Below are 57,671 nucleotides of genomic sequence, written 5' to 3'. Positions count from 1 at the left end.
CGCGGCCGTGCTGGGGGCGTTAACCGTGGGTGCGGTGACCGCCACCACGCCGGGCACCGCTGTTCATGCGGATACCAGCACCGAGACGGTGCCGGCGACCCAAAACGTGCCGATCGACGCGGCCCATTTTCCGGACGCCGGGCTTCGCGCCTTGCTGATCAGCTGCGCCAACGCGGCCGTCGAGATGGACAGCCTGCCCAGCGCCGAAACGGCCAACTGGGACGGCAAGTCGCTGACGCCGACGATGCTGCAGTGGCAGACGCTGCAACACGCGAGTTACGCCTTGGAGGGCAATGTTCACGACCTGACCGGCCTGGAGGTGTTCACCAAGCTGGACACCGTGGACGTCAGCGGGATGCCGCTGGACTCGCTGAAGGGCCTTCAGCCGGCCACCTCGGTGGTCGCCTTGGTCATTAACTACGACCAGGCCCCACTCCTGAGTGCCCTGAAGGACAACGGCCTGACCGCCCTCAAGGTGATTAACCAAACCAACACTCGGACCGACACCCTGGACCTGTCCGCGGTGCCGGATCTTGAGACGCTGTCGCTGTCCGGCGGCACCCAGATCACGGAAGAAGACGGCGGCACCCGGTCGGTCGACAACCAGTGGCTCAAGCAGCTTGTGCTGCCGGCCACCAACAAGCTGCAGGTTCTCGGGCTGACCAACATTTCGCACCTGACCAGCCTCGATTACGCGGCCCTGCACGACCTGACGTCTCTGTACCTCAGCGACGTGACGCTCGGCAACGACGGCAAGCTCGACTTGTCTGCCGCGCCGAACCTTGCGAGCCTGACCTTGATGGAAACCAACACCAGCGACCTCAAGCTGAGCGACAGCGGCAAGCTGACCACGCTGCGGGTCTCCGACGGGCAGCTCAAGGCGCTGGATTTGTCCGGTCAGCAGAACCTGAAGCAGCTGGATCTACGCAAGAACCAGATTAGCAGCCTGGACGTGGCGGACTTGACCAACCTGCAGCTATTGGACGTCGCCGAAAACCAGCTGAGCGAGCTGGCGACCGGCAAGCTGACCAAGCTGATGGAGCTGGATGTGTTCGACAACCAGCTGAGCGAGCTGGAGCTGAACGCGCCGAACCTGGTGATTCTGAACGCCTCCAACAACCAGTTGAGCGGCGACTGGGACCTGTCCAACCGGCCCGAGCTGGCCGAGGTTGACTTGGACGGTAACCAGCTGACCACAATCAACCTGAGCAACGACCCGGAGCTGCAGGTGGCGACGCTCAACGACAACCAGCTGACCAGCGTCGACTTCAGCCACTCACCGAAGCTGATGGTGGTCGCAACCGATAACAACCACCTGACCCACTACGACGTCAACTCGTCCTTGGCGCTGGCCACGGCGATCAAGGGCGGCGCCGGGCCGGAGTTGACCGGTTACGGTCAAACCGTCGACGCCGGCATGTACCAAGTCAACGGCCACTGGTACGTAGATCTGGCCGCCTTGACCGGCAACAGCGACTCGTCATACTACCGCATCAGTGACAACAACTGGGTGCTCGACGATCGCGGCGTGGCGGAGTACCAAGGCAGCGGGGTCCCGACCACGCTGACCTACCAGTACATGGCGCTGCACATGCCGGGGCTGACCCCGAACATCGCGTTTTTCCTGAACCTCGAGACGACCCTCACGCTGACGGAGGCCGAGGCGCATGACCTCGCCTTGAACTTCTACGTGGCGGCGGATGCAGACGGCACGTACCACGGCCAGCTGGCCGGCGCGACCGGCAAGGATCAGCCGGTGAGTCAGACCATCCCGGCCGATGAGCAGCTGACGGCCAGCCTGGTGCCAGGCGTCGTGGCCGACAACGGCTACGTCCTGGATCACTGGGAGGACGGCTACGGCAAGGTCGTGGACATCAACCATTACCTACCGACCACCGACACGGCGCTTTACGCCGTGCTGCGCAAGGCGACCGAGAAGGATTACGTTGAGCAAAGCGGCTACAACGACGGCTTTGCCGATGGCTACAGCGGCGACGGGGCCCGGGCCCTGGCCGCAAAGGCCGATGCCTACATTCGCACCTTCAACACGGGCTTCGATGACGGGAAGGCGGCCTACACCGCCGAGTACGAGGCCGGCCAAAAAGCCGGTGAGGCGCTGGTAGGCGCCGGCGAGCAGCTGCGCAACGTGATTTTTAAGGACGCAACCAAGACCCACGCCTACTGGCTGGGGATGCGCGACGCCTACGTCGCCACCGCCAAGGCCGCCGGCAGCCTGGATCCAAGCAAGGTCAGCCAGGTGCTTCAGGCCGACTTGGCGCTGGGGCTCGGCGATCGCAGCAGCGACGTCGGCGACAAGGCCGCGATCTACACCAGCATGTACGCAAGCGCCGCCAAGGATGCTGAGGCCGCAGCGGCGGCCGGCAAGGCCGACGCCGAGGCCGGGAAGGCGCAGACGCTGCCTGAAAACACTGCCTACGCCTACCTGTACGTTCAAAGCTACGTGGCCGTAGCGGACGCCGCGGCCGGTACCGCAGCCGGCACCGCCGACGCCAAGGCCGGCGCGTATGCGTCCAACCCGGGCACCAAGAGCCTGGCCTACCGCGAGGCTTACGACGCGGCCTACGCCGCCGAGAAGAAGACGGGGAGCTTCGCCGCTGCCCGTCAGGCGCTTGACGACGCCGCGGCCGGCGAAGCCGCCGGTCAGGCGGCCGGGGCAGCCGGTGAAGCGAGTGCGGATGTGACCGCGCAGTCTCAGGCTTACCAGACGGCCTACGCCGCGGCTTACGCCAAGGCTAAGGCGGCCTACGACTCAGACTTTGCGCTGGGCCAGGCCGCCGGGGCGGCGGATTACGCCGCCGGTGAACCGGCCGGCACCGCTGACGGTGAAACCGCGGCTTACGTGGCCGGCTACGAGGCCGGTTACCAGGCAGGGGTTCAGGCCGACGCGGATGCGTTGGCCGACCAAAAGGCGGCCGGGGCCGCCGCCGGCACCAAGGATGGTGCGGCGGCCGCGGATCCGGCCGACAACACCGACCAGTCGCAGGCTTACCGCGACGGCTACGAGGCCGCCTACGCGGAGGCGCTGGCGACCTACCAGGCCGATTTTGCCGCCGGTGAACTCGCCGGCTTCCAGGACGCCGAAAACGGCGCCAAGGCCGACGTGACGGCCCAAAGCGCCGGCTACCAGGCCGGTTACGCCGCCGGCTACGACTTGGTCGACGCGGCGACCACCGCAGATCCGGACGTGACGGCGACCACGGCCGCCGAAGAGGCCACCGCCGGTCAAAAGGCCGGCTTCGCAGACGGCGCCAAGGGCGTGGCCGCGGCCGACGTGACGGCGCAAAGTGCCGCCTACCAGGCCGCCTACACCGGCGCTTACGCGCTGGCCAAAAAGGCCTACGACTTCGGTCAGTACCTGAAGGCCGCCGCGGTGAAGGCCAAGGCCGCAGCCGCTGCTAACGCCGCAACCAAGGCGGCCGACGCCAAGGCCGGCCGCACCGCCGGCTTCGCCGACGCGGCCACCGGCAAGGCGCAAGCCGACCTGAGCGGCCAATCCGCCGCTTACGCCACGGCTTACCAGGCTGCCTACGCCCAGGTCACCAACCTGAAGGCGCTTGGCGCCAAGGTCAGTGACGCGAAGAAGGCGGCCCTGGCCGCGGCCGCCGGCAAGACCGGCGACGGTGACACGACCGCGGCCGGTGACACCACCGACAACGGCGACGCGACCGCAACCGGCGACACCACCGGCAACGGTGATGCGACCGCAACCGGTGACAGCACCGGCAACGGCGACGCGACCGCGACCGGCGACGGTCAGGCCACCGCGACTGACGACACCGCGAAGACCGGCAAGGCGGCTACGACCACCGCAACCGGCGACGATACCGGCAAGGCGGCCGCAACTGCCGCAACCGGCACGTCGACCACCGCCAAGAACGATCAGGCTGCCAAGCAATCGGGCGACCTGCCGCAAACCGGCACGATGATCCAAACCGGCATCGCCGCACTGGGTGCCGCCATGCTCGCACTGATGGGCTTCTTCGGCCTCAAGCGCAAGCAGCGTCGCTGATCCACCTGCTTCACGATTCTCAAGCTTACCCCTAAACTAAAACGGCAGTGACCTGCGCTTTGCGCAGACCACCGCCGTTTTTTTGTTGCCGTGAATTGTGACCGGGCCGAGGCTCTAGTCGCCGCTGCCGTGACTGCGAACCGGTCGGGCTCGGGCCTTGGCTTGCCGTGAATGCGACCGGGCCGAGGCTCTAGTCGCCGCCGCCGTGACGGCGAACCGGTCGGGCTCGGGCCTTGGCTTGCCGTGAATGCGACCGGGCCGAGGCTCTAGTCGCCGCCGCCGTGACGGCCACCCGGTCCGGGCTCAGTCCTCGGCTGGGTAGCGCATCCCCCAGGCCTTCCGGGCGGCGGTCATGATCGCCATCGTGTCGACCGTCCAGGCCAAGGTCGGGTTCTCGCCGGTGGCGACGGCCTGTTGCATGTCTTGGACCTCGTAGGCCATGGCCAGCTTGGCGTCGCCGGCCTGAATCACTTCGGGCTCGCCGGCCAGCGGGTAGTAGGTTGCCGAGTCCGTGCGGTTGGCGTTATCGAACAGGAAGTAGCCGTTCTCGTAGGTCGCAATCGCGCGGTTGGGCAGCCGCGCCAGCAGCGTCGCGTGAAAGCTGGCTTGCTCGCGGTTGGCGTTGTTCAGCAGGAACGACTCGTCCAAGTCGACACCGGTGTCGCTCATCTCCACCTGCGACGCGGTGAGCTGCGGGGTGGCGGTCATCAAGGCGCGAATCAGGCTCAGCGGGTAGACGCCCATGTCCAAAAGCGCCCCGCCGGCCAGCTTGGGGTCGTAGAAGCGGCCGTGCAAGTCGACCGGCACCCGCTCGCCGATCGAGGCCTGGATGGCCTTGAGCCGGCCGACGTGATGGGCCTTGCGAAAGGCGGCCAGCGCCGGGTACAGCGGCAGGTGGTAGGTGGTTTGGGCCTCCATCAAAATCAGGTGGCGGGAGGCGGCTAGGGCGACCAGCTCGCCCAGCTGCGCCGCATTGAGCGTGATCGCTTTTTCCGCCAGCACGTGCTTGCCGGCGGTCAGCGCCGTCTTGATGTTCGGGTAGTGGAAGTTGTGGGTGTTGGCGACGTAGATGGCGTCGATCGCCGGGTCGTCGCACATCGCGGCGAGGCCGGCGTAGGCGTGGGGGATGCCATACTCGGCGGCGAAGGCCCGGGCCCGGGCCGGATCGTGGCCGGTGGCGACGCCCAAGACGTTGGCCTTGGCGGTGGTGACGAACTGCCGCGCGATGCTGCCCAGCCCGATGATGCCCCAATTGAGTTCAGTCATTGAGATTACCTTCTTTGCAAGAATCTGAATTCCATTATACCCGTTTTGATAGCGGTGCCAAGTTGGCGGCGTTCGGCCGCGGTTGCGGCGCGTGAGCCAAGCGATGGCGATTGACAAGCCTTCATTCGCCCCGTAACCTTAGGGCGAATGGAGGGGAGCACATGGAAATCAAAATCGGCCCGGCCGTGCGGCAGATTCGCCAAAAGCGCGGCTACCCGGCCAAGTGGATGTACACCGGTCTGATGTCGCGGTCCAACTACGCGCGGTTTGAGGACGGCGGCATCGACACCGCGTCGACCAACCTGTACGAGTTGACCAAGCGCCTGAACATCTCGCTGCCGGAATGGGCGATGCTTTACAACGGGCTCAACGGCCGCGACGCCGGCAAGCTGACCGCCAAAGTCAACGGCCTGCTCAACGCCGGCTGGGTGGCGCAAGACCCCGCACCGCTGCACCAGGCGGCGGCGCTGTGCCGGGAGCTGTTTGCCAAGTACGGCTACCCCAACGAGCGGCTGAGCGGCCTGGTCGCCGACGCCCTGGCGATTTACCTGGAAAACGGCAAGGACATCGCCCAACCCAACGCGGCCCTGGCCGAGCTTGTCGCCTACCTCGACGCGATGGACACCTGGTTCGCCAACGACGTCGCGCTTTTGCACAACATCCTGCAGATTCTAGACATCAAGACGCTGTTGCGGATGGTGACGCGCTACCTCTACACGGTGCAAAACAACACGTGGCTGGGCCAGGGCAGCACCAGCATCCCCGCCCAGCAGGAGCTGCTGCAGCAAAGCTTCGCGACGGTGATCGCGGCCCAAGACGCCGCGGCCTTCGCGCAGCTGTTGGACCAGTTCAACGCGATGCCGATGTCCGAACGCTACGTCTTTCCGGCCCTGATGCGGCAGGTCTACAATGCCTACGCGGCGTATCACCGCACCGGCGAGGCCGCGGCGCTGGCGCCGGTGGCGGCCGTGCAAACCGTGGTGGCCGCCGCGGCAACGCCGGACAACGCAGACGAGGTCCGGCGGCAGGTGGCGGCGCTTGACGCCTGGTTCGGGCGTCCGTGAGGCGGCCCGTGTAAAACTTGGGCCTCGGCGCCTATTCCAAGACCCTTTTTCAAAAAAGCGGTCGCCGAATGCCGGCCACTGGGCGAACGGCCGTTGACCAACGCCGGCCCGTTGGCGCCGGCGGCAAAAATCGAATTAAATATTTGAATAACCCCCTGATTTTCAAAACCCGCCGCCCGGGCCGGTGCGACCCGGCGTCGCGCAACGGGAATTGGTTGCTCACGTGAACTGCCCGTGATTAAATGGCGATGAAGCCGGGGGACTTTTTGTGGGACATCACACGATGATCTCACCTTTTTGCGTCCCTCAAAACTTGTCAGGAGGAGGCCGTTGGCATGTCTAGGCTAAACACGATTGGAATCAAAACGCTGCGGCTGCTCGGCCTCGCCTTAATTGTGGTGGGAACCCTGATTCCCGTCAGCGGCATCTGGGCGCGACCCGCGGTTGGCGAAACCACCGCCGACCGCCTGACGCTGACCGCCAAAACTGGTGGCGACCGCTTCACCGCGGGGCAGCCCAAGGCGCTGACGTTGACCAACCGGCTCAGCCCCGCGGATGCGGCCCAGGTGACCCTGCCGGCCGGCGTGACGCTGGACTGGGCGGCCACCAAGCGCCTGTGGCCCGGCACCGGCACCGCCGATGCCAAGACCCAGACGATCACGGCAGCCGACCGGCAGCTGGCCGTCACCACCGACGAACGCGACCGCACCGTGGTCACGCTGAGCCGGGTGGCGGCGACGGCCCCGGACAACACGGCCACTGCTGACGCTGCTGACGCTGCTGGCGCTGATGCGGCGACGGCCAGCACCGCCGCAGTGGCCGCGGCCACTGCGCCGGCGGCGGTAAGCGGCGATTTTGCCGTCACCGCGGCGACCCGCCGCGTGACCCTGACGCCGGTGCTTGCCAGCAGCCAGGTGGCCGGCAACGCGCTGATTTTGACCAGCGATGCGGCCGCCGCGGTGACGCCGGCCAGCCAAGCCGCCGTCGCGGCCGTGACCCAACCGGCCCTGCGGCAGGTGCAGGCACCCAACCGGGCCCCGGCACCAGCGCCTGCGCCGACCGCCGCGACCAAGTTCGCCATCGACCAAGGGGGGCAGACCATCTACGGGGACAACGAAACCTCGCTGGCCTTCACCCTGATCAACACCACCGACCCCAGCCAACCGGTCACCCTCAAGCTGGGCAAGTTCAAGCTGGATCTGACGTTTCTGGCCACGCGGTGGCAGGACTACTACGGTGCCGGCAGCGTGAGCCTGTCGGCGGATGGCACGACGCTGACCAACCGCACCGGCGCCAGCGTCAAGCTGACGACGGACCGCAGCGGCCAGCAAATCTTGACCGTCACCGTGAACCAAAGCGGTGATTACCAGGGCTACGTGCCGCTGGCCATCAATTCGGTGGCCAACCCACCGGCCACCTACAGCATTTTGCCGACCCTGGCCGACGGCACGGCGGCGGCTGCCACCGCGACCTGGACCCATGTCGGTGGGGCGGTGGGGACGCTTGAAAGCGACACTTACCTGACCAAGGACCCGGCCAACGAAGACGCCGAGTGGTGGTACGGGGATGCGGTCATGACCGCCCCCGAGGCCTACGCGGTCGGCGGCCGCCTGTACCTGGCGTTTTACTACGCCGGCATCGGCGGTGCCAACGGCGACGTGCATCTGCAGCTGTCGCCAGGGCTGACCCTCGACCTGGCCGCCTTCGCCAACTTAAAAATCAAGGATTACAACAACAACACCTACACCTTCACCGACGCCCAGCTGACCACCACTGGCAGCGTTCAGACGCTGACCGGGAACTTCCAGGTTAGCTACCGCGGCGGGGCGGATGACCCAATTCCGGCGACGCTCACCTACAACAAGGACACCAACCTGCTGAGCATCGCGATGCCGACGCAGGGGGAGCTGCGTTTTTACCTGCCGATCCAGGTCGGCGCCGGTGCCGGCAAGAACGGCTACAAGCTGCACCTGTACGACATCAAGGACGGCGACTACCTGATCAACGACACCTGGACCTTCACGCCGACCGGCGACATCATCGCGCCGACCGAGGCCCTGAAGCTCCAAAAGGTGGCGGCGACCGATGAGACGCTGGGGCTGGCCGGCGCCAAGTTTGCCGTGAGCGACGTCACCGACGCGACCAGCCCCCAGGCGCTGAGCCTGCCGGCGACGGATGCGGCCGGCCTGGCCAACGTGCCGATCACGGCCAGCGGTCTGCGAACCCTGAGCCTGAAGGAAACCACGGCGCCGAGCGGTTACGCGCTCAACCCCAACACCTACGAGGTGCAGTGGTCGGCGGTCCTCGGGGCCGCCGGGGTGCGGCTGGCCGGTGACGCCGACTGGGGCAGTGTCTCCAGCGACGGCGCTTTGAGCATCGCTAACCGGACGCTGGTTTTCCGCGACAGCCAGCCGGGACTGAAGATTCAAAAAGTCGCGGCCGAAGACGACACCAAGCCGCTGGCCGGGGCCACCTTCAGCGTGGCCGACACGACGACGAACGCGACTGCGGCCGTCACCACGCCGGCGACGGATGACGCCGGCCTGACCAGCGTCGCGGCTACCGGCAGCGGCACCCGGACGCTGACCGTCAGCGAGACCAAGGCGCCGGAGGGCTATGCGGCCAATCCGACCAGCTACGAGGTGCAGTGGTCGGCCGCTTCCGGCGCCACCCAGGTTCGCGAGGCCGGCGGCAGCTGGGGCACCACCGTTGCCGACGGCGCGGTGAGCGTCAAAAACCAGGTGCTGGTGGTTCGCGACCGCAAGCTGGCCGTGACGATTCGCAAGGTGGCTGTGACCGACGCCAGCCAAACCCTGGCCGGGGCCACCTTCACCGTCGGCAACACCGATGACACCGCCGCTTCCACGCAGACGGCGGCGACCACCGCAGACGGGGTGACCCGCGTCGCGGTCACCGGCAGCGGCGATCGCATCCTGACGCTGAGCGAGGCGACGGCGCCGACGGGCTACGCGGCCAACGCGACCGCCTACGAGGTGCAATGGTCGCAGGCGACCGGGGTCACCGCGGTTCGCCAGGCCGGCGAAAGCGCCTGGGCCGACACCACGCAAGACGGCGTGGTGAGCGTCGAGTCGCACGTCTTGGTCTTTCGCGACCGCCGGCTGGCGCTGACGATTCACAAAATTGCGGCGGATCCGCAGGTCACCAAGTACCCGATCCTGCACCCGGCCAACCCGTCGCTGCCGATCGGCGATGGCACGACGGGCCAGACCGGGCCGGCGAGAAGCACGGCCGCACTGGCGAGAACCGCGATGCCGGCGACCGTAAAGGGCCCGGCCGTATCCTTGACTGGGGCAACGGGCCCGGTCGCCTCCTTGACCGGCGCAACCGGGCTGGCCGCGACCTTGACGGGCCCGGCGGCGGCGACCGCTGCCGCGAAAGCAACGGCGGCAGCCGGCACGATTGCGACCTCAGCCGCCGCCGGTGACCTTGAGTCCGGGGCCAGCGCCGCGGCGGCGGCATCCCTGGCCGGGGCGACCTTCAGCGTCACCAACACGACGGCCGACACCATGAGCCCGGCCGTGACCACCGCGGCGACCGGGGCCGACGGGTTGACCAGCACCACCGTCACCGGCGACCTCAGCCGCACCATGGTGTTGACCGAAGTCACCGCCCCGAGCGGCTACGCGTTGAACCCGAATAGCTACTTGGTGCAGTGGTCCAGCAGCGCCGGGGCCGTTTTGGTCAGCGGCACCGATGGTCGCTGGGGGACCACCTCAAGCGACGGCGTGGTCAGCGTCAACGCCGATCACACCCTGACCTTCCGCGACAGTCAGTTGACCGTGACGGTCCAAAAAACCGCCGCGGAGGATGCCACTAAGGTTTTGCCCGGTGCCATCTTCACGCTGGGCAACGCGACGGCCGCTCAGGCGGCGGTGACCCTGCCGGCCACCGATGCCGACGGGCTGGCCGGTAGCACGGTCAGCGGCAGCGGTGACCGCATCCTGACGCTTCGCGAGCAGACGGCGCCGCGGGATTACCTGCTCAACGCCGCCGACTACGAGCTGCAGTGGTCGGCCACCCAAGGCGTGACGGCGGTTCGCCTGGCCGGCGACTCGGTCTGGGCCACCGCCTCAAGCGACGGGGTGCTCCAGCTGGGTGCCGATGGCCGCTTGCTTTTCGCCGACCAGGCAGAGCCCAAGACCGGCACCATCACCGTGCAGGACCTGGACCGCGCCACCGGGGCGGTCATGCGAACCCAGACGTTCAGCGGCCCCATCGACGCGCCGCTAAGTTCGGCCGCCACCGGCGCGAACCTGCCCGGGCAACATTCCGGGCTGACGCTGTGGGGGTCGACCATGGATCCGACTTTGGCCACGGCGCTTGACCCATACGACGCCGCCAACCCGCCGGATCCGCGCTTCGCCGCGACCGCCCAGACGTTGACTTATGTCTTTGACCTGCCGTTCTTCGAGCTCAACCCGGATCCGACCATCGAATTTGGGACCTTCGCCCCGGATCAGACGGACGCGAACTACCAGCTGGGGACGCACTCGGCGACCACCGGGCAGCCGCTGCCCTTCGGGATCAGCGTGATCGACCGCACCGGCGTGGCCGGCTGGGCCGTCAGCGTTCAAGAGGACGGCCAGTTTCAAAACGGCGACCACGAGCTGACGGACGCGAAGCTGTGGTTCAAGAACCTGAACGTTCAGGCCGCCGGCAGCGAAGGCGGCGGCAGTAGCGCCTACACCTTCACCACAACCGCCGCGTTCACGCTGACGCCGACCACCGCACCGCAAACCATTGTGCAGGCCCAGCTGACGCCTGAGGCCGCGGCCACCGCGACCACAGCGCCGACCACCCGGGCGTGGCGCCTGAACTTCGGCGACGCGACCAGCGGCGGTCAAAGCGTCGGCCTGCACGTGCCGGCCACCACCGCGCGTCACCTGGGGCATTACCGCACCACGGTGACCTGGACGGCCTCGAGCCTACCATAGAAAGGAAAGGACCGATGGGATTGAAACACAGATTAGCCATCGCGGCGGTTGCGCTGCTTGGCGCCTGGGCCGCCTGGGCCACCGCCAACACCACCAAGGTCAACGCCGCCAGCGGCGCGGGGACCAACGATTACGAGGTGCAGCCGGTGCTGCCGGAGGCCCAGGTCAACATGGCGGAGAACTTTTACGACCTGAAGCTGGCGCCGGGGCAGACCCAGACGCTTCAGTTGCGGATTCAAAACTTCACCAACAAGACGATCAAGGTCAAAAGCGGGTTGGGCAACGCGGTGACCCAAACCGGCGGCGGCATCGTTTTTGCAAGCGAGGCGGCCAAGCCCGACGTCAGCCTGAAGCACCCATTCACGACGCTGGCCAAGCAGCCGCGCGGCCAAGCCACCGTGACGCTGGGTCCCAGGCGAGCCAAGACGCTGTCGGTGACCATCACCATGCCCCAAAAGCCCTACGCCGGCATGATCTACGGCGACTGGCACTTCAGCGAGGCCATCGCCAACAAGGCCAAGTCGCGTAACGCGGTCGGCGCCAAGTACGCTTACTCCGTCGGGGTGTTGCTGCGCGGCACCGACTTTCGCCAGACCTTCCCGAAGCTGCGCTACCAGAACACCGAGCCGTTCTTGGCCAACCGCCACCCGGCGATGGGCATCAACATCCAAAACACCGCCGCCATGGCGATGCGGCAGGTGAGCATCCTCGCCAAGGTCTCCCTGGTCGGCAGCCGCGACATCACGCGCGTCTACAGCAAAACCGGGGTGATGATCGCGCCAAGCTCCACCCTGAAAATTCCGATTTCCTGGAACTACAACACGATGAAGCCCGGCACCTACAAGGTCGCGGTCACCATCAAGGGCCAAAACTACGGCAATCGCTTCCCGATGACATTGAACTTCAACCGGCAGTTTCGCGTCGCGGCCAAAAAGGCGGCGGCAATCAACGCGAAGGCGGCCCAAAAGCCCAAGAACAAGTGGGTGCCGGTCGCCTACGCCACCGGGGCCTTGTGGCTGGTCGCACTCGGCAGCCTGATCTGGATGCTGGCGGTGCGGCCACGCGCATGATGCCGCGCCGCCCGGCCACGGGCACGGGGTGGCGCCGCCTCGCCACGCGTATGGTACCGTGCCGTGCGGTCACGCGCATGTGGCCGTGCCGTGCGGTCACGGATGAGACGCGGTGTCGCATCGCCCTGGGCAGGCGGCCGCGCCGTTCGACCCCAAGCAGGCGGCAATCGCTGGCCGCACGGGTGGCGGTCGGCCTCGCGGCGGTGGCGCTGGCCGTAGTCGGACTTCGCGCCGCGCCGGTCCAAGCCGCCAGCTTCATGGTGCGGCCGGTGATGCCGACGGACAACCGCGTTCCCGCAAGCGCCGGCTACTTCGACCTGCGGCTTCGCACCGCCACCGAGCGGCGGGTGGCGGTCATGCTGGCCAACACCGCCAAAACGCCGCAGGTGATCCACGTGGCGCTGTTGGACGCGGTGACCGGGCCGCAAGGGGTGGTCGCCTACGTGCCGGCCGCAAAGCGCGATGCGCTGTTGACCAAGCCGGGCAGCCGGCTGGTCCGCTACCCGCGAACCGTTCGGCTGGCGGCGCATGAGACCCGCCAGGTGGTGTTCACCGTGCCGGCGCAGCGGACGCTTTTTGCCGGCACCAAGGCGATGGCGATTCAGCTCACCGGTCCGGCGGCTGCCGGCCCCGGCGCGGTGGCCAGCCGCGTTCGCTACCGCATCGGCTGGCTTTTGACCGGGCGACCGCTTGCGGCCGGCCTGCACCTCACCGTGGGGTCGCCGGTCACCCAGACGCCGCGGCACCTGCGGCTGCAGCTGGTTAACTGGCGGCCGCAGTTCATCCGGCGCCTGAGCGTCAAGGCGACGCTGACGGCGGCCAACCGCCTGACCGTGCCGCTGAGCCAAGTGACGCGGGGGATGAAGGTCGCCCCGCAAAGCGCCTTCGCCTACACGCTGGCCCTGGGCGGTCGCAGGCTGCCGCAGGGGGTCTATGCCCTGACCCTGCACCTGAGCGGCTCGGCCGGGCGGCAGCAACAGCGGCGCTACCTGCGGGTGTTGGCCGATGGCCGCGTCTCCTGGACCACCCGCACCGCCTACCTGAAGGCCCAGGCGCTGACCTTGACGCTGGCGCTGGTGGCGGTGGCGCTGATTCTCGGGACGGTCGGGCTGCTGCACTGGTGGCGTCGGCAAGCGCGTTAGGCCGGCTGGCTCAGCACTGAACTGCGGTTCAGCGCCGAGCCGGCCGTGCCTAGCCGAACTTTGCACCCAAAAGGAGGAGTGGCATGAAATTCTTGATCAATCGCTTCGGTTTCAAGCGGGTTTGTTGGACCGTGGTCGGGCTGACGGTCGTGATGACCCTGGCGTTCGGCTTCAGCCTGTACAAAACCGTGAAGACGTATCAGGAATTGAACTCATGGGTGTCTTACACCCTGAATTAGCCTGACCAGTGTTCGTTTTGACCCACCTTGTTTATGCCGCGCAAGCCTCAGCGGGGGATAAAAATTAGCTTTGATTTTGCACATCACGAATATGGAGGAAGATCACTTATGAAACTGACCAAAATTGCGTCGCTCGCCTTGGCGAGTGCAACGGTATTAGGGACCCTTGCGCTGGTTGCCCCGGTTGCGACCAACGCCGCCACCCAGGAAGGCAACGCCACCGCCAACAATGGCATCGCGCTGCCACAAACCGACCAGACCACGGCCGGCATCTCCTTTGGCGAGCCGAACCCGAACGGCAACACCGGCTACCTGCGGCTCCAGAAGGTCCCAGAAATTCTGGACTTTGGTAACCACGAAACCTTCAACACCAGCTACCCGACCTTCACGGCGGATGGCAAAAACAGCTACAACGACACCAACAACCGCTACCCGAACTACAAGTCCGGCGACACCAACATGACCGCCATCCTGAACACTCAGGACCAAAAGCTCCAAGACGTCAACGGCAAGGCCTGGGTCACGGTTGTCGATAAGCAAGACTCCCGCACCGACGCCACCGCGCCAAACACCAACAGCAACGGGACCTGGCAGCTGTCCGTGAAGGCGGATGGCCCACTGCAAAAGGTCAACGAACTCGGCGAGGCCGCCGGTAGCACCACCGACGCGCTGCTGTCTTTTGCCAACACCGCATACGGTCGCACCACCGCCGTCTACGACCTGACCGCCGAGTCCCAAGATGACGGCTACACGCCGGCCGCCGCTACGGAAACCGACGTATCGGCCATCACCAAGGACTTCAACGTCAACGTGAACACCAATTCCACAGCCGTTCAGGTCGCCGCCGCCGCTGACGGCGAAGGGACCGGCGCGAACGTCTTTGGCTGGGACAAGTCCGACATCAAGCTGACGCTGCCAAGCACCTTCACGGCAGAAAACGCGATCTACGAGACGACGTTGACCTGGACCTTGGCAACCGGGATTAACTAATGGCTGACTTTTCCATCGAGTGAAGTGCGTGTGTGAGCGTTCCGGCGTCGCCTGAGGTACGGCGCCTGTTCCACGAAAAACGGCTTGGGGAAGCCGTTTTTTTTGTGTCCAGAGCGCAGCCGAGCGGGGTTAGCCGGACGGGTAGCGGCGGGTTGAGCATTGGGCCCGGGCTTGGCCCAGTGTTCGACCCGAGCTAGCCGCGCCGGCGTAGCTCGGCGTAGCTCGACGAGTCCAAAGCGCAGCCGAGCGGGGTTAGCCGGACGGGTAGCGGCGGGTTGGGCATTGGGCCCGGGCTTGGCCCAGTGTTCGACCCGAGCTACGTCAATTGGCTTGAACATCCTGAGGAAAAAGCGCCTGAGAAGGCGCCGGTTGGCCGCGTTGCTGGCTTCCGGAGGCGAATTCGACGCTGAATTTTGAAAAATGGCGCGAATATGCGCCGTTTGGGCCGAAGCCTCGGCCGGGCCGGTAAGCTGGGTGAAGAAAGACGGAGGAGATGGCGATGGTGGAAGACGACCTGTTCCTGAAGAAAAGCGCCCGAGACAAGCTGGCCCTGCTTGGGGCAATCCAGCGCGACAGCCAGGCGGCGGTGCCAGTCACAGCCCGGCTGCACAACGCGCAACCCGCGGTCGGCGAGGTCAACCTGCGCCGCATCGCGACTTTGATGAACCGCAACTACGGGACCTTGTACTACGTGTTCACCCACCTGAATCAGGACCTCGCGGCGTTGGCCCGAGGTCGCCGGCACCTGTACGACGTCGCCCCCGGGGTGTTGCGGGCTCACTTGGTGCAGTCGAGCGTTCCTTACCGCTTCTTGGTGGCGCTGTTGGACCAGGAACCGGGCGATTTTGACCACTTCTTGGCCGGCGTCGGCGTGTCACGCGCCACCTGCCTGCGCTACCTGCGGCCGCTTCGCGCGTTGGCCGGCGAGCTCGGGGTGCGGGTGGTTTACGAGAAAATGGCCCTGCGCGGCAGCGAGCTGGCCCAGCGCCTGTTTCTCACCTGCGGCCTGTGGTTGGCCACCAAGGGGCGGTGGTGGCCGCTGACCGCCTTGAACCGCGAGGCGGCGCTGGGTCAGGTGACCGGGGTGTGCGGCGCCTTTGGGCTGGGCCTGGGCAATCCGGTGCTGCGCGAGCTGTTCGCCTACCTGCTGACCATCAGCCTGACGCGCCTGGGCCAGCGCCAGGGGCTCGAGGCCGTGCCCAGCGCCTTGAGCTACCCGGTGCCCAACCTGTTCGAGGGGCGGCTGGCGGCTTGGGCCCCGGCCCAGCAGGCGGCGCAGTTCGCCGAAAGCGCGGCCCTGTACCAGCTTTTTGCCATGCTCAGCGGCGCCTTTGCCACCGATGCGGCCGCGGTGGCCAAGGCGCTGGCGACCGGCGAGCGCTACGGCGGCCGCCTGTTTGCGGTGGTCGAGCGGTTCTGGACGTTGCTGCCGCCGCCGGTGCTGGATCAGGCGCAGCTGCCGGCGGCTCGCCAGGATGCGCTGCGGCTCGACCTGCTGGCGACCGCCATGGGCGTGGTGGTCTTCGGCCGCGACCTGTCCGGCATTTTGGCCAGGCACCTGGCGCCGCAGCAAGACGCCGCGACCGATGCCGACACCGCGGCGCTGGTTCGCCAGACCCTGGCGGCCGCGCTGTACGACACCCCCTTGCCCGGCCTCAACCAGCAGGCGCTGACCGCGGCCTTCGCCGCCTTGTTGAGCCGCTACCGCCGCCAGGTGCAGCCGCGGCGGCGGGTGCAGGTGGCGCTGATGCTGGAGCCACTCACTTTGGGCTACGTCGAGCTGGTCGGCTTTTTGACCCAGGTGCCGTTCGTCACGGTGGTTCGCGACCAATACGCCACCGCCGACTTGATCGTGGCGGCCACCGCCGTGCCGCTGCCGCCGGCCAGCGCCGACATGCCGCCGGTTTTCACCTGGCCGAGCGTGGCGACCAGCGACGTGTTCGGCGAGCTCTACGCCGCGCTGCACACCCTTTACACCGCCAAGCTCGCGGCGGCCCAGGCCAAATGAGGGGATTCACAGAACTTATTGAAAATGCTGCCAAAAATCTTTAAAATTGAGAGGTGATGCGAAATGCGCATCGACTGTCAACATTATGGAGGAATACACTTATGCGTAAGACGAAGATCGTCTCCACCCTGGGCCCTGCGTCCAACGACCTGAAGACGATTAAGGCGCTGATCGGCGCCGGGGCTAACATTTTCCGCTTCAACTTCTCTCATGGTGACCACGAAGAGCAGCTCGGCCGCATGAACCTGGTCAAGCAGGCCATGAAGGAAACCGGCGTGAAGGTCGGCCTGATGCTCGACACCAAGGGCGCCGAGATCCGCACGACGGCCACGACCGACGGCGGCAAGGTGAGCTACGAGAAGGGCGACAAGATTACCCTGACCATGAACACCGGGGCTTTGAGCAAAAAGGGTGCCGTTGACATTACATACGGCGGCCTGTACGACGACGTCAACGTCGGTCACCACGTGCTGTTCGACGATGGCCTGCTCGACACCGTCATCATCGAAAAGGATGAGGCCAACCGCGCCTTGATCCTCGAAGTGCAAAACCCAGCCATCCTGGGCTCCAAGAAGGGTGTCAACTCCCCAGGCGTTTCCCTGCAGCTGAAGGGCATCACCGACAAGGATAAAGACGACATCCGCTTCGGCGTCAAGCAAGGCATCAACTTCATCGCCGCATCCTTCGTTCGCAAGACTTCCGACGTTCAAGAAATTCGCGACGTGCTGGCCGAAGTCGGTGGCGAAGACGTCCTCGTGATCCCAAAGATCGAATCCCAGGAAGGCATCGACAACTCCGACGCCATCCTTGAGATGTCCGACGGCATCATGGTGGCCCGTGGCGACATGGGCATCGAGATTCCTTACGAAGAAGTGCCTGCTGTTGAGCAGATGCTGATTCACAAGTGCAACCTCGCCGGCAAGCCGGTGATCACCGCGACGCAGATGCTGGACTCCATGCAGGAGAACCCACGCCCGACCCGTGCCGAAGTGACCGACGTGGCCTTCGCCGTTTTGCAGGGCACCGATGCCACCATGCTGTCCGGCGAATCCGCCAACGGGGACTACCCGGTCGAATCCGTCCACACCATGGCCGTGATCGACGAACGCGCCGACAAGATGCTGCCGAAGCACTCCCCGGTTCTTGAAGAACTGAAGACCTCCGGCTCCATCACCACGACGACCGCGATCGCCGCCGTGACCGCCGCAGAACGCGTCTCCGCCAAGGCCATCATCGCCTTGACCGCCAGCGGCTACACCGCGCGTCAGATTTCCCGTCTGAAGCCGGAAGCCCCGATCCTGGCCGTGACCTACGACGAACGCACCGCCTCCAGCCTGCTGGTGTCTTGGAACGTGACCCCGCTGGTGGTCGACAAGGGTGCCGAATTCGAAGCCCTGGTTGCCCAGGCGGAAGAGAAACTGGTTGCCGACGGTCAGCTGGCGAAGGGTGACGTGGTGGTCATCGTGGCCGGCTTGCCCTTGTACGAACCAGGTTCCACCAACAATGTTATGGTCCGTCGCATCGCCGACTAAGTTCCTGGCGCTTGCACGACTGCACTGAAAACCTCGCTGCCGCATCCGCGGTGGCGGGGTTTTTGCTTGCTCAAGGCCCGAACAATCTTCGGAAAAATCGCCGGCCACACGTTCATCTTTACACAACGTTCGAAATATTATAAGATAAAGACTGCGTTGTAAAAATATAGTTCGTGTTTTGGAGGCAATTCACACATGAAAGAGAAGCTGCTGGCCTACTTCGAGATTCGGGAGCTCAACACGACCGTTCGCCGGGAAATCCTGGCGGGGTTCACCACGTTCATCTCGATGGCCTACATTCTGTTCGTCAATCCATCCGTACTGGGCGCTTCGGGGATGGATAAAGGCGCGGTGTTCACCGCGACCGCCCTGGCCTCGGCCCTTGGGTGCATGCTGATGGGGATCCTGGCGAAGTACCCGATCGCCACCGCCCCGGCGCTGGGCATCAACGCCTTTTTCGCCTACTCGGTCTGCATCGGCATGAAGATTCCGTGGGAAACCGCGCTGGCCGGCGTGTTCGTCGCCGCCTTGATCTTCATCGTCATCACGATTTTCAAGCTGCGGGAGATGATTATCGACGCGATTCCCGCCGACCTGAAGTACGCGATTTCCGGCGGCATCGGGCTGTTCATCGCCTTTCTCGGGCTCAGTGACGGCGGCCTGATCGTCGCCAACAAGTCGACCTTGGTCGGCCTGGGGTCGCTGAGCGTCGGCACCACGTGGCTGACCGTGTTCGGCCTGATCGTCACCGCCGTTTTGATGGTCAAAAAGGTGCCGGGGGGCATTTTCATCGGCATGGTCCTGACCACGATTCTCGGCCTGGCCACCGGCCTGATTCACGCCCCAAGCGCCATCGTGTCCGGGGCGCCGTCCTTGGCCCCGACCTTCCTGGTGGCCGTCAAACACGTCGGCGACATCAATTCGCTGCAGCTGGTGGTGGTCGTCTTGACCTTCCTGCTCGTCACCTTCTTTGACACCGCCGGCACCCTGGTTGGCCTGGCCAACCAGGCCGGCTTCATGAAGGACAACAAGATGCCGCGGGTCGGCAAGGCGTTGGCCTCCGACTCCACCGCCATGCTCGCCGGGTCGCTTCTGGGCACCAGCCCGGTCGGCGCCTTCGTGGAAAGCTCCGCCGGCATCGCGGTCGGCGGCCGCAGCGGCTTGACCGCCGTGGTCACCGGGGCCTTCTTCCTGCTCGGCCTGTTCTTCTCGCCGCTTTTGGCCGTCGTGACGACGCAGGTCACCGCCCCGGCCTTGATCATCGTCGGCGTCTTGATGGCGCAGTCCCTGCGTCAGATCAACTGGAGCCAGCTGGAGGTCGCGATTCCGTCCTTCCTAATCCTGCTCGGGATGCCGTTGACTTACAGCATCTCCGACGGCATCGCGCTTGGGTTCATCTTCTACCCGATCACGATGATCGCGGCCAAGCGCGGCAAGGAGGTCTCGCCGATCATGTACGGCCTGTTCTTCGTCTTCATCGGGTTCATGTGGATATTGAATATGTAGAGCGTGACCCGAGGCGGGTTTAGCGGGACGGGTAGCCTAGCACCAGCGTTGGGGCGGGTTATGCCCCGGCGCTGGTGCGTAGCTAGCCGCTCCCGCGTTGCCTGGGGGAACGCGTTTAGAGGGCGGAGCAAGGCGTTTAGCCGGACGGGTAGCGCAAGGCTGGACATTGAGCCGGGCCGTGGCTCAGTGTCTGGCCTTAGCTAGCCGCTCCGGCGATGCCTCGGGGAACGCGTTTAGAGCGTGGAGCCGAGCGAATTTAGCGAACCGATTAGCGTAGCGCTGGCAACGCGCTTGCCCACCAAACCAAGACCGGCGACTGCCCTGAAGCAATGGGGGCGGTCGCCGGTCTTGCGTTGATTGAATTCTTTGTTGGCTCTATTGAAGTTGTGTTATTTATTTACACTAAATTTACCTAACATTTACAATCCTGTAATGGTATTTCCGGTCGCCTGGTGTTATTCTATTTCCGTAGAATTCCGCAGCGCCTCTCGGTCGCACGGCCGAAGCGCAGCTCAAGGCAGCTCGCAGTGACTATCATCCTCATCTGATGAACGTCGACCTATGTCGACCACGTCCGCGGCGTGAGTGTCTAGCGACGAAGAAATTCGCGTAAAAGAAAACAGCTTAACTGGTTTGATTCCAGGGAGCTGCGACTGCCGGGTCCACCACAGTGCGTACCACCAACCGAATCGGGTTCACCAGCTGGCGGGGGCAGTCTGCCCTGCAGTTGGGTCGGTTCCTCAATCCAATCTCAACCGGGGTACTGCGGGGCAAACCGCGGTACCCTTTGCGTCCCGTAACCCAATTTTTCCGCTCAAAAGGCCTCGCGTTGGCAGACGCGAGGCCTTTTTGGCTTGGCTGATTAGGGTTGGCAATCTAGGGTTTGGCAACCAGCGGCGCGTGGCCGCCGGCGGTGCGGGTCAAAAGGGACTTGGTGAGCCATAGGTAGGCGCCTGGGGCCAGCAGCACGGCCACCAAGGGGTTGAGGTAGCCGAGAATGGTGCAGCCGGTCCAAGACAGCGCGAGGCTCAGGGTGGTGCCGGGGTGGCGGATCAAAAGCGCCAGGGCGGCAAACGCCGGGGACTCGGCCGCGTCCGGCCGAATCGACCCAAAGGCGAGCGCCGCCAGGAAGGCGCTGCCCACCAGCACCAGCGCGAGCAAGGCGACCACGGCGAGCTGCCAAGCCGCACTGTGCGGGGCCTGGGCCAGCCGCCGCACGGCCACCAGCAGGCCGCCGATGGCCAGCGTGAACGCGAAGGACCAGCCAGCACCTGGCAGCGGTGGTCGCCGGTCTTGCGGCGCGGCCGCGGCGGCCGCGTCAGACTGCGGCGGCACGGGCGGCTGCAAGGCGTCATACCCCGCAGTCATGGCCGCCAGCCAGCCGTAGACCAGGCCGTGGCGAATCAGCTGCCACCAAAAGCGCAGCGATTGCGGCACCAGGCGGTAAAACGCCGTGACGGCGCGAATGAGTTTGCTGGGTTGGGTGGACATGGCGACCTCCGATCACGGCGGCAGGGGTTACTTGACCGAGCCTGCGACGCCGTTGTAGATGTATTTTTGAAGCGTGAGGAACACGATCAGAATCGGCAGGATCACGATGATGACCCCGGCCAGGATGACCGGCCAGTTGGTGCCGTAAGGGCCCTTGAAGGCGAACAGGGCGGTCGAAATCACCTTGAGGTTGGGATCCGGCATGTACAAGAACGGGTTGTAAAAGTCGTTGTAGATCTGGACCCCCGAGATGATCAGGATGGTGACCATCGGCGCCTTCAGGTTCGGCAGGATGATTTTGTAGAAAATCTGGAAGTAGTTGGCGCCGTCCAGGTAGGCGGATTCGTCCAACGACACCGGAATGCCGTCGAGAAACTGAAGGAAGATGTAGATGGAGATCACGTCGGTGCCGAGGTTCAGCACGATGACCGACCAGATCTTGTTGAACAGCCCCATCGCGTTGATGATCTGGAAGGTCGCGACCTGGCTGGTGATGGCCGGAATCAGCATCGCAACCATGAACAGCGCCATGATCGGCTTTTTGAGCTTGAAGTTGAAGCGGTTGATGGCAAAGGCGAACGCGGAGCCCAAAAGCAGCTTGCCGACCATGCTGATGGCGAAGATCAGGAAGGTGTTTTTGAACCCGGTCAGCATCTGGCCGTTGACGAAGGCCGTCTTGTAGTTGCTGAAGTCGAGGTGCTTGGGTAAGGACAAGACGCCGGTCGACAGGAACTCGGTGTTGGACTTGAACGAGCCCAGGAACACCACGAGGATCGGCACGATGGCGACCACGGCGCCGATGACCAGCAGCAGGTACTTGAAGAACGTCCCAATGGTGAAGTGATGTGCATGCATTAGCGACTCGCCTTCTCTCTGGTAAAGATTCGCTGAAGCACGGTGACGACGACCACAATCAGGAGCAAGATGATCGCCATGGCCGAGGCCAGCCCGAGCTTGTTGTACTTGAACGCGGTGTCGATGGTCTGAATGACGAAGGTGTTGGTGCCATTGGAGCCGCTGGTCATGATGTATGGAATGTCGAAGACGGACAGCGACCCGGAGACGCCGAGGATGATGTTCAGGAACACAATTTCTTTGATGCTCGGCAAAATGATGAAGCGAAACTGGTTCCAACGGTTGGCCCCGTCCATCTCGGCGGCCTCGTAGACCTCGGGGTTGACCGACTGAATCGCGCCCAGGAAGATCAGGAAGTTGAAGCCGGTGTAGCGCCAAATCGAGGTGAAGGCCAAAGAGATGTTGTTGATCGAGCGGTCACCCAGCCACAGGTGAATCTGGCTCTTGAGCCCGATGAAGCTCAACAGGGTGTCAAGCGTCCCGTGCTGCTTGTAGAAGTACAGGAAGATGAAGCCGATCGCCACGCCGTTGAGCAGGTAAGGGAAGAACAAGACGCCCTTCCAGAAGTTGGCGAACTTCACCTTGAAGGACAGAATCGTGGCGAACAGCAGGGCGAACCCCAGCTGGAAGAACGTCGCGACGAAGTAGTACAGGCTGGTGCGAAACACCGAGAAGTACGTGGGGTCGGTGAAAATCGTCTTGTAATTGGCCAGGCCGACGAACTTGCTGTCGGGCGAGAAGCCGTCCCAGTTGGTCAGGCTGTACTGGACCATTTTGACCAGTGGGTAGTAGGAGAACACGAGCAACAGCGCGACGGGAATGATCGTGAACAAGACGATGATCAGGCGCTTTTGCGTGCGGTAGTCGAACCTTATCGCTTTCAATTTGAAACACACCTTTCTGAAATAAGATGCGGGGTCGTGATGGGCACGACCCCGCAAAAGGCGCCTTTATTGGGCGTTGACGGTCTTGATCGCGTTGGCCCACTTGCCGTTCAGGTCCTTCATGATCGTCGCAAAGCTCTCGTTGGTGTTGCCGATGGCCGCCTCGATGATGCGCTGCTTGGTCTTGTCGGTCGTGTCCAGGCCGATTTCGGAGGCGTCGTCGATTTCGGAGAACAGGGATTCCTTGCCCTTCGGTGCCGCCGCGGTTTCAAGCAGGGTGACGCCGGAGTCCTTCAGCCCCTGCAGGGAGGCCGGGTACTTGGCACCCTTGACCGTCGGCAGGCCGCCGTTGTCGATCGCGTAATCGGAGTCGTTGACCAGCCAGTTGATCAGCTTCCGCGCCGCGTCCTTGTGCTTGCTGTGAACGTTGATCGCGTAGTTGTAGTCGGCGCCGACGGAGATGTACTGCTTGCCGTCTTCGGCCGTGGCCGGGAAGGTCTGGAAGGTGATGTTGTCGGCGTTGTCCTTGTTGGCCTCTTGGATTTGCGGCACGGCCCAAGAACCCAGGACCATCACGCCGATCTTGTTGTTGGCCATGTCGACCTTGGATTGCTCCCAGTCGGAGGTCGTCGGGTCGCTTTCAATCAGCTTGTCCTTGGCCACCTTGTACAGTGTGTCGTAAATGGTGTACATGACCTTGCCCTTTTCGAACGGGGCCTTGTCGGTCATCATCTTGTTGGTGATGGCCGGATCGCCGACGACGCCCGGCCGGGTGAAGTCCCAGTTGGCCAGCGTCCAGCCGGCGGCGTAGTTGGTGTACAGCGGGATGACGTCCGGGTTCTTGGCCTTGATGGTCTTCAGCGCCTTGATGAAGGCCGCCGGGGTCTTCGGGAAGGTCTTGATGCCGGCGTCCTTGAACACCTTCATGTTGACGACCATGCCCGAGGCGTTCAGCTGCGACGGAATGCCGTAGGAGGTGCCGTTGTAGGACTTGTTGGTCAGGCCCAGGTACTTCTTTTCCAAGGTCTTTTGCTTGCCCAGCGGCGCAACGAAGTGGGCGAAGTCCTTGGGCTTGATGGTGTCCGGCAGCATGAACACGTCGCCGTACTGATCGGAGTTCATGCGGGTCTTCATCTGGCCGGCGTAATCGGTGATGGTTTCGATCTTCACTTTGATGTTCGGGTACTTCTTGTTGAAGTCCTTCATGTAGGCCTTCCACTTGCCGTTGCCGGCCCAGTCGGTCTTGTGGTTGATGAAGGTGATGGTCTGCGTCTTGGACTTGGTGGCACCGCTGTCCTTGCTCCCGCCACACGCGGTCAGACCGAGTAGCAGGGCGGCAGACAGGCCGACCATTAATGCAAGTTGCTTCTTCATGATGTTTCCCCCTCAAAATTTTGAAATCGCTTCCGGAACAAATGATAGCACGGTGCTGAAATAATGTATAGTCTTTTATTTTGAATGCGCGAAATTTTCCAACACTACCGCCTCGGCGGGTTTGCCGTAAAGCGCGTAGTCGTCGTTGGTCGCCGCCTGGGCCGCGGGGTACAGGTCGGCCTTCCAGTCCCACAGGCCGACGCCGCGAACCCACGGCGCCTGGCGCAGCGCCGCGAACATCGCGCGGTACCAGGCGGCCTGCTCGGCGAGGTCCAAGGCGCCGCGCCGGGTCCAGTCGTTGGGCAACAGCGCGGCGCCGCGTCGCGCCGGGCACCCGGCCTCGCAAAAGAAGAACGGCTTGGCGAAGCGCTCGACGACGGCCTGAATGCGCGGCAGCTGCGCTGACCAGGCGTCGAGCGGGTAGTAACCGGAGCTTGAAATCACGTCGACGGCGTCCCACCAAGACACGGCGTCCTCTTGGTACTTGTCGCAGTTGTAGGTGAGCTGACCGTGGTAAAGCCGCCGCAGCCGGGCGATCAGGGCTCGCCACTCGTCGGCGCGACGGTCGGCGTTGACCAGCTCGCAGCCGATCACCAGCATCGCGGCGTGGCACTGCTCGGCCAGTGCGGCGTAGTGTGCCATGAAGGCCGAATAGGCGGTGAACCACTGGCCCCACGTGGGTTCGCAAGGGGCGTCGTGGTCGAAGAAGTTGATGTGGGCTCGCCACACGCCGTCCTCCAGGTTGACCATCGGCTTCAAGATCACGGCCATGCCCAGCGCCTGGGCGGCCGCGGCGGTGGCCAGCACCTCCGCGTCGCTCAAAACGGCGGGCGATTGCCAGTCGATGCGCGGCGTGAAGGCGTCGGGCTGGGTGACGGTGACGGCTAGAATCACCGTGTTGGCGCCGGTGCGTTCGTGCAGGAGGCGCAGGGACTGCTGGGCTCGCAGCGTGGTCCAGTCGCCGCGCTGGCTGGTGTAGCCGTAAGTGACCGCATTAATTGGGTTCATCGCGATTCTCCTTTGACATGCGTGAGCAAAAGTATATACTTATTTTCGAGATGGCAGCAACAGTATGCAACACCCAGGCAATTTTGTAAACAGAATGCGCAAAAAAAGGCGGCGAGGTTCTTCACCGCCGCGGGAGGTAACAGTATGATCGATATTTCCGAGTGGCGCGACCACTACTTCGGCACCGGCGAGAAGCCGACCGATTTCGATGCGTTTTGGGCCCAGGGGCTGGCGGAGATGAACGCGCTACCCCAAGACTTCACGGTCGCACCCGTCGCGATTCCATCGCGGGTGGCGCAGGCCTATGACCTGTGGTTCCAAGGCGTCGGCCAGGCGCGGATCCACTGCCAGCTGATTTTGCCCAAGCCCTACGACCCGACCGTCAAGCATCCGGGCATGGTGATGTTTCACGGTTACCACTGCGATTCGGGGGACTACCAGGACAAGTTCGGCTGGGCGGCCGAGGGCTTCGTCTGCCTGGCGCTTGACGCCCGGGGCCAAGGCGGCCTGTCGCAGGACGTCACCCGCACCAGCGGGGACGTGATGAAGGGGCTGATCATTCGCGGCATGGAGGAAGGCCCGGCCAACCTCTACTACCGCAGCGTGTTTCTCGACACCGCCCAGGCGGCCAAGCTCCTGATGGCCTACCCCGGCGTCGATGCGACGCGTTGTTACGCGGTCGGGGCCTCGCAAGGCGGCGGGTTGGCCATCGCCTGTGCCAGCCTGGTGCCCGAGATCTACCGCGTTCAGGTCAGCTACCCCTTCTTGTCCGACTACCGCAAGGCCTACCGGATGGGGGCCCAGACCTCGGCGTTCGAGGAAATCGCCTACTGGTTCCAGTTCCGCGACCCGCTGCACAAGCGCGAAAGCGAGATTTTTGACACCCTGGATTACATCGACATCCACTTCCTGGCGCCGCGCATTCGTGCCGAGGTCTACTGGTCGATGGGGTTGCAGGACACGGTGGTGCCGCCGCAGACCCAGTTTGCGACGTTCAACAACATCCAAAGCCCCAAGCACCTGGTGGTTTTGCCGGAGTACGGCCACGAATACCTGCCCAAGGTGAGCGACGAACTGCGCGGCTTTTTCATTGATTCAGACGACTGACGATAAGTTGGCAACCGATGTCCAAATACATGACCATCCGGGAAAATGATGTGTATAATCGGGAGTATTATGGAAGTTGCAAGGAGGCCTTGACATGCCGCAGATCCCAAAGTATGAACAGATTGCCGATCAGATTCGCACCCGCATCGAGTCCGGTGAGTACGCCGCCAACGCCATGATTCCCGATCAGGTGACGCTGGCCGCGGAATTCAACGTCAGCCGCATGACCATCAAAAAAGCGCTGGACGGCCTGGCCCAAGACGGCCTGATCTACACCCGCCGCGGGGATGGCACCTACGTGATGGGCGACATCGAGCTGAAGCTGGAGTCCAACGCCCCGGCCAAGGAACACATGGGCCTGACCGCCACGATGGGCCCAGACCACGTGACCTCCAAGGTGATTCGCTTCAACATCATGTTTCCGACCGAGACGCTTCGCACCCACCTGCGCCTCGGCAAGAACGAGCCGGTGTTCGAGATCTTGCGGCTGCGGGAGGTCGACGGGGCACCGTACGTGCTGGAGCACACGTTCATGCCGCAGAAGCTGATGCCGAACCTGACCGAAGAGGTGCTGAACGGCTCGATCTACGGCTACCTCAAAAACGACTTGGGCCTGGTCTTGAGCGGCGCGTTTCGCAAGATTCACGCGGTGTTCGCCGACAAGCTGGACGTGCAGTACCTCGATTGCAAGCCCAACGACCCGGTGCTTGAAGTCGAGCAGGTGGCCTGGCTGGCCGATGGCATCCCGTTTGAATACTCCTTTTCCCGCAACCGCTACGACGCGCGTAGCTACGATGTGATGGACGTCAGTTGACCACTGAGAAAGTGGGAGACTATGACTAATTACCAATTTCCAAGCGATTTTTGGTGGGGCGGGGCGACCTCGGGCCCCCAAAGCGAGGGGCGGTTCGCCAAGGCCCATCGCAACCTGTTCGACTACTGGTACGACCACGACCCGGCGGCTTTTTACCAACAAGTCGGGCCCAACACGGCGTCGGACTTCTACCACACCTACGAAGACGACTTGGCGCTGATGAAAGGCATCGGCCTGAACAGCCTGCGAACCTCCATTCAGTGGAGCCGGCTGATCAAGGACTTCGAGACCGGCGCCGTCGATCCCGCAGGCGTCGCGTATTACAACCGCGTGATCGACGCCTGCCTGGCCGCCGGCATCACGCCGGTGTTCAACCTGCACCACTTCGACCTGCCGGTGGCCCTGTACCAGCAGTACGGCGGCTGGACCTCGCGGCACGTGGTTGACCTGTACGTCAAGTTCGCCAAGGCCTGCTTTGCGGCCTTCGGCGACCGGGTGAAAAACTGGTTTACCTTCAACGAGCCGCAGGTGATCCTCGACGGCGAGTACCTGTACCAGTTCCATTACCCGCTTGAGGTAGACGGCCAAAAGGCGGTGCAGGCGGCTTACAACATCAGCCTGGCCAGCGCTGCCGCCATCGCGGCCTACCGCGCGGCGCCGCAATCGCAAGGCGGCCGCATCGGCATCATCTTGAACCTGACGCCGGCCTACGCGGCAAGCGAAGACCCGGCCGACCAGGCGGCGGCGAACAAGGCCGACCTGTGGACCACCCGGCTGTTCCTGGACCCGGCCGTTTGGGGCCACCATCCGCAGGCGCTGTGCGACTGGCTGGCCGCAGACGGGGTGCTGTGGTCGCACACGGCGGCAGACGACGCGGTGATTGCGGCCAACCCGATCGACATGCTGGGGGTCAATTACTACCACCCGTTTCGCGTCCAGCGGCCGGCGATTTCGCCGACCAGCCTGATGCCTTGGCTGCCCAGCAATTACTTCGCCGAGTACCAAAAACCCGGCCGGGTGATGAACGTCGACAAGGGCTGGGAGATTTACCCGGACGCGTTGCAAGACATCGCGACGCGGCTGCGAGACGACTACGGCAACCTGCCGTGGTACGTGTCGGAGAACGGCATGGGCGTCTCCGGTGAATCGCGGTTCGCGGATGCGACCGGGGTCATTCAAGACGACTACCGCATTGACTTCATGACCGCTCACCTCAAGGTTCTGCACGAGGCAATCGCGGCCGGGGCGAACTGCTTTGGCTACCACGTCTGGACGCCTTTTGACTGCTGGTCTTGGGCCAACGCCTACCGCAACCGCTACGGCCTGATTGCGGTGGACATCCGCACCCAAAAGCGAACGGTCAAGGCCTCGGGTCGCTGGTTCGCCCAGCTGGCGGCCAATCACGGCTTCAAGGCGTAAATCTTACGACGCATCACGCGATTAGCGCGGTGCGTCGTTTTGGTGTCGCCGCGGTCGCGGCGGTCAGGTTTGCGGCCGTTTCCGGTTGCGGCCGACCGTGGCCGCTCGCCGTTCTCGGCCGGTTCGAACCGCTTCGCAGTGGCGGTTGGGCCGGCCGCGTCGCCCAGCCTCGCGCCGTCGGCCGGCTGTGGTGGCGATCAGGCCGGCCGCGTCACCGCTCAACCCCACGCGCGGCCCGGCCTTGCGTCGCTGCCCAACCCCACGCGCGGCCCGGCCTCGCGCCACCATCCGGCCCCGGTGTCGCCGCCCGGTCCCGCGTCTGGCCCGGTCTCGGCCCTGCGACGGATTGGTCGCGTCGCAATTCGTGGTACACTGTATCGCGTGGGAGGGATAACGATGAGACACTGGGTGGTCTTGATTCTGATTGGTCTGGCGGTGGCCTTGGGCGGCTGCGCGAACGCACAGGCCTGCACCAGCAAGAAGGCGGCGCTGCATGCCGCCGCCAAGCAGCTCCAAACGCGGCACAAGCAGGCGTTTCGCCTGGTCAAGGGCAGCAGGGTCGCCTACGTCAGCGGCAGCCGTGGGCGGCTTCAGGCCGTTTTTGCCCCGGTCAACGCGCCCAAGCGCCACACGCGCGTCACGCTGAAAAACGGCGGCAGCTTCAGTGACGATTACGACAAGTACCACGTGCTGCCGGCCTTTCGCCGCGAAATGCGCCAGCGGCTGGCGAAGCTACCGGCCGCCAGCGGCGCCACGTTCGACCTGGCCGGCCAGACGGCGCTGACGCTGCCGGCCACCATCAACCTGGACGATTACCTGGACACGGTGCGGCCGCAGCCGGTGGTCACGCTGCACACGACCCGCGGCGCGGCGCCGGTGGCGGCGGTGTACCGCAAGCTTTGCGGCCGCCTGGCCAGCTTTCGCCTGCAGGTGGAGGCCAACCACCACCGCCGGCTGACCGTCACACACTCGCCGAAAGACCGGCGCTGGCTGAGCACGGCGGAGATTGCGGCGCAGCTGAACTAGCCGCGACCCGCCGCCGAATGCAAGCCAAAATGGCTCGCCTCCTGTCACTGACAAAAGGCGAGCCATTTTGGTTGAGTTAGTGGTCCGACCGGCCGAAAATGCGCCACAGCCCGGCCGCGGCGAGGCCCATGACCAGCAGCGCGTAGGCGTTCTCGATCACGTAGATGGCGACGTAAAACGTGCTGGCCGCGGCGTCCTCGCGGTCCATCGGGTACAGCGCCCGGAAGTGGCCCTCCAGCCCGTAGCCGACGCAGGCGAACGCGGCGACGATGACCAAGAGGACGACGCACTGGATGACTGGTTGTTTTTTCATTGGCTGTCCTTTCCCATACCCCAGTTGCTAGCAAGCGCAGGATTGGTTCGTGAACTTGCAAGCAACTGAATATTACCCCCCTGGTGAAAAATGCAACCCCTTTCATCGGCCGCGTGACGAGCCGCGTTGCCTGGCAATCGGCTAAGCGACGGTGATTGGTCCGTTGCGGCGGGGCTAACACTTCTGTCACCTCCGTTGTGTCGCCGCCCGACCAGGCGTAGACTCGCTGCATTGGAGGAGATTGCATGACAGAAGACGCACAAGCATTGTTCGACCTGGTTGACGCGGCCTACGCGGAGCGGTTCGCAAGCGAGCTGGATCAGCGCTACCACGAGGTTTTGCTGACCGCGGCCAAGGCGCTGCAAGCCGGGGCCGACCTGGACACGACGCGGCTGGCGCTTTACACGGCGCTGTACCACCTGCCGTATTTTCGGCCGATGACGCTGCCGCCAGCCGGCCGCAGGCTTTACGGGGCCTTGCACGACCACTACCGCGATTACGACGCGGCCCAGCTGCGCCGGGCGGCCCTCGGGTACGGGCTGATCGTGGCCAGCGGGACGTGGCTGTGAACGCGATATTATAGAACAAAAACGGCGGCTCATCCTTCCCAACAATGGGAGGGGTGAGCCGCCGTTTGCGGCCGGCCAAGGCTTTTGGGTGCCGGCCTGGGGTGGTGTGGTAAAGGTGTTCTGATAACCTCGCCGTTGCTCACGCTTTAAACGCGTTCCCCGCGGCAACGCGGAAGCGGCTAGCGACGCCGCGGCCCTCGGGACCAAGGCCCGGTCCCAAGCGCCACGGCTAGGCTAGCCGTTCCGCTAACCCCGCCGCGGTTCACGCTTTAAACGCGTTCCCCGCGGCAACGCAGGTCCGGCCTGCTCGCACCGGCCCTCGAAGCACAACCCGCTTCAAGAGTCGGTGCCGCGCTAGCCGACCTGCTAACCCCGCCGCGGCTCACGCTCTATCTAAACGCGTTCCCCGCGGCAACGCAGGTCCGGCCTGCTCGCACCGGTCCTCGAAGCACAACCCGCTTCAAGAGCCGGCGCCGCGCTAGCCGACCTGCTAACCCCGCCGCGGTTCACGCTTTAAACGCGTTCCTCGCGGCAACGCGGAAGCGGCTAGCGACGCCGCGGCCCTCGGGACCAAGGCCCGGTCCCAAGCGCCACGGCTAGGCTATCCGTTCCGCTAAATCCGCCGCGGCTCACGCTTTAAACGCGTTCCCCGCGGCAACGCAGGTCCGGCCTGCTCGCACCGGCCCTCGAAGCACAACCCGCTTCAAGAGCCGGCGCCGCGCTAGCCGACCCGCTAACCCCGCCGCGGCTCACGCTCTGTTGAGGTACCGCTTCAAGAATTCTTGGGTGCGTGCTTCCTGCGGGTGGTCGAAGAGCTGCTCCGGGGTGCCGCTTTCGGCGATCACGCCTTGGTCCATGAAGACGACGCGGTCGGAGACGTCACGGGCGAATTCCATTTCGTGGGTGACGACGATCATGGTCAGGCCGGTGGTGGCTAGGGCCTTCATCGCGTTGAGGACGTCGTCGACCATTTCCGGGTCAAGCGCGGAGGTCGGCTCGTCGAACAGCAGGACTTCCGGGTCCATGGCGACGGCCCGGGCGATCGCGACGCGCTGCTTTTGGCCGCCGGACAGCTGGTCGGGCTTGGCGTTGACGAAGGGGTCCATGCCGACCTGGTGCAGCAGCTCCAGCGCGTGTTCCTTGGCGGCCGCCGCGTCGCGGTTGAGCACGGTCATCTGCGGGGTGACCACGTTTTGCAGCACGGTCAGGTTGTTGAACAGGTTGAAGCTTTGGAAAACCATCCCGACCTTGGCACGGTAATGCGCCAGGTCGAAGTTCTTCTCCAGGATGCTGGCGCCGTGGAACTTGATGTCGCCGGCGGTCGGCTCCTCGAGCAGGTTGATGTTGCGCAGCAGGGTCGACTTCCCGGAGCCGGAGCGGCCGATGATGGAAACGACTTCGCCTTGCGCGACGTCGAAGTTGATGTCGGTCAGCACCACGTGGTCGCCAAAGACCTTCTTGAGGTTTTGGACTTCAATAATGGATTCTGTCATAGTCGTTCTCCTCCTTAGTTGTTGGTCGTGGGTGTCTCCACCTGCATCTGGTTGTTCATCACGTTGTAGTTCTTCGGGCCGTCGATGCGCTTTTCAATCAGGCGGAACAGGCGGGAAATCGTGAAGGTCAGAATCAGGTAGATGCCGCAGACGATCAGGTAGGTGTGGAAGAACTGGAAGTTTTGACCGGCGACGGTTTCGGAGGTGAAGAACAGCTCGGAAACCGAGATGACGGACAGCACCGAGGTGTCCTTGATGTTGACGATGAACTCGTTGGTCACGGCCGGCAGGGAGTTGCGAATCGCCTGAGGCAAAATGACCTTGAGCATGGTCTGCAGGTGGGTGAAGCCCAGGGCGTGAGCGGCCTCGAACTGGCCGGCATCCACGGAGATGATGCCGCCGCGGATGATTTCGGAAATGTAGGCCCCGGTGTTGATCGAGACGATGACCAAGGCGGCCGCCGTCTTGTCCATGTTGAGCCCGAAGGCCTGGGCGGCGCCGTAGTAAAGCACGGCGGCCTGGACGATCATTGGGGTGCCACGGAACACTTCAATATAGACGGCCAACAGCCAGTTGATGAACCACTGCAGGCCGCGCTTGCCCTTGGTCTTCGGCGCCGGAATGGTGCGAACGATGCCGACCAGCAGGCCGATGACGAAGCCGACGATCGTGCCGATCAAAGAGATCAGAAGCGTCATGCCGGTCCCCCGCAGAAGCATCGGGCCGTACTGCTTGAGGATGCTGATGAACCAGTTGCCTTCGCTAGCCGTCGACGGCTGGTTAGCGACGGCCTCGGTCATCAGCTGATCGCGCTGCTTGCTGGAAATTTTGGCCAGGGCCTCGTTGATCTTGGCCTTGTCCGGGTCGTTCTTGCGCAGCCCGATGGCCAAGTCGACGTCTTCGGGGTTGGTCTTGAAGCCATTGGCCTTGCTGAAGCGCAGGTAGGTGAGGTTCGGGTTGGCGGCCGAAGCCGTAATCCCTTCCGGCACCTCGGAGACGTAGCCGTCGATGGTGCCGGACTCAAGCGCCACGCGCATGGCCGGGAAGTTGTTCATCGCGCCTTCCTTGATCGCGCCCTTCAGCTGGCTGATCGCCTGGTAGTGGAACGTGGAGAGCTGCGCGGTGATCTTGGCCCCCTTGAAGTCCTTGATGCTGGTGGCCTTGGCGTACTTGCTGTCGCGGCGAACCACGACGGTCAGCTTGGAGGCGTAGTAGGTGTTACTAAAATCGATGGTCTTGCGCCGCTCCGGGGTCGGGGACATGCCGGCGATGATCGCGTCGATCTTGCCGGAGGTCAAAGCAGGCGGCAGGCCGTCCCAAGACGTCTTGACCACGATGACCTTTTTGCCTAGGGCCTTGGCGACCTTCTTGGCCATCTGCACGTCGTAGCCGTTGGCGTAGTCGCTGGAGCCTTGAATCTTGACGGCGCCGTTCGCGCTGGTGCTTTGCGTCCAGTTGAACGGGGCGTAGCCGGCCTCCATGCCGACCTTGAGGGTGCCGCCGGCGGCCTGAACGGGTTGGGTCTGGGCAGCCAGGCCCAGACCGACGGCGAGGGCGAACCCTGCGCCGATAATGGCGGAAAACAACTTCTTCATAAGACATTCTCCCTTCGTGTTTGGTCACTCGGGAAATAGAGAACTAAAAAACGTTGGCCTTTGTTTACGATAAACAAAGGCCAACGTGGATTTCTGCATAATTCGCAAGAATCATAGCGCTCCGAAGCAATCGCTTCGACAGTCCAGCGGCTTTCGCCCACTGTCCCAACCCGCCAAGCGCCTAATCGCTTGGTGAGTTTCGGCGGGGATGCTTACGGCTGACTCATCGGGTTAGGCCCTCATCAGCTGTCGTCACCACCCGCGACCTCTATTTCTTGGTGGTTTATTTAAATGTCTGACCATGAGTCTAGGTGACTTCCCCGGGATTGTCAAGCGCGGTTGCAGAAAAACTTCGGCCGGGCCCGGAATGAAGTATGTTTCATTCTGCGGCCGGCTCGTGGCCAGAATGAAGTGTGTTTCATTCTGCTGTCCTTTCACGGCCCGAATGAAGTGTGTTTCATTCTGCAGCGCTTTCTTGTCAAGCGGCGCTGCTCGCCCGATTCTCGCTCGCGTCGGCCCAAGATTTTTTGCGCAAGCGGTTTCTTGCGTCAACCATCTCCTGGTGTGGGTTTACGTAAAGAAAACTTCGAGAAAGCGCTACATCAATTCAACCATCCCACTTTTGGACGAGAATGGCTCAAAACTGGCAGATTACAGTTCGGTGAATTGAACCGGTGAAATCGCGGTGGTATAGTCCTTTCATGAAAACGGTAAATATTATTAGTCAAAATGATTGCAAAAGCCCAGAAACCTTGTCATACTAGCTTCTGGGAGTTTTTGCGCTCGTCATCATCGGCGCGTTGGACCGTTAATGATAGCGCTCACTAAACTCACACAAATTTTATTAGGAGGCGACAAACAATGGTCGGAATCATTCTTGCCAGTCACGGGCAATTCGCCGCTGGCATTAAGCAATCCGGTTCGATGATTTTCGGTGAGCAAGAAAAAGTTGAAGTTGTGACGTTCATGCCAAACGAAGGTCCGGAAGACCTGAAAGCACACCTTGAAGAAGCCATTGCAAAGTTCGATCCGGAAGATGAAGTATTGTTCCTTGTGGACCTTTGGGGCGGCTCACCATTCAACCAGTCTAACGGGTTGTATGAAGCACACAAAGACAAGTGGGCGATCGTTACCGGGTTGAACCTGCCAATGTTGATCGAGGCTTACGGGTCTCGTCTGTCCATGACTTCCGCGCATGACATCGCGGCTCACCTGGTTGACGCCGGGCGTGAGGGCGTTCGCATCAAGCCGGAAGAACTGGAACCCAAGGCCGCTGAACCCGCTGCTGCGGCACCGGCCGCTGCCAAGGGCGGCAAGCCGGGCAAGCTTGAGTACGTGCTGGCGCGAATCGACTCGCGGCTTTTGCACGGCCAAGTGGCGACGGCCTGGTCCAAGGACGTTAAGCCGACGCGCATCATCGTCGTTTCCGACGACGTTGCGCGTGACAAGCTGCGCAAGCAACTGATCACCGATGCGGCGCCGGGCGGTGTCCGGGCGCATGTCATTCCGGTGGATCAGATGATCAAAATCGCTAAGGACGACAAGCACTTCGGCGGCGAACGCGCCTTACTGCTGTTCGAAACCCCGCAGGACGCGCTTCGCGCCGTCGAGGGTGGGGTGCCGCTGAAGACCATCAACGTGGGCTCCATGGCGCATTCCGCCGGCAAGGTGCAGCCGAACAAGGTCTTGGCGTTCGACCAAGACGACATCGACACGTTCGGCAAGCTCAAGGCCAAGGGCATCAGCTTCGATGTTCGCAAGGTCCCAACCGACTCTGGCGATAACATGGACGCGATTCTCAAGAAGGCCCAAGACGCCTTGAACGCGGCCAAATAATCTGACATTTTTTAACCGGAAAAAAGGAGGACACTCACATGTCTTTGAACTTCATTCAAATCATCCTAGTCCTCATCGTGTCGTTCCTGGCTGGGGTCGAAGGGATTCTTGATGAATTCGAATTCCACCAGCCAATCGTTGCGTGCACGTTGATCGGCTTAGTGACCGGCCAGCTTGTGCCTTGCCTGATCTTGGGCGGGACCTTGCAGATGATCGCCTTAGGTTGGGCGAACATCGGCGCCGCGGTCGCACCAGACGCTGCCTTGGCAGCCGTTGCTTCAGCTATTATTCTCGTACTGGGCGGCCAGGGGACCGACGGCGTTAAGTCCGCGATCGCCATGGCCGTTCCGCTGGCCGTTGCCGGCCTGCTTCTGACGACCTTCGTCCGCACCCTGGCAACTGGTATCGCCCACATCATGGATAAGGCCGCCGAGGAAGGCAGCTTTGCCAAAATCGACCTGTGGCAGATGATCGCCATCTGCTTGCAGGGCCTGCGTATCGCCATTCCGGCCGGCTTCATCCTGGCCGTCGGTTCCAAGCCCGTGAAGTCCCTGCTCGACGCGATGCCATCCTGGCTGGTTGACGGCCTGGGTATCGGTGGTGGCATGGTTGTGGCCGTGGGTTACGCCATGGTTATCAACATGATGGCCACCGCCGAAGTATGGCCATTCTTCGCCATCGGCTTCGTGCTGGCGACCGTTCAATCGATCACGCTGATCGGCCTGGGTGCCATCGGCGTCGGCCTCGCCCTGATTTACCTGAACCTGTCCAAGATGGGCGGCTCCGGCAGCAGCAACGGCGGGTCCAGCAACAGTGGTACCGGTGACCCAGTCGGCGATATCATCGACAATTACTAACAAGGAGGTTGGCGAAAATGGCAGATAAAATTACGTTAACGACCAAAGATCGTTGGGCCGTATGCTGGCGTTCCACCTTCTTGCAAGGGTCTTGGAACTACGAGCGTATGCAAAACGGCGGCTGGGCCTACTCTTTGATTCCAGCCCTCAAGAAGCTTTACACCACCAAGGAAGACCGCGTGGCCGCGCTGAAGCGCCACCTGGAATTCTTCAACACCCACCCGTACCTGGCTTCCCCAGTTATCGGCGTGACGCTCGCCCTTGAAGAAGAGCGGGCCAATGGGGCGCCGATCGACGACGTCACCATCCAAGGCGTTAAGATCGGGATGATGGGCCCGCTGGCCGGTGTCGGCGACCCAGTCTTCTGGTTCACCGTTCGCCCAATCCTCGGCGCCTTGGGTGCGTCCATGGCGATGGGTGGCTCGATTCTCGGCCCGATCATCTTCTTCGTGGCTTGGAACGTCATCCGCATCGCCTTCCTGTGGTACACGCAGGAATTCGGCTACCGCGCCGGCTCCAAAATTGCCGACGACCTTTCCGGGACCTTGCTTCAGGACGTGACCAAGGGTGCTTCCATCCTCGGGATGTTCATCCTGGGTGCCTTGGTTAACCGCTGGGTCTCCGTCAAGTTCACGCCGCAGGTTTCCGACGTTAAGCTGGACAAAGGGGCTTACATCGATTGGAACGCGCTGCCTGCCGGGGCCAAGGGGATTCAAAAGGCCCTGCAGGACCAGGCGGCTGGCCTGTCCTTGACCAATCACAAGATCACGACGCTGCAGAACAACTTGGACAGCCTGATTCCGGGCCTGGCCGCGGTTCTTCTGACCTTCCTGTGCATGTGGTTGCTCAAGAAGAAGGTTTCGCCAATCGTCATCATTTTGGGACTCTTCGTCTTCGGGATTTTGATGCACCTGGCCAACCTGATGTAGTCACGGTTACGGCGGCCGTCCTTCACGCGAAGGACGGCCGTTTTTGTCTCATGCCGCCCTTGCGCCAGCACCCGGGAAATCCCCGCAGCACCCGGAAAATCCGCTCGGGGCCCGTTGCCTTTTGGCCGGTGCTTCGCTACAGTTAAGGGGACAAGGAGGCGGTTGCAATGGGGCAGGATACGGGCGGGATTCACGTGCCGGATAACTGGGAGCGGTCGCCGCTGCCACCGGCGCGGCTGGCCAAGCCGGTGCGGTGGCGGCGGGTGTGGCTGATCGCCTTGGTGGTGGCGGTGGCGCTTGGCGCCTGGGCCTGGCGCGGCCTGCGCCACGACCCGGAGCAGGAGCTGACCCAGGCGGGGACCCACTGGTTCGTGTTCGATCAGGCGGCTTTGATTCAGCCCTCGACCGCTTTTGAAAAAAGCATCACGGATCGCCTGTTCGACCCCCAGGACCCGGCCAAAAGCAGCACGGCTCGCGCCAGCATCCAACTGGCCAAGAACCACACCGGCCGCATGGTCGAGGCCAAGGCGACGACGCGCTTCACCTGGCGCAAGGTCCAGTCGCACCTGGTCGTGACGCTGCCGGATCCCGGCGGCGGCACCCACGAGGAAACCTGGTACCTCGCCTGGGTCGAAAACAAGCTGGCGGATCAAAAATACGCCGGCTACAGCGTCCGGCTGCACCCGGACGGCGCTAACTTGTTCTACCTGCTTCACCAGAAAACCGGTTTATTCAAGTAAAGGATGGAGACAATGGTCGAATCACTGAATACGAAAGTCGAGCTGGTCGTTGACGGCACTTCCTTCATGGGGCTGCCGGCTTACGGCAAGATCATGGTCGGCGACCGCGGGTTCGAGTTCTACGACTCCCGCAACCCGAAGAACTACATGCAGTTTCCCTGGAAGGAAGTCGACCACGTCGCCGTGTCTGTGATGTTCGGCGGCAAGTGGCTGCCCCGCTACGCCCTGGTGACGCGCAAAAGCGGCACCTACACCTTCTCGTCGCACGACCCCAAGGCGGTGCTACGCGCGGTTCGCGAGCATATTCCGGCCGACCGCATCCGCAAGTCTCTGACCTTCTGGCAGGTGCTGCGAAGCGGCGGCAAGAATCTGTTCCACAAGGAATCCTGGATCAACCTGTTTCAGAGCATGAAGCCGCGGTCGCGGCGCAAGTAAGCCGTTGGGGCCCATCCGTTGCCGGATGGGCCTTTTGAATGGCGGGAAAACAAGTTGGCCAATCGTGCCACGCTTGTGGGGACCGCAACCCCGGCGCAATAGGCATGAGGCGGTGTCCAGGCGGTGGTTGGTTGACGGTTTTGCGACGGCCGTGATAGACTCAGACCAATTCAAATTGAGGAGGGGTCACCATGGGTACAATCGAGCGTAAACACCGAGTGTTGGAGTTGAATGCGGACGATTACAAGTTGTTCAAGGCACGAGCCCGTGGCGAGGTGTCGGCCAAGCGGCGGCGGGAACTTCGGGCGGCGGGGACGGCGCTGCGCGGCCTAAAGCCGTATCGGCTGGACGATGACAAGCGGTGATCTGCGTTTCTCCCACATTCTGAAGGTGGCGGCGAAGGCGGACTTTGAACAGTTAGCCGCTGACTTTTCGACCGGTAACGTTGGCATCGATCGTTTCCTCAGAGACGATGCAATCAGAAGCGAAACCATCGCCAACACCTTTGTTTTGTGGCGGCCAGACGCGATCGTCGGCTACTTCACGCTCCAAAACGACGCAACCGCGATCTCGCGCAAGTACCGCAAGGATCACCATTTTCTGCGCGGTGGCGTCACGGATTACCCTGCCGTTTTAATCAGTTTTTTAGGCATCGCCTCGAAGTTTCAGAAAGCATCGTTTGGCCGTCAGCTGCTGCTGACAGCGATGACCATGGCCTACGAGCAGCGTCACGCCCTCGGCGCTTTCACGATTCTATCAGTCGAGGCGCTGCCGAGCAGCATCGCGTTTTACGAGCAATTTCGATTTCGCCAGTACGGCCGCCCCAATGGCCAGACCAACAAGTTTCTCGGCATCACGCTCGCCGAGATTGGCGAATTTTTGGCCGGGGTCGCCTAACCCTGCGGCGACAAGCAACGTGCGGTGATTTGACCGCGCGTTTTTTTGTTGTTTTCTGTAACCGGCCCATGCCCCGCCGTTGCGTGGTGCGGCGGCTTGCGGCCGGGCGGGTGACAGAACTGTTATGACTGCTGCCGTGGCGCCTGTGGTATTCTGAAAGCAGAATAGGTGAAGACTAGGGAGAAACGATGACGCAGACGATTTTGTTGGTGGAAGACGAGGAGAGCCTGAGCACGTACTTGTGCTCGGAGCTGAAGTTCGAGGAGTACCGGGTGCTGTTGGCGACGGACGGCCAGGCGGCCTGGGAGCTTTTTCAGCAAAAAGGGGCGAGCATCGATCTGATCTTGCTGGACTGGATGCTGCCCAAACTCGACGGCCTCGAGGTGATGCGGCGCATTCGCAAGACCTCGCAGGTGCCGATCATGATGATGACCGCCCGGGATTACGTCGGCGACAAGGTGGCGGGGCTGGACAACGGCGCCGACGACTACCTGACCAAGCCCTTCGAAATCGAGGAGCTGCTGGCCCGGCTGCGGGTGCTGCTGCGCCGCCACGACAAGCAGGTGCCGACGACCTACCGGGTGGCCGACCTGACGCTGGACGTCAAGGCCCGGCAGGTTCACCGCGGCAGCCAGCTGGCCCAGCTGACCCAGCGCGAGTACGACCTGCTGCTGGTGCTGATGCAACACGCCGGCACGGCGATGAGCCGCGACGAGCTGCTCGACGCGGTGTGGGGCACGGAATTCGACGGCCAGGTCAACATCGTCGACGTCTACGTCCGCTACCTGCGCCAAAAGCTGGGTAGCCCGAACCTGATCCACACGGTGCGAGGCGTCGGCTACGCGCTTCAGGCGGCCAATGCGTAAGCGCGGCGGCACGGCGGCCAAGGGCGGCGCGGCAGTTCAGCGCGGCACGGGGGCCAAGCACGGCGCCGGCCAGTCGTCCGAGGCGGCTCAGGCCCCGCGCCGCGAGCGGCGGCCGGCCACCTACGCCCGGCGCATCACCCGGACCTACGTGATTTTGCTCACGATTGTGGTCACGGTGATCGGCATCGTCAGCGTCGGCGTGGTGGCCGAGTACCTGATTCGCAGCAAGCAGGACGACTCGGCGCAGCTGATGGGCGACCTGCAGGACTCGTTCAAGAACAACAAGCCGGACTGGGACGCCTGGTTCTCGTCCAGCTACCGCACCCACCACGCCTTCGTGCGGGTCAACGTGTCCGGCCAGGGGGCCAACGAAACATACTACGCCAAGAACACCAAGCGCTTTTTGAAGGACACGCTGATGACCTACCCCCTGATCTCGCACGTGCAATACCAGGAGGACCAAGGCATTTACTACTACCGCGAGGCGGTGGTGAAAAAAGACGGCGTGACCGTCGACTACGAGATCTGGATGAGCCTCAACCGCATGGTGGCGCTAGTCAAGCTGCTGCTGGCGATCATCGTCTTCATCACCTTGGTTGGCCTGCTCGCCGGGGCCTGGGCGACCTCGATTCTGGCCCGGCGCCTCAACCGGCCGCTGGCGGCCTTGACCCAGGCGGCCAAGGGCATCACGGCCAAGGAGAATGCGACGCACCAAGAGGCGCTGCCGGTGGCCACCGGCCCGGCCGAGGTGCAGGCGCTGTCCATCGAGTTCAACCGCCTGTTGGCCACGCTGAACGCGCAGGTGCTGCGGGACAACCAGTTCGTCTCCGATGCCTCCCACGAGCTGCGGACGCCGCTGACGGCGATTCGCGGCCACGCGAGCCTGATTCGCCGCCATGGTGACGCGCATCCGGAGATCGTGCCGGAGTCCCTGGCGGTGATCGAGGAGGAGTCGCGCAAGATGCAGCGGCTGATCGAGAGCCTCCTGAGCCTGTCGCGCATGGATCACGTCCAGGTCGAGCGGGTGCCGCTTGACCTGACGCAGCTGGTCGCGGACGTCTGCGATCGCTACGCCACCGACCAGCCGCCGGTGGTGGCCCTGCCCGGCGGCCTGTGGATCCTGGCCGACGCCGATTCGGTGACGCACATTCTGCTGTGCCTGTTGAACAACGCGGCCAAGTACGCACCGGACGCCCCGGTCACGATCGACGCAGTGAGCGGCGGCGGCCGCGTCGTGCTGCGGGTGGCCGACCAGGGCCCCGGCATTCCCGACGCCGCCAAGGCCCAGGTGTTCGACCGCTTCTACCGCGTCGACTCGTCTCGCTCTAAGAAAATCGCCGGCACCGGTCTGGGCCTGGCCATCGCGGCCCGGCTGGCCAGCCTGTCTCAGGCGACCATCGCGGTGGTCGACAACCAGCCGCACGGCAGCGTCTTTGAGGTCAGCTTCGAGGCGGCCGCCATGCCGCATTAATTGCAAGTCCAAGCGTTGACCACGGGCAAACCACGTCCCGGGGTCAGCGCCTTTTTTGTGCGGTGCTTGCGGCAAGGCTTTGCTCGCGGGGATGGACATGCTGCGTCCGGACGCTCGCGACCCGCCGCCAACCGGCACTGCTTTCTGAGAATCCTTAATCTCGTGCTTAGAAACCGTTGAATGCAGCCGGCAGCGCCGCTCGGTAAACTGGGTGTATCTTCTGACAAACTTGCGACAAAGGAGGCGGCACCGTGACGCGATTCATGAGCTTTTGGCACCGGCCGCTCGTGGCCTTCATCGCCCGGACGGTTCTGTACACCGCGATCTTGATCGTGCTGGTGTATTTGTACAGCTACCGCGGCGTGGCCGGGGGTCACTTCATCTACAACGAATTCTAAAAAGGGGTGCAGGATGCAACAGACGATTATTCAGGCAATCGATGCGATTGCGATGCAAGAACCCGACCGCCCGGCTATCGACGTGCTGGGTCAGGTCAACACATACGGCGAGCTGAAGGCGGCCTCGGACGCCATCGCGGCGGATCTGACCGTGCGACCGCTCGCGGCCAAGGCGCCGATTCTGGTCTACTGCGACCAGAGCTTCGCGGCCATCGCGGCCTTTCTGGGCTGCGTCAAGGCCGGCCACGCCTACATTCCGGTCGACACGCACTCGCCCAATGACCGGCTGACGATGATCGAGGCCATCGCCGAACCGGCGCTGGTGATCGCCACCGCGGAACTGCCGGTCGCCCTGAAGACGCCGACGATGACACCGGCCCAGCTGGCCGCCACCATGGCGGATGGGGCCGCGGCGCCGGTGCCGACGCTTGAGGCCGGTGATAACTTCTACATTATTTTCACCTCCGGCACCACCGGCCAGCCCAAGGGCGTTCAGATCAGCCTGGCCAACCTGCAGAGCTTCGTCGACTGGATGGCGAGCTTCGACCTGCCGGAACACGCCAGGGTGCTGGCCCAGGCACCGTTCTCCTTTGACCTGTCCGTGATGTCGCTGTACCCGGCGCTGACCGCCGGCGGCTGCCTGAAGGTGCTGCCCAAGTCAACCACGGCCGACCTGCGCCAGCTGGTGTTGGCCCTGCCGAAGCTGACCGTCGACGTCTGGGTCTCCACGCCCAGCTTCATCGAGATGTGCCTGCTGGATCCGACCTTCGACGCGGCGCATCACCCGGAGCTGCGCCAGCTGTACTTTTGCGGCGAGGAGCTGACCCACAAGACCGCCGAACGCCTGCTGGACCGCTTCCCCGCGGCCGAGGTGTTCAACACCTATGGCCCGACCGAGGCGACGGTAGCGGTGACGGCGGTGCAGATTTCCCGGGAAATACTGGCGCAGTACCCGCGGTTGCCGATCGGTTACGCTAAGCCGGACACCACGCTGCGCCTGATCGCCGACACCGCCCAGCAGGAGGGTGACCGCGTGATCGGGGAGTTGGCAATCGCCGGCCCCAGCGTCTCCAAGGGTTACCTGAACCGGCCGAACAAAACGGCCGCCGTGTTCACCCAGGACCGAGGGCGTCAGGCCTACCGCACCGGCGACCTCGGCTACATCGAGGACGACGGGTTGATTTTCTACTGCGGCCGGACCGATTTTCAGATCAAGCTCAACGGCTACCGCATCGAGTTGGAAGAGGTCAACCACTTCCTCAACCTCGCGCCGATGATTCGCCAAGGCGTCGCGGTGCCGCGCTACAACCGTGAACACAAGGTCTCCGCGCTGTTGGCCTACGTCGTGCCGACCGCGGCCGACTTCGATGCCAAGGCGCTGACGGCGGCGATCCACGCGCATCTGCAAGGCGTGATGATGGCCTACATGATTCCGTCGCGCTTCGAGTTCCGAGACAGCTTGCCGCTGACGCAAAACGGCAAGGTTGCGATCAAGGCCTTGATCCAAGAGGTTAACGCATGAGCCCGCTGGCCCCATACGCCGACCCGCAGTACTTCGCCATCCTGCTGATTGCCTTGATTCCGGTGGTTGTCGGGCTGTGGCACGGCCACCGGCTGCGGCTGTGGGAAAGCGGCGTCGCGCTGGTGTTCATCACCTGGATGTTCGCCGGACCGCACAAGTGGCACGAAGGCGTCGCCCTGGTGGCCTATGTGATCTGGCAGTTGGCGCTGACGCAGGGCTTCGCGCGGTACCGCCGCAACCACAACGCGACTTGGGTCTTCGTCCTGGCGGTGTGCTTAAGCATCGCGCCGTTGGCGGCGGTCAAGCTGACGCCGGTCGTGGCGCTGCACCCGTCCCTGCTGGGCTTCATGGGCATCTCGTATCTGACCTTCAAGTCGGTGCAGGTGCTAATGGAACTGCGCGACGGCACGATGAAGGCCGTCGCCCCGATCGCGTTCCTGCGCTTCTTGCTTTTCCTGCCGACGATCTCGAGCGGCCCAATCGACCGCTTCCGCCGCTTCCAAAAGGATTACGACGCGGTGCCCGAACGCGGCGCCTACCTGGAAATGCTGGGTCGGGCCCTGCACCACATCCTGCTCGGCTTCCTGTACAAGTACATTCTCGGCTACGCCTTCGGCACTGTCATGCTGCCGCAGGTCGCCCAGGCGGCGATGGCCGCTCACGGCACCAGCGCGTTGATCTGGCCGTTGCTTGGCTACATGTACACCTATTCCATGTACCTGTTCTTTGATTTTGCCGGCTACAGCTTGTTCGCCGTCGGCATCAGCCTGGTGATGGGCATTCAGACGCCAGAGAACTTCAACAAGCCATTCGCCGCCAAGAACATCAAGGACTTCTGGAATCGCTGGCACATGACGCTGTCGTTTTGGTTCCGCGACTTCATCTTCATGCGCGTCACCTTCTTCATCATGAAGCACAAGTTGGTCAAAAACCGCATCCGCGTGTCGCAGGTCGCCTACCTGATCAACTTTTTAATCATGGGCTTTTGGCACGGCGTCACCGTGTATTACATCGTCTACGGCCTGTTCCACGCCGTGGCGATCATCATCAACGACTACTGGCTGCGCTTCAAGAAAAAGCACCGCCAATCGCTGCCCCACAACCGCTGGACTCAGGCCTTGGCCGTCTTCATCACCTTCAACGTGGTCTGCTTCAGCTTCCTGATTTTCTCGGGCTTTCTTTTTCTGAACCGGTTGCTTTAACGTGTGGGCTTTGGGGCCCCTGCAGCCGGCTACATTGCGGTTGGGGACCACAAAGAGCCGACGCTGCGTGATGACGCGTGCGTTCGACTCAAGACAATCCTTGAGTCGGACGCCAAGCCATTGGCGAATTGACCCGCGCGGCCCGGACCTCACAGTCGCCAGCACCCATACCGGATTCTGCGACATCACTGTCACTAAGCACGGCGCCTTGCGCCAAAAGGAGTACAACATGGATATTCAAAAAACCGTCTTCGATATTTTGCAGGACCTGACCGGCACCGACTTCACGGGCAGCCCGGACGAGAACCTTTTTGAAACCGGCACCCTGGACTCGATGGACACCGTGCAGCTGCTGCTGGCGCTTCAAGACCAGCTCGGCATCACCGTGCCGGTATCCGAGTTCGACCGCAGCGAGTGGGAGACGCCGGCCAAAATCGCGGCCAAGGCGGCCAGCCTGCAATGAAGCGGCGCGTCTGGCAGATTTTCGGCCCGTTGCTGATCGCCGCGGGGCTGACGCTGGCGCTGTTTTTGGCGCCTTTGTCCTTCAAGCGCATGAGCCCGGCCGCGGTGCGGTCGGCTTCGGTGGCGATGTCGCCGACGGTGCTGGCCGGGGCCCGGGCCAAGAACCAGGCGCTGGCCCAAGGCGCCGTGCCGTTCTTCGGCTCAAGCGAGCTGTCGCGGCTGGACCCGTTCCACCCGTCGGCGTTGGCGGCGCGGTACCACCGCAACTACCGGCCCTTTTTGATCGGGGCACCCGGCACCCAGTCTTTGACCCAGTTCATCAACGCGCAGACCATGCTGCCGAAGCTGCGGCACAAGAAGGCCGTGTTCATCGTGTCGATGCAGTGGTTCACCCGCCGCGGCGTGATGCGCCAGGCGTTCGATTACTTCTACTCGCCGCTTGAGACGGTGACCTGGGTGCTTAAGGCCAAGGACACGGTCGCCGATCGCTACGCCGCCCGGCGCCTGCTGTGCATGCGAGCGGTCAGGAAGGACCGGCTGATCAAAAGCGCCTTGCTGCAGGTGGCGGCCGGCCAGAAGCTGGACCGCCCGATGCGGCTGTTGCTCGAGGCGCGGCTGACCGTTCTCCACAACGAGGACGGCCTGTTCTCGCACTTCACGGTCAACCCGCACGAGCGTGAGCTGGCCCGAAGCATTCGCCAGCTGCCGGCCGCCGCGACCAACCAGCAACTGGACGCGCTGGCGGCCAAGGTCGGCGCCGCTCACACCACCAACAACGATTTTGGCATCGACGACCGCTTCTTCAGCTCGCGGCTGGGGGAGGGACGGCTGGCCAAAATGCGGGGTAAGCAGCGCAGTTTTGACTACCGCTTCGGCCCGGAGTACAGCGACTTTGAGCTGCTCTTGGCGGCCTTTGCCAAGTACGACATCGACGTTCAGTTCGTCATTCCGCCGATCAACGCTAAGTGGGCCAGCTACACCGGCCTGTCTCAGGCCAAGCTGCACCAGGCGGTCGAGAAGCTGCGGGTGCAGCTGCAGGGCCAAGGCTTCAACCGGGTGCTGGACCTCAGCCGCGACGGCAACCGGCCGTACTTCATGCAAGACACGATTCACATCGGCTGGCGCGGCTGGGTCCGCGTCGACCGCACCGTCGCCCCGTTCCTGGCGGCCAAGCGCCAACCGGTTCAGTACCACTTGAATTCGCAGTTCTTCACCAAGAGCTGGCGCGACGCGGTGGTGAGCGGCAAATAGGCGCCGTTCGCCGCGGTTAGTGGCGGCTAGGCGCAATGGGCGGCGGTGAGCCGTTCGCGGTCAACCGGTGCCGGCCGGGCCGTGGCGCCGTCGCAGCCCGGCGTTTGCCAGCGAACGATTGCGGCCGGGCGAACCGCGGCAGTGGCCGCGACGCTTGGGTCAGTGTGATTTCTTGGGAGGTTTTTCGATGCACCGACGTGTTGTTCAAATATCTTGGTGGCACCGGGGGCTGATGCTCGCCGCCATTCTGATCGGCGTGTTCGCCTGGGGCTTTTGGCTCGGGCGGGTCAGCACCCCGCAGCAGGCCGAAGTTCGCACCTTGCAGCAGGATGCCAGCAAGAAGAAGGCGACAGTCAAAAAGGCGGCGCCGGCCCTGGCCGTCAGCACCAACGAGGCGGCGCAGACCGATCTGGACGCGACGCTGTCGAAGCTGGATTTTTCCGGTACCGCGGTGATTATCAAAAACGGCGCGATCGTCGCCTCGCGAGCCAGCGGCCTGGCCGACGCGGCGGCGAACCGGCCGAACACCCTGGACACGATGTTTCAGATCGATTCGCTTCAAAAAAGCCTGACCGCCGGCCTGTTGGTCCAGCAGATCAACGCCGGCAAGCTCGCCTTCACCAGCCGGCTCGGCCAGTTCTACCAGCGCTTCGCCCAGTCGCCGATCACCGTCGCCGACATGCTGCACATGGCGTCGGGCCTGGCCATCAAGGGGGTGCTGACGCCGACCTACGTCGACGACACCCAGCTGGTCGCGGCCAACCTCGGTGCGTTGGCCGACCGCCCGAACCTGCGCGGCACCTTCGTCTACACGCCGGTCAACTACCTGCTGCTCGCCGGGCTGGGTGAACAGCTCAGCGGCCAGAGCTACGAGGCGCAGTTCAAGCAGCGCTACATCGACGGCCTCAAGCTGACCCACACGCAGATGGCCTACGCGCTGGACCACCGGCTGCCGATCGCCACCGGCTACAAGGACGCGGCCTACAAAACGCCGCAGGCCCCGACCACCGACCGGATGCACGCCGAGCTCGGCACCGGGCAGGTCTACATGTCCGTGACCGATCTGTACCGCACCGAACGGGCCTTGGTCACCGGTCAGCTGACCGGGGCCAGCCGCAACCAGCTCTACCAGCCGGGTTACCGGTACAGCGGCGGGTTTTACATTCACTCGGACTACTACCGCACCAACGGCGTCGGTTACGGGTTCTACGACACCTTCCGCATCACCCCGGACGGCCAAAACGCCGTGGTCTTGTTCAGCAACGTTCAGGACAAGTCGATGCCGGCGCTGGGCGACGCGGTGACCCGGCTGATGCAGCGCTACTGCCTGCCGCAAGCCGGCACGGCCAAGCAGGCGAGCGGCGGGGCGACGCAGCAGGCCGCCGGCGGCACCAGGACCGGCACCGCGACCGGTGGCACCAAAGTCGGCGGCACCAAGGTCGGCGGCGTGACCACCGGCGGCACTAAGACCGGCAACACCGGCACCGGCGGCACCGCGACCGGGCAGACCGGCACCGGCACCGCCGCGGCGGTCAACCAGTAGCACCTGCGACTGACCCGCGTTTTAGGCGCAGGCCACGTGCTAAGGTTTTGGCGCCACTGCGAACAGACGGCCGTCGCCCCGTGAGCCAAGGCGCGACTTGCCTCGGACCCTGAACCGGGGCGAGGTGCGGCTGGCGGCGGCCGTCACGCAATCATTGCAAGTCGGTGGATGGGGGCATTCACCGAGCGGTGGCCGGGTGGGGTACCCGGCCTTGGGTAAGGAAATTTGGGAGGCTGACGATGGCGAACGGACAGGAACCTCAAGCAGGCGTCACCGGGTGGCGCCTGGCTAATGGCATCGTTGCGGTGCTGACCGGCCTGGTGCTGGCGGCGGCGCTGGTACTTGGCACGGGCTGTGGCATCGGGTTGAACCTCGGCGACGGGCAGCTGCCGTTTTACGGCGAGGCGCTGGCGCTGGTGTTGCTCGGTGGTGCGGCGGCGGTTCGGGCTCACGGCCGCGGCTGGGGGCTGCAGGCGCTGTTGACGCTGGCGGTGGTGACGCTGCCGGCGTGTCTGTTCTACCTCGGCCCCGACGCCAACGAGGGCTTCGGCTACTTCATCGTGCCGCTGATGGTGTTGCTGCCGCTGGCGGCCCTGATCATCGGCGTCGGGCTGTTCGTTCGCCTGCGCAACTGAAAAAAGCATCCTCGGGAAACGCGGCCTTGGTGGCCGGGCAACCCGGGGATGCTTTTTTACGCGTGAGCCCTTCTGTGCAGCTCGCCTCGCACGGTCAAGGCGTCGCGGCCGCTGTGCTTGGCCCCGTACAGGTAGGCGTCGGCCCGGCGGTAGAGGTCCAAGTAGTTCTGGTCGGTGGCCTGGATGCGGTCTTCGCCAAGCGAGATGGTGACGTGAATCGGCGGCGTGGCGAAGTCGAAGGCCAACGCGGCGATGGTGTCGGCGAGGTCGCGGGAGAAGGCCAAGGCCCGGTTGCGGTCGTCGTCGATGGCGAAGAACAGGATGCTGAACTCCTCGCCGCCGGTGCGGTAGGTCTTGGCGTTGAACGCCGAGGCCCGGGTCTTCTGGCGGGTGGTGGTGCCGACGGTGGTCAAAACGGCGTTGCCGGCGAGGTGGCCGTAACGGTCGTTGATCGCCTTGAAGTGGTCGATGTCGAAGGTGAACAGCGCGTATTGCTCGCCGGTGGCCTGAAACCTGCGGTAGGCCGCTTGCAGGTCGCGGTCGAAGCTCGCGAAGTTGTTCAGCCCGGTCATCGCGTCGACCGCGGCGTCGTGAGCCAGCTTCGCCTCCCGGGCGGCGCGGCGCTGCAAGTAGCGGGTCACGGCCCAAAGCATCAGGTACAACAGCACGAGGTAGCCGAACTGCGGCCCCCAGCCGACGTCGATGCCGCCCAGCTTGATCCAGTTGATGAAGAAGAACGGCAGCGCGAACATCACGCCAAAGCCCATGTACAAGGTGGCACTGGCCGTCAGGATGCGCCGGCCCAGGTAGACGACGGCCAGCGCCAGAAGCGTCAGGCCGATCACGCCGGACCACGCGCCACCGCTCATCCAGATGAACCAGGTGCCGACCACCACCTCAAGCGTCAGGAGCATCGCCGGCCGGTGCGTTGCCAGTAGCGCGAAGTAGACCGTGATGATCTGGAAGTTCAGGTAGGTCCAGCCGTAGCCGACGGGGTAGTCCTGATTGGCGATGTTGAGAAGCGACGACGCGTGGAAAAAGATCAGGAAGGCGACGGTCAGCAGGATGGTCAACGGCAGCCGCCACCGCCGAATAAGGGGCAGGGTGGCGTCGCGGTTCAGCCACGTGTAGACCCAGATGAAGCAGATCAAAACGATTGCGTTGGTCAAAAACGTGACCGACCGCAACGCGGCAGGCACCATGTCCTCACCCTCCCCCAAGACGAATTAGCACATTATACCACTTGTATCGAGCAATTAAATTAATCTTACGAGATTTTGAGTGTATAATCGTTGGCAAGGGCGGTGACGCCACGCGACGCATCACACAGGAGGCAACCACATGAAGCAGATTCAGGAAATTCCCGGGCAGGTCGGCATCGGCCGCGCCTACGCAGACTTTTTCAAGGGGCTCATCGAGTTTCGCGGCCGCAGCACCCGGGCCGGGTACTGGTGGGTGCAGCTGTTGGCCTACGCCGTCAACTTCGTGGTGATGATGGCCGTGTCCATGAGCCTGGTCACCCAGGCGTTGAGCCAGTACGGCGACGACGTGACCAAGGCCACTTCGCAGGCGACCAGCCAGATGACGCCGATCATCTTGATCCTGTCTTTGGTCACCGCGGTGGTCGAGCTGTCCTTGGTCACCCGGCGCAACCGGGATGTCGGTATCACCGGCCGCGGCACCGCGGTGCTTTTGGTCGTCCAATACGCGCTGGTGGTGCCTAGCTGGATTGCGATGATTCAGGCGCTGGTCGCCGGCACCGCGATGACCGCCAGCAGCAACGGCGTCACCGCCTTTTTGACCCTGGCGCTATCCATCTTCCAGTTCGTGCTGAAGCTGTTGCCGACCGACAGCCTGACCACCCGCAGCGACGGCGCCGTCGCGCGGTTCTTCATGCGCTACAAGGCGGATGCACCGAACTGAGGCCAAAGTGAGAAGCAGCACACGCTAAAACAGCGTTCGTTCATCGTCGAATTGGCGAGGGACGAGCGCTGTTTTTGACGGTTACCCGCGAGCGGCCAAAATGGCCTGGGCCCGGGCGACTTCCTGCTTGACGTTGGCGACGGCGGTGCCGCCGAGGCTGACGCGGCGGTTGACCGCGGCTTCGGACGACAGCTCGGCGTAGACGTCGGCCTGAATCTCCGGGGCGGCCTGCTGCAGCGATTCCAGCGGCATGTCCTGTAGGCTGGTGCCGGTCTGAATGCCCTTGAGCACCAGCTCGCCGACGATGCCGTGAGCCTTGCGGAACGGGACGCCCTTGGTGGCGAGGTAGTCGGCCAGCTCGGTGGCGTTGCTGAAGTCGGCGACGGTCGCGTCATGCATGCGCTTTTCGTGAACCGTCAGCGACTCGATCATGCCGGAGAAGATATGCACGGAGCCCAGAATCGTGGTGTAGGCGTCAAACACGGGCTCCTTGTCCTCTTGCATGTCCTTGTTGTAGGCCAGAGGCAGGCCCTTCATCGTGGTCAACAGCCCCATCAAGGCCCCGTAGACCCGGCCGGTTTTGCCTCGGGTCAGCTCGGCAAAATCCGCGTTCTTCTTTTGCGGCATGATGGAGGAGCCGGTGGCAAAGGCATCGGACATCTCGATGTAGTTGAACTCGTAGGTACACCAGAGGATCAGCTCCTCGGCCAGGCGTGACAAGTGCTGCATCAAAATCGCGGCGTTGCTGAGGAATTCCAGGGCGAAGTCGCGGTCGGACACGGCGTCCAGCGAGTTGTGATACACGGCGTCAAAGCCCAGCTGCCCGGCCACGAATTCGCGGTCAATCGGGAAGGTGGTGCCGGCCAGTGCCGCGGCGCCGAGCGGCAGGATGTCCGTGTGCTTTTGGTTGAAGGCGAAGCGTTCGTAGTCGCGCTGGAACATCTCAAAATACGCGAGCAGGTAGTGGCCGTACGTGATCGGCTGGGCGTGTTGCAGGTGGGTGTAGCCGGGCATGATGGTGCCGGCGTGTTCTTCGGCCTTGGTCACCAGTACCTCCTGCAGGCCGGACAGGGCGGTCAAAAGCTCCGGCAGCCGGTGTTTGAGCCACAGGTGAAAGTCCGTGGCGACCTGGTCGTTGCGCGACCGGGCGGTGTGGAGCTTGCCGGCGACCGGGCCGATCAAGTCGGTCAACAGCCGCTCCATGTTCAGGTGAATGTCCTCGTTGGCCACGGTGAAGGTCAGCTCACCGGCTGCAAGTTTGGCCTGCAGCTGGTGCAGCCCGGCCGTAATCGCCTCGGCGTCGACTTGGGGAATGATGCCCTGCTTGCCCAGCATCGCGACGTGAGCCAGCGAGCCTTCGAGGTCCTCGGCCGCCATCTGCTGGTCGAAGCCGATGGACGCGCCGAACTGGTCGACCCACTGCGCCGCCTTTTGGGTGAAGCGGCCGCCCCAGAGCTTGTCGGTCATTATTGTTCCTCCGAGTGAACGTGGTTGACTTGCTCGAAAACGGTGCCGGGCAACGTCCACAGCTTGATGAAGCCGGCCGCGGCCTCCTGGTCGAAGGAATCGGCGGCGGTGTAGGTCGCCAGGTTCTCGTCATACAGCGAGTTGGTGTCGGACTTGCGGGCCACCGCCGTCGCGTTGCCCTTGTACAGCTTCATCTTGACCACCCCGTTGACCACCTGCTGGGTGTGGTCGACGAAGGCCATCAAGGCGTCGAAGAGCGGGGTGATCCACTTGGCCTCGTAGATCATGGTGGCCAGTTGCTGCTCAATCAGCGGCTTGTAATGGGCGACGTCGCGTTCCAGCGTCAGGTTCTCCAGCTCGTGGTGAGCCGCCATGATCACCGCGGCGGCCGGGGCCTCGTAGACCTCGCGGGACTTGATGCCGACCATGCGGTTTTCGATCTTGTCGATGCGGCCGATGCCGTTGGCGCCGGCAATCTGGTTGAGGCGTTTGATTAGCGCGGCCAGGCCGAGCTGCTCGCCGTCGATGGCCACCGGCAGGCCTTTTTCGAAGGTCAAATCCAGGAAGGTCGCCTGGTCCGGCGCTTCCTCCGGGGAGACACTCATGCCCCAGGCGTCGTCCGGCGCCTGGTTCCACGGGTTCTCGAGGATGCCGGCCTCGTTGGCGCGACCCCAGAGGTTGGCATCGATGGAGTAAGGCGACTTCTTGCCGATCGGCACCGGCACGTTGTGGTCCTTGGCGTAGTCGATTTCCTCCTCACGCGACCAGTGAAAATCGCGGATCGGGTCTTCGATGGCAAGATTCGGGTCCAGCGCGTGAATCGCGGCCTCGAAGCGAACCTGGTCGTTGCCCTTGCCGGTGGAGCCATGGGCAATCGCCACGGCGCCGTTGTCATGCGCAATCTTGACCAGGTGCTTGATGATCAGCGGCCGCGACAGGGCGGAGACCAGCGGGTAGTCGCCTTCGTACAAGGCGTTGGCCTTGATCACCGGGGCGACGTACTCGTTCGCGAATTCCTCCTGGGCATCGATCGCGTAGCTCTCGATGGCGCCGACTTGCAGCGCCTTTTTCTGGATGAAGGCCATGTCGGCGTTGGGTTGGCCGACGTTCAGGCAGACGGCGATGACGTCGTAGCCGCGGTCTTGCAGCCAGGGAATGGCCACGGAGGTGTCGAGGCCGCCGGAGTAAGCGAGTACCAGTTTCTTAGTCATGAGTGAGTTCTCCTTTGAGTTGACGCGTGAGCCGCGTCACGTATTCTTGCATCATTCGGGTTAATTATACAATTTTTATTTAATTAAAGCGAGCCCGGCCGCAGCAAATGCCACTCGCCCTCGGACACCACGGACACCGCGCCGCCGCGAACCTGGATGGCGGTTTGCTCGTCGATGACGTAGCCCGGCCGGCCGAGGTCTTCAACCCAGGCCCGGGCGTTGGTCAGGTTGTTTTCCTCAAACAAGTTGAGGTGGGGAAAAATCGCGAGGTCTAGCCACCCCAGTCCCGCGTCGGTCGGGCCGCTGGGCGGGGCCCAGGTGGTGAAGAACTGCCCGATGCGCGGCGCCACCACCATGCTGCCGGCCGAGATGCCGACCCACACCTTGTGAGCCAGGGTCGGCAGCAGGTCGGCCAGCCCGGCTCGACGCAGGCAGTAGGCGAGATACACCGCGTCGCCGCCGTCGACCAGCAGCGCGTCGGCCGCCTCAAGCCAGCGCCGCCAGCGTTCGGCTGGCAGATCCGGCAAGGCGGTCAGCTCAAGCACCCCGATGCTGTGCCAGCCCAGCCCGACCAAGGGGGCGGAGCTTTGGCCGGCGACGAAGCGCCAGACCCCTTGCGGCGAGCTCTCCGGCGTCGCGTAGGCCGCGGTGGGGATGCACAAGGCGTTGGCCGCCTCGATCGGCTTACCCAAAAGCGCCACCAAAGCGGCGCGTTCGGCGGCGTTTTGGATGCCGCCCGATGTCAGTAAGTAATCCATGGCTTCCTCCGTAGACGCCAACGCGACCGACAGGCGTCGGCCGCGTTGGGTGGTGATGACGATGGTGCTGTTGTCTGATGGCTGTGGCACGAAAGGGCGTTTGACGCTTGCCGATTCCGACTGAAGTGGTCAGACTACATTTGCGTCGTGCTGGGTTGGTTTTGTCCTACGAGGTCGCAAGCGTAGGGTCAGGGGCGGGTCCGGGCCGCGAAAGGATTAGCCGACCGCAAGACTCGCGGGTTGGGCGAGGCTTGCGCTTGGCTAATCCCGGCAAAATTCGAGACAGGCACGAGGCCGTAGGCAGCGGCGTGGCTCGAATTTTAGGTTGGAGCCCAACGGGCGGAAACCGGCCGCGCAGCCCGACCCGCCCCTGACCCGGAGCCGGCTAGGCTATGCGTCCCGCTAACTACGCGACCTTCCGCCTTGGTTCGTCGGGCTCCAGCCGGCAACGCAGGAACGTCCAGCTAGGGCCGGCACTCGAGGCCAAGCCCGGGCCTCAAGCACCAGCCCTACGCTAGCCGTCCTGCTAACTGCGCCGGCTTCCGCCCTGGTCCTAGTTGAACCGCCGCTCGACCAAGCCCAGCAGGCGGGTCAGGACGAAGGTCATGGCGAAGTAGATCAAGGCCACGATCATCATCGGGAAGAACGGCTGGAACGAGGCGCCTTGGACGGTGGAGCCTTCGAACATCAGCTCCGTGGCGCCGATGACGGACAGCACGGAGGATTCCTTGATGTCGGTGACGAACTCGTTACCAAGCGCCGGCCAGATGTTTTTGACCGCTTGTGGCAAGACGACCGACTTCAGGGTCTGGCCGTTGGACAGGCCCAGGCTCCGGGCGGCCTCGGTCTGGCCGATCGGCACGGAGTTCAGGCCGGAGCGGATGATTTCGGCGACGTAAGCGCCGGAGTTGATGCCCATGGCAATCGCGCCGGCCGCGAAGGCGGAGAGGCTGATGCCCAGCACCTGGGTTCCGAAGAAGACGATGAAGGCCTGGACCATCAGCGGGGTGCCGCGGATGAACTCGACGTAGACCACGGCGATCGCCTTGAGAATCCAGAGCTTGGAGCGACGCATCAGCGCCAGGAAGGTGCCGATCACGGTGCCGGCGACGACGGTCAACAGCGCGAAGACCAGCGTGTTAACCGCGCCTTTGACGAAAAAGCTCCCGTACTTGGCCCAAAAACCGTCGCTTTGGTTCTGCAGCGTGTAGGCCGCGTCGAGCCACTTGGCCCAAAGCTTCTGCGACTTGACCTTCTTGATGGTCTTGTTGACCTGCGCCGTCAGGGCGGTGTCGCCCTTCGGCAAGGCGACGACGGTCGGCGAGGCGGCGGTGGCGAAGTGCGGATCCACCATCATCAGGCTCTTGTTCTTTTGAACGTAGGCCCCGGCGATGATGCTGGACATGACGCCGGCGTCTAGCTTGTTGTAGGAGACCTGGGCGACCACGTCGTTGGCCTTTTGCAGGCTTTGAATCTTGGCGCCTGGCAGCTGGGCCTTGGCAATCGCCTCTTGGGTGGTCTGCTTTTGGGCCCCGACCTTGGCGCCGGAGAAGTCGGCGACGTTCTTGTACTTGGCCTTGTCGGCTTTGCGGATCACGACGATCTGCTTTTCGTACATGTAGGGTTCGGAGAAGTCGACTTGCTTGGCACGTTCCGGCGTCTTGCTCATGCCGGAGATGACCATGTCGACCTTACCCGTCTTGAGGGCCCCGATTAAGGCGTCGAACCCCATTTCCTTAATCTGCAGCTTCACGCCGGCGTCTTTGGCAATCTGCTTGGCCAAGGACACGTCGGCGCCGACGATGGTGTCGTCGCCCTTGACGGTGGCGTGGAACTCCAGCGGCGCGTAGTCGGCAGACAGGCCGACGACCAGGTAACCGCGTGACTTGATGGCGGTCAGGCGGCTGCCGCTCGCCGCTTGGACCTGCTGATTGGATTGGGTGAAGCCGAGCGCAAGCATTGCGATCAGCGGTAACAGCCACTTGAAAAACTTCTTCATACCGAGAACTCCCCTGCGATTGAATTTTTATTGAATATAAACCCAATCGAGGAAATATGCAAGCATTTTAAAAAAATACAGAAAATATTCACAGTGCCAGCGGCTGGAGGAACGGGGCAATCAGGCCGTACAGCGTCGGCCCGTCCTTGATGTAGCTGCTGTGCGAGGCGCCGGGAACCGTGATACCCCGGGCCTGCGGAATCTCCCGGACGATTCGCGCCGTCTCGCTTGGCCGAATGACGTCGTGCTGGCCGGCCATGACCAGCGTCGGCGCCTGAATATTATTCAGCATCTGCCGGGTGATGTGCGGCTGCTCGAGCATCAGCGTCAAAAGGGGACTGCGGTGCTTCCAATTCTGGACGCGGGTGGCCCAGTAGGCGGCCCAGCGAACGCCCAGCGGCGTCAGGTTCGCCCCGGCCACAATCAGCCGCCGCACCGCCGCCGGTTCGCTGCTGGCGGCGATCAGCCCGGTGATGCCGCCGTCGGAGAAGCCGAGCAGAATCACCGGCTCGACGCCTAGCGCCTGAACGAAACCCAGCACGTCCTGGGCGAACAGTCGGTAGTCGAGCTTGCCGCTCGAGCTTTGGCCGTGGCCGCGGGTGTCCAGCGCATACACGGTGAAGTGCGGGGCGAGCAGCGGCACCAGCGAATCGAACAGGGTGTGGTCCTCACCGTTGCCGTGCAAGAGCAGCAGCGGGTGGCCCTGTCCGGCCTTGGTGTAGTGAATTGAGATGGTGCCGACTGTGATATCCATGGCAATGCCTCCGTTTGTCCCCATTGTACGCGTCTGAGGCGGGGATGGAAAAGGGGCGTGAAACGCGGCGGCGTCGGACGGATGGAATGGTCAGCTGCGACCCCTGCTCCTGAAGCTTGAGGTAGCGGATGAAGAACTTCGGAGTATTGCTAGAGATGAACGGTGAGGTTCGCGCTTTAGGTGGGGCCGCGGCAGCACCGCCCGTGACACTTTGGAATGGGCCAGTTTAGCTGCCGGTTCCTTTGGGTGAGCGCAAAGCGGCCGCGCGAGTGTGGCTACGGGACATCGGCCGCCTCGTTCCACATGGTAGCAGGTGGAGGGGTTCGGGCAAGGCGAGCCGCGAAAGAATCAGCCGCCCGTGAGACTCGCGGGTTGGGCGAGGCTCACGCGTGGCTGATTCCGGCAAAGCCGAAGACGACCAGAGGAGCCGTAGGCGACGGTCGGCTCCGGCTTTAGGTCGGAGCCCAACGGGCAAAGACCGGCCGCGCAGTTCGCCTTGCCCGAACCCCGGAGCCTGCGGCGACGCCCCAAACGCGTTCCCCGGGGCAACGCGGATGCGGTCTGCTAGGCTCGGAATTTGAAGCAAGGACCGCTTCAAATCCCAAGCCTACGCTGACCGCTCCGCTAACCCCGCCCCGGGTCACGCTCTAAACGGGCTCTGCCGAGCAACGCCAGTGCGTCCAGCTAAGGCCGCCACTCGGGCCAAGGGCAGGCCCAAGCGCCAGCCTTACGCTAGCCGGCTGGCTAAGTTCGCTCGGCGACGCC

47 protein-coding genes and 1 riboswitch (1 of these 48 only partly in view) are annotated in these 57,671 nt (G+C 63.5%); of the genes, 32 read left to right on the top strand and 15 right to left on the bottom strand.

The annotated features are described in order from the left end of the window. Nucleotides 1-4,030, top strand: the 3' portion of a protein-coding gene (locus NUH19_RS04135; protein WP_262315289.1) for a leucine-rich repeat domain-containing protein. The gene continues 35 nt to the left of window position 1, outside the view; only the last 4,030 of its 4,065 coding nucleotides appear in the window; the start codon falls outside the window, past its left edge; it ends in the stop codon at nucleotides 4,028-4,030. Nucleotides 4,031-4,333: 303 nt separating this feature from the next. Here NUH19_RS04135 and NUH19_RS04130 read toward each other — a convergent pair whose 3' ends face one another. Next, the gene (locus NUH19_RS04130; RefSeq protein WP_262315288.1) at nucleotides 4,334-5,296 is read right to left on the bottom strand and encodes a Gfo/Idh/MocA family protein; all 963 of its coding nucleotides are present in this window, start codon (nucleotides 5,294-5,296) and stop codon (nucleotides 4,334-4,336) included. A 161-nt stretch (nucleotides 5,297-5,457) separates the two neighbouring features. Between NUH19_RS04130 and NUH19_RS04125 the strand changes: the two genes are divergently transcribed. The 9 genes from NUH19_RS04125 to NUH19_RS04085 all read left to right on the top strand — a co-directional run bounded on the left by NUH19_RS04125 (nucleotide 5,458) and on the right by NUH19_RS04085 (nucleotide 19,802). Continuing rightward, nucleotides 5,458-6,360, top strand: a complete 903-nt coding sequence (locus NUH19_RS04125) for a hypothetical protein (RefSeq protein WP_262315287.1) — start codon at nucleotides 5,458-5,460, stop codon at nucleotides 6,358-6,360. 335 nt (nucleotides 6,361-6,695) lie between these two features. Further along, nucleotides 6,696-11,315, top strand: a complete 4,620-nt coding sequence (locus NUH19_RS04120) for a SpaA isopeptide-forming pilin-related protein (RefSeq protein ID WP_262315286.1) — start codon at nucleotides 6,696-6,698, stop codon at nucleotides 11,313-11,315. A gap of 14 nt (nucleotides 11,316-11,329) precedes the next feature. Next, nucleotides 11,330-12,385 (top strand): DUF916 domain-containing protein, encoded by a 1,056-nt coding sequence (locus NUH19_RS04115; RefSeq protein ID WP_262315285.1) that lies wholly within the window; start codon nucleotides 11,330-11,332, stop codon nucleotides 12,383-12,385. Nucleotides 12,386-12,462: 77 nt separating this feature from the next. Then, a complete protein-coding gene (locus NUH19_RS04110; RefSeq protein ID WP_262315284.1) occupies nucleotides 12,463-13,527 on the top strand; it encodes a WxL protein peptidoglycan domain-containing protein in 1,065 nt (354 codons plus the stop codon). A gap of 83 nt (nucleotides 13,528-13,610) precedes the next feature. Continuing rightward, the gene (locus tag NUH19_RS04105) at nucleotides 13,611-13,766 is read left to right on the top strand and encodes a hypothetical protein (protein WP_262315283.1); all 156 of its coding nucleotides are present in this window, start codon (nucleotides 13,611-13,613) and stop codon (nucleotides 13,764-13,766) included. Nucleotides 13,767-13,874: 108 nt separating this feature from the next. After that, the gene (locus tag NUH19_RS04100) at nucleotides 13,875-14,756 is read left to right on the top strand and encodes a WxL domain-containing protein (protein ID WP_262315282.1); all 882 of its coding nucleotides are present in this window, start codon (nucleotides 13,875-13,877) and stop codon (nucleotides 14,754-14,756) included. Between the two features lie 499 nt (nucleotides 14,757-15,255). Beyond that, nucleotides 15,256-16,764, top strand: a complete 1,509-nt coding sequence (locus NUH19_RS04095) for a helix-turn-helix domain-containing protein (RefSeq protein WP_262315281.1) — start codon at nucleotides 15,256-15,258, stop codon at nucleotides 16,762-16,764. A 101-nt stretch (nucleotides 16,765-16,865) separates the two neighbouring features. Then, nucleotides 16,866-18,296, top strand: a complete 1,431-nt coding sequence (pyk, locus tag NUH19_RS04090; protein WP_262315280.1) for a pyruvate kinase — start codon at nucleotides 16,866-16,868, stop codon at nucleotides 18,294-18,296. Between the two features lie 195 nt (nucleotides 18,297-18,491). Beyond that, complete coding sequence (locus tag NUH19_RS04085) at nucleotides 18,492-19,802, top strand: NCS2 family permease (protein WP_262315279.1); 1,311 nt, start codon at nucleotides 18,492-18,494, stop codon at nucleotides 19,800-19,802. An 876-nt stretch (nucleotides 19,803-20,678) separates the two neighbouring features. On the opposite strand, the gene NUH19_RS04080 is transcribed toward NUH19_RS04085, so the two are convergent. The 5 genes from NUH19_RS04080 to NUH19_RS04060 form a co-directional block, all read right to left on the bottom strand. Further along, nucleotides 20,679-21,293, bottom strand: coding sequence for a hypothetical protein (locus tag NUH19_RS04080; RefSeq protein WP_262315278.1), 615 nt, complete (start codon nucleotides 21,291-21,293; stop codon nucleotides 20,679-20,681). A gap of 27 nt (nucleotides 21,294-21,320) precedes the next feature. Then, nucleotides 21,321-22,148 (bottom strand): carbohydrate ABC transporter permease, encoded by an 828-nt coding sequence (locus NUH19_RS04075; RefSeq protein WP_262315277.1) that lies wholly within the window; start codon nucleotides 22,146-22,148, stop codon nucleotides 21,321-21,323. Next, a complete protein-coding gene (locus NUH19_RS04070) occupies nucleotides 22,148-23,032 on the bottom strand; it encodes a carbohydrate ABC transporter permease (RefSeq protein ID WP_262315276.1) in 885 nt (294 codons plus the stop codon). The genes NUH19_RS04075 and NUH19_RS04070 overlap by 1 nt, the downstream gene beginning before the upstream one ends. A 66-nt stretch (nucleotides 23,033-23,098) precedes the next feature. Then, nucleotides 23,099-24,406, bottom strand: a complete 1,308-nt coding sequence (locus tag NUH19_RS04065) for an ABC transporter substrate-binding protein (protein ID WP_262315275.1) — start codon at nucleotides 24,404-24,406, stop codon at nucleotides 23,099-23,101. Between the two features lie 75 nt (nucleotides 24,407-24,481). Continuing rightward, the gene (locus NUH19_RS04060; RefSeq protein ID WP_262315274.1) at nucleotides 24,482-25,414 is read right to left on the bottom strand and encodes a glycoside hydrolase family 113; all 933 of its coding nucleotides are present in this window, start codon (nucleotides 25,412-25,414) and stop codon (nucleotides 24,482-24,484) included. Between the two features lie 144 nt (nucleotides 25,415-25,558). On the opposite strand from NUH19_RS04060, the gene NUH19_RS04055 reads away from it, so the two are divergent. From NUH19_RS04055 to NUH19_RS04040, 4 genes are all read left to right on the top strand, one after another. After that, entirely contained in the window at nucleotides 25,559-26,521 is a 963-nt protein-coding gene (locus NUH19_RS04055; protein ID WP_262315273.1) for an acetylxylan esterase, read from the top strand. 94 nt (nucleotides 26,522-26,615) lie between these two features. Beyond that, the gene (locus NUH19_RS04050) at nucleotides 26,616-27,335 is read left to right on the top strand and encodes a GntR family transcriptional regulator (RefSeq protein WP_262315272.1); all 720 of its coding nucleotides are present in this window, start codon (nucleotides 26,616-26,618) and stop codon (nucleotides 27,333-27,335) included. Between the two features lie 21 nt (nucleotides 27,336-27,356). Next, nucleotides 27,357-28,754: a glycoside hydrolase family 1 protein gene (locus NUH19_RS04045; RefSeq protein ID WP_262315271.1), complete on the top strand. Its 1,398-nt coding sequence runs from the start codon at nucleotides 27,357-27,359 to the stop codon at nucleotides 28,752-28,754. A 396-nt stretch (nucleotides 28,755-29,150) separates the two neighbouring features. Next, a complete protein-coding gene (locus tag NUH19_RS04040) occupies nucleotides 29,151-29,780 on the top strand; it encodes a hypothetical protein (RefSeq protein ID WP_262315270.1) in 630 nt (209 codons plus the stop codon). Nucleotides 29,781-29,856: 76 nt separating this feature from the next. Here the strand turns inward: NUH19_RS04040 and NUH19_RS04035 are convergent, their stop codons facing one another. Continuing rightward, nucleotides 29,857-30,093, bottom strand: a complete 237-nt coding sequence (locus NUH19_RS04035) for a hypothetical protein (protein WP_262315269.1) — start codon at nucleotides 30,091-30,093, stop codon at nucleotides 29,857-29,859. A 245-nt stretch (nucleotides 30,094-30,338) separates the two neighbouring features. Here NUH19_RS04035 and NUH19_RS04030 point away from each other — a divergent pair, with 245 nt between their 5' ends. Continuing rightward, nucleotides 30,339-30,662: a bacteriocin immunity protein gene (locus tag NUH19_RS04030; RefSeq protein ID WP_262315268.1), complete on the top strand. Its 324-nt coding sequence runs from the start codon at nucleotides 30,339-30,341 to the stop codon at nucleotides 30,660-30,662. 749 nt (nucleotides 30,663-31,411) lie between these two features. On the opposite strand, the gene NUH19_RS04025 is transcribed toward NUH19_RS04030, so the two are convergent. Continuing rightward, on the bottom strand, nucleotides 31,412-32,155 hold the full coding sequence (locus NUH19_RS04025) for an amino acid ABC transporter ATP-binding protein (RefSeq protein ID WP_262315267.1): 744 nt from the start codon (nucleotides 32,153-32,155) through the stop codon (nucleotides 31,412-31,414). Between the two features lie 14 nt (nucleotides 32,156-32,169). After that, nucleotides 32,170-33,750: an ABC transporter permease subunit gene (locus NUH19_RS04020; RefSeq protein WP_262315266.1), complete on the bottom strand. Its 1,581-nt coding sequence runs from the start codon at nucleotides 33,748-33,750 to the stop codon at nucleotides 32,170-32,172. Nucleotides 33,751-33,856: 106 nt separating this feature from the next. Beyond that, a riboswitch (Lysine riboswitch) is annotated at nucleotides 33,857-34,029 on the bottom strand. 582 nt (nucleotides 34,030-34,611) lie between these two features. On the opposite strand from NUH19_RS04020, the gene NUH19_RS04015 reads away from it, so the two are divergent. The 16 genes from NUH19_RS04015 (at nucleotide 34,612) to NUH19_RS03940 (ending at nucleotide 48,794) form a co-directional block, all read left to right on the top strand. Beyond that, the gene (locus tag NUH19_RS04015) at nucleotides 34,612-35,586 is read left to right on the top strand and encodes a mannose/fructose/sorbose PTS transporter subunit IIA (RefSeq protein WP_262315265.1); all 975 of its coding nucleotides are present in this window, start codon (nucleotides 34,612-34,614) and stop codon (nucleotides 35,584-35,586) included. A gap of 38 nt (nucleotides 35,587-35,624) precedes the next feature. Beyond that, nucleotides 35,625-36,443, top strand: coding sequence for a PTS mannose/fructose/sorbose transporter subunit IIC (locus NUH19_RS04010; protein WP_262315264.1), 819 nt, complete (start codon nucleotides 35,625-35,627; stop codon nucleotides 36,441-36,443). Between the two features lie 17 nt (nucleotides 36,444-36,460). Next, entirely contained in the window at nucleotides 36,461-37,372 is a 912-nt protein-coding gene (locus NUH19_RS04005) for a PTS system mannose/fructose/sorbose family transporter subunit IID (protein ID WP_262315263.1), read from the top strand. A 167-nt stretch (nucleotides 37,373-37,539) separates the two neighbouring features. Then, nucleotides 37,540-38,112, top strand: coding sequence for a hypothetical protein (locus tag NUH19_RS04000; protein WP_262315262.1), 573 nt, complete (start codon nucleotides 37,540-37,542; stop codon nucleotides 38,110-38,112). Nucleotides 38,113-38,124: 12 nt separating this feature from the next. Further along, the gene (locus NUH19_RS03995) at nucleotides 38,125-38,547 is read left to right on the top strand and encodes a DUF956 family protein (RefSeq protein WP_262315261.1); all 423 of its coding nucleotides are present in this window, start codon (nucleotides 38,125-38,127) and stop codon (nucleotides 38,545-38,547) included. Nucleotides 38,548-38,738: 191 nt separating this feature from the next. Then, nucleotides 38,739-38,912: a hypothetical protein gene (locus NUH19_RS03990; RefSeq protein WP_262315260.1), complete on the top strand. Its 174-nt coding sequence runs from the start codon at nucleotides 38,739-38,741 to the stop codon at nucleotides 38,910-38,912. After that, entirely contained in the window at nucleotides 38,899-39,444 is a 546-nt protein-coding gene (locus NUH19_RS03985; protein WP_262315259.1) for a hypothetical protein, read from the top strand. Before NUH19_RS03990 ends, NUH19_RS03985 begins: the two co-directional genes overlap by 14 nt. Before the next feature lie 188 nt (nucleotides 39,445-39,632). Beyond that, nucleotides 39,633-40,310: a response regulator transcription factor gene (locus tag NUH19_RS03980; RefSeq protein WP_262315258.1), complete on the top strand. Its 678-nt coding sequence runs from the start codon at nucleotides 39,633-39,635 to the stop codon at nucleotides 40,308-40,310. Beyond that, the gene (locus tag NUH19_RS03975; RefSeq protein WP_262315257.1) at nucleotides 40,303-41,781 is read left to right on the top strand and encodes a sensor histidine kinase; all 1,479 of its coding nucleotides are present in this window, start codon (nucleotides 40,303-40,305) and stop codon (nucleotides 41,779-41,781) included. The genes NUH19_RS03980 and NUH19_RS03975 overlap by 8 nt, the downstream gene beginning before the upstream one ends. A gap of 251 nt (nucleotides 41,782-42,032) precedes the next feature. Next, complete coding sequence (locus tag NUH19_RS03970) at nucleotides 42,033-42,179, top strand: teichoic acid D-Ala incorporation-associated protein DltX (RefSeq protein ID WP_420844666.1); 147 nt, start codon at nucleotides 42,033-42,035, stop codon at nucleotides 42,177-42,179. A 13-nt stretch (nucleotides 42,180-42,192) separates the two neighbouring features. Then, nucleotides 42,193-43,701, top strand: coding sequence for a D-alanine--poly(phosphoribitol) ligase subunit DltA (gene dltA, locus NUH19_RS03965; RefSeq protein WP_262315256.1), 1,509 nt, complete (start codon nucleotides 42,193-42,195; stop codon nucleotides 43,699-43,701). Then, a complete protein-coding gene (dltB, locus tag NUH19_RS03960) occupies nucleotides 43,698-44,903 on the top strand; it encodes a D-alanyl-lipoteichoic acid biosynthesis protein DltB (protein ID WP_262315255.1) in 1,206 nt (401 codons plus the stop codon). The genes dltA and dltB overlap by 4 nt, the downstream gene beginning before the upstream one ends. 229 nt (nucleotides 44,904-45,132) lie before the next feature. Next, nucleotides 45,133-45,366 (top strand): D-alanine--poly(phosphoribitol) ligase subunit DltC, encoded by a 234-nt coding sequence (dltC, locus tag NUH19_RS03955; RefSeq protein ID WP_262315254.1) that lies wholly within the window; start codon nucleotides 45,133-45,135, stop codon nucleotides 45,364-45,366. Further along, entirely contained in the window at nucleotides 45,363-46,616 is a 1,254-nt protein-coding gene (gene dltD, locus NUH19_RS03950) for a D-alanyl-lipoteichoic acid biosynthesis protein DltD (protein WP_262315253.1), read from the top strand. Before dltC ends, dltD begins: the two co-directional genes overlap by 4 nt. Nucleotides 46,617-46,803: 187 nt before the next feature. Further along, a complete protein-coding gene (locus tag NUH19_RS03945) occupies nucleotides 46,804-48,159 on the top strand; it encodes a serine hydrolase domain-containing protein (RefSeq protein ID WP_262315252.1) in 1,356 nt (451 codons plus the stop codon). 239 nt (nucleotides 48,160-48,398) lie between these two features. Continuing rightward, the gene (locus NUH19_RS03940) at nucleotides 48,399-48,794 is read left to right on the top strand and encodes a hypothetical protein (protein ID WP_262315251.1); all 396 of its coding nucleotides are present in this window, start codon (nucleotides 48,399-48,401) and stop codon (nucleotides 48,792-48,794) included. A gap of 56 nt (nucleotides 48,795-48,850) precedes the next feature. Here the strand turns inward: NUH19_RS03940 and NUH19_RS03935 are convergent, their stop codons facing one another. After that, complete coding sequence (locus NUH19_RS03935) at nucleotides 48,851-49,996, bottom strand: GGDEF domain-containing protein (RefSeq protein WP_262315250.1); 1,146 nt, start codon at nucleotides 49,994-49,996, stop codon at nucleotides 48,851-48,853. A 139-nt stretch (nucleotides 49,997-50,135) separates the two neighbouring features. Here NUH19_RS03935 and NUH19_RS03930 point away from each other — a divergent pair, with 139 nt between their 5' ends. Continuing rightward, complete coding sequence (locus NUH19_RS03930) at nucleotides 50,136-50,717, top strand: DUF805 domain-containing protein (protein ID WP_262315249.1); 582 nt, start codon at nucleotides 50,136-50,138, stop codon at nucleotides 50,715-50,717. A gap of 81 nt (nucleotides 50,718-50,798) precedes the next feature. Here NUH19_RS03930 and argH read toward each other — a convergent pair whose 3' ends face one another. From argH to NUH19_RS03905, 5 genes are all read right to left on the bottom strand, one after another. Continuing rightward, on the bottom strand, nucleotides 50,799-52,184 hold the full coding sequence (gene argH, locus NUH19_RS03925; protein WP_262315248.1) for an argininosuccinate lyase: 1,386 nt from the start codon (nucleotides 52,182-52,184) through the stop codon (nucleotides 50,799-50,801). Continuing rightward, on the bottom strand, nucleotides 52,184-53,395 hold the full coding sequence (locus tag NUH19_RS03920; RefSeq protein ID WP_262315247.1) for an argininosuccinate synthase: 1,212 nt from the start codon (nucleotides 53,393-53,395) through the stop codon (nucleotides 52,184-52,186). Before NUH19_RS03920 ends, argH begins: the two co-directional genes overlap by 1 nt. Before the next feature lie 83 nt (nucleotides 53,396-53,478). Next, nucleotides 53,479-54,153 (bottom strand): Type 1 glutamine amidotransferase-like domain-containing protein, encoded by a 675-nt coding sequence (locus NUH19_RS03915; RefSeq protein ID WP_262315246.1) that lies wholly within the window; start codon nucleotides 54,151-54,153, stop codon nucleotides 53,479-53,481. Between the two features lie 553 nt (nucleotides 54,154-54,706). After that, nucleotides 54,707-56,152: an ABC transporter substrate-binding protein/permease gene (locus NUH19_RS03910; RefSeq protein WP_262315245.1), complete on the bottom strand. Its 1,446-nt coding sequence runs from the start codon at nucleotides 56,150-56,152 to the stop codon at nucleotides 54,707-54,709. 88 nt (nucleotides 56,153-56,240) lie between these two features. Continuing rightward, nucleotides 56,241-56,906 carry an alpha/beta fold hydrolase gene (locus tag NUH19_RS03905; protein WP_262315244.1) on the bottom strand — a complete coding sequence of 222 codons (666 nt, stop codon included), beginning with the start codon at nucleotides 56,904-56,906 and terminating at the stop codon, nucleotides 56,241-56,243. Nucleotides 56,907-57,671 lie beyond the last annotated feature (765 nt).

Source organism: Lacticaseibacillus parakribbianus (assembly GCF_025490915.1).
In the GTDB taxonomy this organism is placed as follows: domain Bacteria; phylum Bacillota; class Bacilli; order Lactobacillales; family Lactobacillaceae; genus Lacticaseibacillus; species Lacticaseibacillus parakribbianus.
This window is presented reverse-complemented; position numbering and strand designations above follow the sequence as displayed.

Coding starts and splice junctions, on each gene's coding strand:
- NUH19_RS04130 (WP_262315288.1), bottom strand. CDS start 5,296: ATGACTGAACTCAATTGGGGCATCATCGGGCTGGGCAGCATCGCGCGG.
- NUH19_RS04125 (WP_262315287.1), top strand. CDS start 5,458: ATGGAAATCAAAATCGGCCCGGCCGTGCGGCAGATTCGCCAAAAGCGC.
- NUH19_RS04120 (WP_262315286.1), top strand. CDS start 6,696: ATGTCTAGGCTAAACACGATTGGAATCAAAACGCTGCGGCTGCTCGGC.
- NUH19_RS04115 (WP_262315285.1), top strand. CDS start 11,330: ATGGGATTGAAACACAGATTAGCCATCGCGGCGGTTGCGCTGCTTGGC.
- NUH19_RS04110 (WP_262315284.1), top strand. CDS start 12,463: ATGTGGCCGTGCCGTGCGGTCACGGATGAGACGCGGTGTCGCATCGCC.
- NUH19_RS04105 (WP_262315283.1), top strand. CDS start 13,611: ATGAAATTCTTGATCAATCGCTTCGGTTTCAAGCGGGTTTGTTGGACC.
- NUH19_RS04100 (WP_262315282.1), top strand. CDS start 13,875: ATGAAACTGACCAAAATTGCGTCGCTCGCCTTGGCGAGTGCAACGGTA.
- NUH19_RS04095 (WP_262315281.1), top strand. CDS start 15,256: ATGGTGGAAGACGACCTGTTCCTGAAGAAAAGCGCCCGAGACAAGCTG.
- pyk (WP_262315280.1), top strand. CDS start 16,866: ATGCGTAAGACGAAGATCGTCTCCACCCTGGGCCCTGCGTCCAACGAC.
- NUH19_RS04085 (WP_262315279.1), top strand. CDS start 18,492: ATGAAAGAGAAGCTGCTGGCCTACTTCGAGATTCGGGAGCTCAACACG.
- NUH19_RS04080 (WP_262315278.1), bottom strand. CDS start 21,293: ATGTCCACCCAACCCAGCAAACTCATTCGCGCCGTCACGGCGTTTTAC.
- NUH19_RS04075 (WP_262315277.1), bottom strand. CDS start 22,148: ATGCATGCACATCACTTCACCATTGGGACGTTCTTCAAGTACCTGCTG.
- NUH19_RS04065 (WP_262315275.1), bottom strand. CDS start 24,406: ATGAAGAAGCAACTTGCATTAATGGTCGGCCTGTCTGCCGCCCTGCTA.
- NUH19_RS04060 (WP_262315274.1), bottom strand. CDS start 25,414: ATGAACCCAATTAATGCGGTCACTTACGGCTACACCAGCCAGCGCGGC.
- NUH19_RS04055 (WP_262315273.1), top strand. CDS start 25,559: ATGATCGATATTTCCGAGTGGCGCGACCACTACTTCGGCACCGGCGAG.
- NUH19_RS04050 (WP_262315272.1), top strand. CDS start 26,616: ATGCCGCAGATCCCAAAGTATGAACAGATTGCCGATCAGATTCGCACC.
- NUH19_RS04045 (WP_262315271.1), top strand. CDS start 27,357: ATGACTAATTACCAATTTCCAAGCGATTTTTGGTGGGGCGGGGCGACC.
- NUH19_RS04040 (WP_262315270.1), top strand. CDS start 29,151: ATGAGACACTGGGTGGTCTTGATTCTGATTGGTCTGGCGGTGGCCTTG.
- NUH19_RS04035 (WP_262315269.1), bottom strand. CDS start 30,093: ATGAAAAAACAACCAGTCATCCAGTGCGTCGTCCTCTTGGTCATCGTC.
- NUH19_RS04030 (WP_262315268.1), top strand. CDS start 30,339: ATGACAGAAGACGCACAAGCATTGTTCGACCTGGTTGACGCGGCCTAC.
- NUH19_RS04025 (WP_262315267.1), bottom strand. CDS start 32,155: ATGACAGAATCCATTATTGAAGTCCAAAACCTCAAGAAGGTCTTTGGC.
- NUH19_RS04020 (WP_262315266.1), bottom strand. CDS start 33,750: ATGAAGAAGTTGTTTTCCGCCATTATCGGCGCAGGGTTCGCCCTCGCC.
- NUH19_RS04015 (WP_262315265.1), top strand. CDS start 34,612: ATGGTCGGAATCATTCTTGCCAGTCACGGGCAATTCGCCGCTGGCATT.
- NUH19_RS04010 (WP_262315264.1), top strand. CDS start 35,625: ATGTCTTTGAACTTCATTCAAATCATCCTAGTCCTCATCGTGTCGTTC.
- NUH19_RS04005 (WP_262315263.1), top strand. CDS start 36,461: ATGGCAGATAAAATTACGTTAACGACCAAAGATCGTTGGGCCGTATGC.
- NUH19_RS04000 (WP_262315262.1), top strand. CDS start 37,540: ATGGGGCAGGATACGGGCGGGATTCACGTGCCGGATAACTGGGAGCGG.
- NUH19_RS03995 (WP_262315261.1), top strand. CDS start 38,125: ATGGTCGAATCACTGAATACGAAAGTCGAGCTGGTCGTTGACGGCACT.
- NUH19_RS03990 (WP_262315260.1), top strand. CDS start 38,739: ATGGGTACAATCGAGCGTAAACACCGAGTGTTGGAGTTGAATGCGGAC.
- NUH19_RS03985 (WP_262315259.1), top strand. CDS start 38,899: ATGACAAGCGGTGATCTGCGTTTCTCCCACATTCTGAAGGTGGCGGCG.
- NUH19_RS03980 (WP_262315258.1), top strand. CDS start 39,633: ATGACGCAGACGATTTTGTTGGTGGAAGACGAGGAGAGCCTGAGCACG.
- NUH19_RS03975 (WP_262315257.1), top strand. CDS start 40,303: ATGCGTAAGCGCGGCGGCACGGCGGCCAAGGGCGGCGCGGCAGTTCAG.
- dltA (WP_262315256.1), top strand. CDS start 42,193: ATGCAACAGACGATTATTCAGGCAATCGATGCGATTGCGATGCAAGAA.
- dltB (WP_262315255.1), top strand. CDS start 43,698: ATGAGCCCGCTGGCCCCATACGCCGACCCGCAGTACTTCGCCATCCTG.
- dltC (WP_262315254.1), top strand. CDS start 45,133: ATGGATATTCAAAAAACCGTCTTCGATATTTTGCAGGACCTGACCGGC.
- dltD (WP_262315253.1), top strand. CDS start 45,363: ATGAAGCGGCGCGTCTGGCAGATTTTCGGCCCGTTGCTGATCGCCGCG.
- NUH19_RS03945 (WP_262315252.1), top strand. CDS start 46,804: ATGCACCGACGTGTTGTTCAAATATCTTGGTGGCACCGGGGGCTGATG.
- NUH19_RS03940 (WP_262315251.1), top strand. CDS start 48,399: ATGGCGAACGGACAGGAACCTCAAGCAGGCGTCACCGGGTGGCGCCTG.
- NUH19_RS03935 (WP_262315250.1), bottom strand. CDS start 49,996: ATGGTGCCTGCCGCGTTGCGGTCGGTCACGTTTTTGACCAACGCAATC.
- NUH19_RS03930 (WP_262315249.1), top strand. CDS start 50,136: ATGAAGCAGATTCAGGAAATTCCCGGGCAGGTCGGCATCGGCCGCGCC.
- argH (WP_262315248.1), bottom strand. CDS start 52,184: ATGACCGACAAGCTCTGGGGCGGCCGCTTCACCCAAAAGGCGGCGCAG.
- NUH19_RS03920 (WP_262315247.1), bottom strand. CDS start 53,395: ATGACTAAGAAACTGGTACTCGCTTACTCCGGCGGCCTCGACACCTCC.
- NUH19_RS03915 (WP_262315246.1), bottom strand. CDS start 54,153: ATGGATTACTTACTGACATCGGGCGGCATCCAAAACGCCGCCGAACGC.
- NUH19_RS03910 (WP_262315245.1), bottom strand. CDS start 56,152: ATGAAGAAGTTTTTCAAGTGGCTGTTACCGCTGATCGCAATGCTTGCG.
- NUH19_RS03905 (WP_262315244.1), bottom strand. CDS start 56,906: ATGGATATCACAGTCGGCACCATCTCAATTCACTACACCAAGGCCGGA.